A 43,707-nucleotide genomic window follows, 5' to 3' on the forward strand; every position below is an offset into this window, starting at 1 on the left:
AAGGAGCGGTTGCTATAAAATGAATTACTCCTGATTTAACCTTACAGATTTGAAGATTCATTCATGTATTAGCGTAAGATAACGGATCTTGCACTTTATCCAGTGCCTTTCTTTTGGATTGCCGCCACAGTTTAACAAAGGGCCCCTGGCAATGGTGGGCTTGCTCCGGCTTTCTGTAACCGCAGCTCGTATGTGGGCGGACGTGATTGTAATACGCAATAGCTTCCTTGACAAGTTGCCGAGCATGGGCAGCTAATAAGAAAGTTCGGTCAAGGGCAAACTCTTCTTTTAGGGTTCGATTCATCCACTCGGCCAAGGCGTTTTCATAGGGGTCGGCTTGCTCAGTCATACTGATACGGATCTTATTCGTTTTCAGAAGCTTGGTGTATTCTTGGGAACAGTATTGAATACCCCGGTCGGACGGGGCCGCCCGGGCGGTACAATCGTCGACGGAAGCATTCGGTATTGAATTACCGCACGCCCAGTCAACAGGAATCTTATTTTTACACTTCCTCAATGGCCGCTTAAAAAATCTCCACTATACTATTGCAAGTCCATATCGACAAACGGTATGGCAGGATTTGTCTTAATCCTGTCCAGGTTTGTCCTAACCGATTGAGTTCCGATAAGCCCAACTTTGCATTGTCAATAAACCCACAGACAATGCACATTTTCTTACTAGGGGCGACGGGACAGACGGGCCATCTGGTGTTGGCCAACCTGCTCAAAACAGGCCATCAGGTAACCGCTCTGGCTCGTAACCCGACCAAAATACAGGTACTGGACTCCCCGCTGTTGCATCGATTAGCCGGTGACGTTATGCAGCCCGCTTCTTATCAACAAGCCCTCAACGGCACGGACGCCGTAATATCGGTGCTGGGTAACGGAAGTAGCAATAAACCTACTACGCTTTATTCAGCAGGCGGGCAGGCGCTGCTACAAACCATGCGACAGGCAGGCCCCAAAAAACTGATTACCATCTCATCCGGCGGGGTTCAGGAAGACGATCCGGATAACAACAACGAGGATAAGGTAAAGAAGTACGTCAAGGCGTACCAATCCGATGAGGTCGTCAAAGCCGCCGAAGAAATTTTTAAAGGAGGGGCAATAAAAGGATGGTAACGAAAAACTACCCTTATATTTACCTGGTTAGGACTTTCGCTGGTGGCCCTCCCCGTCAACGGAGAATGGCTGATAAAAATAAAGAAAGCTGGCAAACCGGCTAAACATTCAAAATGATACTTTGCCTTAGCACCTTGAGCTCCTTAAACGAATTAAAACTTCAACCACTTCCGACTCATTAAGCGGGGCGAATAGGAAACCATCAGATAGCTCCATACGGGTATTTTTCCTGAATCTTTGACCTTGTTATGTAACTCCATACGTTTGTCAGCAAAAGTGAACGAAAATCCGTAGATGATTTCCAAGGCTTTAACAGGTTTATAGTTCAAAGACAAGTCGCTTTCAAAGCCCAGGTATTTGCCTCTGATTTCCCGACCCTCACTCAGCAAGGGGTATTGCGAATAAAAAAGGTGGGCATCGCTTCTCAGAAAAAGCTTTTTACCAGCCTGGTAAATAATGAACAGATACGGGTTAACCAGCCCTTTGTCATTCACATCCGCCGGGAACCGAGTGAACAAATTCATGTTGCCCATAAACTTCCAGGCAACGCCATAGAGCAGCACGAACGAATTGGATACTTCTTTTGAAACGGGGTTTTTGTCTCCACTCAGGATTTCGGCACCTAGCCGGAACAGTGTTCTGCCGGTATTGGCACTGATTTCAGGTTGAATATAATACGCTCGAATTGCCTTCGAAGCAGCATTTTGCCCGTACTGATAATAGGCATTCACCGTGCCGTAAAGCCAGTTCCGGGTAAATTCCAGCCGTCCGCCATTGGTTATTCGCTGGTAGTATGGCCTGCTTCCGGTCGTTCTCCGGAACACGTCCAGCGCATTGAGGGTCGTCAACGTAATGAGATTACTGAGTTTGTATTTGAGATGATGGACGACAAGAAATTTGTAGGTATGGGCAGCCACTGGCGAATAGGCGGGATCAAAATGTTTGCCATAGGGTCTGGTGAAAAAAAGGGTTAGATCCGTTTCCAGTTTTTTCTTGTAGAAGAGTCGGATACCCTCGTGCGTGCGGCTTTGCTGGCCCCACGGTGCAGCCGAAAATATCCTGCCATTGTCGAGCGACAACGCTTGTCTGCCAATTCTGACAGAAAGGGAATTGCCAATGGTAGGCTCGGCATACAGTTCAAAAAAATTTACAGTACCTACGCGGGAAAATTGCCCTGGTTTCCCCCAGACGTGGATTTCCTGAGGGGATGCATGCAAGCGCAGTTTAGTGGATCGATACGTAATGCTGAAGCGGTTTCGCTGCGTGGCAAAGAGCTCAGGCATAACCGAATCTGCCTTAACCCACATAAAATTATCCCGGTATTCGGCCCGGGGTCTTACTTCAAAGTCGATGGCCAACTCCCGGCGCACGGTATCTGACGATTGCGCTAAGAGGTCACCAGTTCTAATGATCAGAACGAGAAAGACTATCCCATAAAGCATTTTGAGTTTAGGAAGGTCAGCCTAGACACGGAAAAAGTTACGTTATCAATGGTTTTACCGCGCAAACTACTGAAAACTAATTTACAATGTCTATATTTTAAATAGATTAATCTTGCGGAGTTGTTGGAGTCATATTGCGAAGGTCAACCGCACTTTTACAATTGTCCAATAATCTCGTTTCTGAAATACTTGCCCCAGTTTCGCAGTTCGTTCAACAGCTCGCGCAAGGACATGCCAAGGGGCGTCAAAGCATACTCTACGGTAACGGGCATGCTGTCATAAAGCGTGCGGGTGATCAGTTTGTTCTCCTCCAGCGCCTTCAATTCCTGTGATAACATTTTGGGCGATATGTCCGGAATGTCTCTATGGATCTCTCCAAAGCGTTTCTTTCCGTAGGTTAGTGATATCACAATGGGAACGCGCCACTTGCCCTGAATCACTTCCATTGCATCTCTGGCTGCTTTGAGCTCGTATTGGCAGGCCGGTTCTGTGCTCTTCATAAGGATCAAGTTCTATCCTGGTTACCCGTTGGTAACTACTTACCAATAGGTAACAACTATATTTTGGTAAGTGAATATCGGTAAATTTGCCTCATTATCAACATAAATTGAGTACATCATGAATAAATTCTTCCTTATTTTAACAATGTTGGTCAGTATGACCAGCGTAGGGCAAACACACAAATCCCGCACTTTCCTATTGGTACACGGAGCCTGGTCGGGCGGGTGGGACTTTGCCCAGGTAGATGCTAAGCTGCGGTCGAAAGGTGACATTGTGTATCGTCCCACACTGACCGGACTTGGAGAAAGGGTTCATTTGTCCAAGGCAAGCATAAATCTGAGCACGTTCATTACCGATATTGTAAATGTTATCAAGTATGAAAACCTGCACAATGTCATTTTGGTGGGTCATAGTTTCGGCGGAATGGTGATTTCGGGGGTGGCCGAACAAGTGCCTGAAAGAATTAGTCAACTTATTTACCTGGATGCGATGGTGCCAAACGACGGTGAAAGTGCGCGTGACGTGTGCGGTGAACTGTGGAATGGAATGATAGCACCTTATGTAAAGGATAGCCTGGTTCTTTACCCATTTGGCCCCACTACGGCAACACCGCCCGGTGACGTTCCCCAGTCGCTAAAAACGTACACTGAGCCGCTGAAAATTAGTAATCCCCTGGTCAAAAAAATCCCAACCGCGTTTATCGTGATGACAAAGAACGGAAAAAGCAACAGCCTGAACGACCAAATGGGCTTAAACAAAGCACGGGAGAGACGCTGGAAGATTTATCAATTTGAAGGCGGGCATTACTCCATGCGCGAACAGCCCGAAAAGCTTGCCCTGAAATTACAAGAAGTGCTGCCAAAGGGGCGGTAGTGTGGTAGAATACTATTGCAAGTTCAAGAAAAACTTGACTCAGCTCTTTAAGGCTATTTTAAGGAAATACACAAGCGACAGTCTATACGAATCTACCGAGTGCCATAAGGAGCCATAGCCCTTATGGCACTCGACAACCGGAAAAATCACCAGCGGTAGAAACGACAAATGAACTCTTGTTTTGCCAAATCTGGAGAGCAGTTTTAACTTACCAAGGTGGTGGTTCAAGCGGAATACTTAGAGAGATTCAGAAATACTGGCTTGAATTTCACCTTTCGGCGTCACCCCGGCCTTTTTCCAGACGGCCTGATTGCCTTTGTAAAGCACCAGCGTGGGGAGCGACGTAATGCCCAGTTCTTTCACCAGTGCCTTGTTTTCGTAGGCTTCGATCCGGATCACTTTCACATTAGCCGCCTGTTCTTTTTCAATTTCATCGACTATCGGCGCCAGTTTTTTGCAGGAACCGCAATACCGCGAACCAAAATCGACCAGCACCAGTTTCTCGGATTTGAGTTGCGTCTGATATGCCGCCAGTGTCAGCCCCGCCCCGACCGTGGATTCCACTGACCGACCCGAGCCAATCCATTTGCTCAGGCCGCCGGGCAGTTCGGTCACGTCTTTAAAACCGGCTTCGCGCAACCGTCTGGCGAGCTGCCCGCTGCGCCCGTTGGCAATCGAGTAGATAAAAACCGGGTTCTCCCGGTTCAGATTTTTGATCTTCTTCTGAAAATCGGCTTCGTCGGCTACGTTAAAGCTGGAGGCCCCTTTCAGGTGGTTTTGCTGGAATTCTTCTTCCGAACGGGCATCCAGAATCTGGGCGCGTTGACCGGCCTGCGCCAGTTTGGCTTCGAATGCTTCAAAAGATACTAAAGAATTCGATCCGGCATTTTGAGCGTGCAAGGAGTTGTTTACCAGCAGAAACAAGCCGAAGATGAATACAAAGCGGAAGGTTTTCATAGTTGTTTAAAGTTAATGTTGACCGTACTTATTGAATTGATTCTATGGAAAGGTAGAGCACTGAAGACGATTGAATACGTATTGAAAGGAGCCAGAAAGGTTAAAAATTTCGGCTACCTTGCGACGGTTTTCTGGGTGCGGGCAGGAGCGGTTGCTGCGGCTTTATTTTGTCGTAATCCACTACGCCGGTGCGCTTGGCCCAACCGAAATAGAGATCCGAAAGCGCATCGACTACGTTGGGATTTCGGCCCGCGACATTCTGGGTTTCGCCCCGGTCGGCTTCGAGGTCGTAGAGTTCCCACTGGTAGCTCGGATAGATGGAAACCAGTTTCCACTTCCCTTGCCGAACCGCCCGGTTGCCGGCCCATTCCCAGAAAATCGGGCGCTGCGGGTCAAGCGGTTTTTCATTGAATAGCAGATTCGCCAGACTCACCCCGGGCAGCGGGTTGGTCGCGGTTCCGTTGTAAGAAGTTGGGTAATTCGCCTGGGCCACGTCGTACAGCGTGGGCGCAATGTCGATCAGGTGGCCCGTTCCTTTTTCGAGCCGACCGGGTTTGATTTTTCCCGGAAACCAGGCGATGAAGGGCGAACTGATCCCGCCCTCGTAGGAGAATGCCTTGAACGACCGGAACGGCGTGTTGGACACGTACGACCAGTTTTTGCCCTGCGACTCGAACGAGCCCGCCGTGCCGACCGGTCCGCTGTTCCGCCCGGCTTTCGGGCCCCAGTGGGCCACGTCTTCAGCCGGAGCGCCATTGTCGGAGATGAACAGAACCAGCGTATTGTCGTCTTTTTTGAGGTCTTTCAGTTTCGCCAACACTTTTCCGATACCCTGATCGGCTCGGTCCAGCATGGCAGCGTAGACTTCCATTTTGGCCTTCCAGAGTTGTTTTTCGTCGTACGTCAGGGCGTCCCAATCTGGGATTTCGGCATCGCGGGCGGCTGCGGCATCGGCCTGTTTCTGACTGATAATACCAAGCTTCACCTGCCGGGCCAGCCGTTCTTTTCGGGTTTCATCCCAACCCGCGTCGTATTTTCCCCGGTATTTGGCAATGTCCTCCGGCAGGGCTTGCAACGGCCAGTGCGGAGCCGTGTAAGCCAGGTATAAAAAAAAGGGTTTGCTTTCCCGGCTCTGTTCATCCAGAAATTTCACCGCATGGTTCGTGATTTCATCGGTGAAATAAAACGAGTTGGCTTTGGGATGTTGCCGCTGATTATCTTCCAGAATCACCACCGGCGAGTTACGGCCCGTCGGCAGCGGCCCCGCGTCGAAGTAATTGGAACCCCCGCCCAGAATCCCGTAAAACCGGTCAAAACCGCGTTGTCTGGGCCAGGCAAGGCTGTCGTTGCCAACGTGCCATTTGCCCGACAGTAAGGTGCTGTAACCGGCCTGTTTCAACACTTCACCAAATGTCAGCGATTGTTTGTTCAGAAAGCCCTGATACGCCGGTGTTCCCAGGTTGACGTTAAAATAACCAATCCCGGCTTTGTGCGGGTATTGCCCGGTAATGAGCGACGCGCGGGTCGGGGCGCAGATGGCGTTGTTGTAAAACTCTCGTAGCCGCAAGCCTTCGGTGGCCAGCCGGTCGAGGTTGGGCGTCTGGATTTCTGAACCGTAAGAACCCAGATCCGAATAGCCCATGTCATCGACCATGATCAGGATGATGTTGGGGGGGCGTTGGGCAGCAGACCTGGGGGTTTGGGCCCATCCGGAATGCGCAATCGTGCAAGCGGTAAGCGCCAGTACCATTAGTGATTGTAACAGATTCGTTTTCATGGTGTTTCGGTGGTTACTCAACTCGGGAAGCCGGGCGGTTTTGCAACGGAGCATTCGGATTGTTGATAGGATTGCCACCCTGAACGGCCGGGCGCAGTTTTTCGTACGGTTCGACGTCTGTGCGTTTGGCCCAAGCTTCGTAGTCAGCGTTCAGCGATTTTACAATATCAGGGTGCTGCGTCGCCAGATCGGTCGTTTCGCCCCGATCAGTTTCGAGGTTGTAGAGTTGCCAACGATTCTGCGGGAAAATCGACACCAGTTTCCAATGGCCTTTCCGCACCGCCCGGTTGCCCGCCCGCTCCCAGAAAAGAGCCCGGTCGGCTGGTAATTCGGTTCCCTGAAAGAGCAGTTTGACCAGACTAAGGCCGGGCAGCAGATTGGTTTTCAGGCCGTTGAAGGTGGACGGATACGCAGCACCCGCCAGCTCATAAAAAGTCGGAGCCAGATCGATGAGGTGACCGGTTCCTTTGGCTAGGGTTCCGGCCTTGATTTTCTTCGGAAACCAGGCAACAAACGGCGAACTGATGCCGCCTTCGTAGGGCGTGGCTTTGTAGTTGCGGAACGGTGTGTTGGAAACATAGGCCCAGTTCTGTTCCTGGTAGTCGTATGAGCCCGCCGAGCCGATGGGCCCCGAACTGCGGGGGCGTTTCCGACCGGTTGGGATCAAACCGCCCTGTGCGCCGTTGTCCGAAATCAGCACGATGAACGTGTTATCGTCTTTTTTGAGCCGTTTCAACTCGGCCAGCAACCTCGCCAGATTCTGATCAACGCGGTCGACCATCGCGGCATAGACTTCCATTTTGCGCTGCCAGAGTTGCTGTTCGTCGTAGGTTAAACTCTGCCACTCAACCACTTCGGGGTCATGGGCAGCCACGGTCTGTTTCGGATTGGCAATGCCGAATTTAACTTGCTTCGCCAGCCGTTCTTTCCGCAGCGAATCCCAGCCGATGGCGTACTGGTTTTTGTATTTGGCAATGTCTTCAGCGGGGGCCTGCAACGGCCAGTGGGGAGCGTTGTAGGCCAGATACAGAAAAAACGGTTTGTTTTTCGACTCGTTGATGTATGAAATGGCGTGGCTGGTGATCTCGTCGGTCAGGTATTTGCCGGGTTCCAGGTTGATGCGCCGGTTGTTTTCGACCAGTTCGACGGGCGGCACCTTGTCTTTGTACGGGCTGATGTCGTAGAAGTTGCTGGCTCCGCCGATGAACCCGTAAAACCGGTCGAAACCGCGTTGGTTCGGCCAGTACAGGCTATCGTTACCGACATGCCATTTACCGGACAGATACGTGTTGTAACCCGCCTGTTTCAGTACCTCCCCAAACGTGAGCGACTCCTTGTTGAGCCAACCCTGGTAAGCCGGCAAACCCAGGTTGACGTTGAAATAGCCGACCCCGGCCTTGTGGTGGTATTGGCCGGTGATGAGCGACGCCCGCGTGGGCGCACAGATGGAATTGTTGTAAAATTCCCGCAACCGCAGGCCCTCGGCGGCCAGTTTGTCGATGGTCGGCGTTTGGATTTCCGACCCGTACGCTCCGAAATCAGAGTACCCCAGATCATCGACCATCACCAGAATAATGTTTGGTTTACCGGCTGGCTGACGGTTTTTGGACTGGCCCAGCGATAGGCCGAGGCTCAGCGTTATGAAGGTGAAACTCAGCAGAATTTGTTTCATGGAAGTTGGTTATAAACGCGGTTGTCGCTGGTCGAGCCAGTGAATAAGATTGAGCAGAAAAGCCTGATTCTGACCGGCATCCGGCGATTTCAGGCCAAACGGCATTTTGTCCCTGCCTTTGAGCTGGGAGGAAAACATGGCCGCTTCGCCGAAGATCGCCAGTCGCCCCTTGCCGTACCCGGATACGGCTCCCTGCGAAAATCCTTTGATCGGGATTCGTGGCGTTGTCTGGTGGAACTTCCAGGCCGTATCGGGTAATAACACCTGGTATTTTTCGTCGAACGTCAGCAAAGAAACGGCTTTGGGTGGCATCGTAAAGGCTTGCCCGGTGAAGGTGGCAATGGAGGTGATGCCTTTCGTGATCGGATGCTCAGCCAGGGTTCCGGCGGTTTTCCGGAAAAGATCCAGTTCTTTTTTTGCCCCCGGAAAAAGACCGGCCGTCGTGTCGGTAGCAAAGCCGTTGTAAAACGTAAACCCGAAGGATTTGGCGAGGTCTTCGTTGGCCCCGGCAATGGGCATGTGGTCGGCGATCAGAAACAATGAACCGCCGTTTTTAACCCATTCGTTCAGCACCTGGATTTCGTCCGGCGCGAAGGCCGACGGATTGGGTTTGGCCCAGTCGGTGACATTGCGTTCGTTCAACGCGTTGGCAATCACCAGAATGGCCACATGCTGTAAACCGGTTTTCGTGAACGGCTGCGTATTGGGCTTGACCACATAACCGTCGCGTTGGAGCACCTTGGTAAAGGCGTTGTAACGGCCCGCGATGGTATGAAAGTTGTGGTGAGCTTCGTCAATGAAAACCAGCGGTCCCTTGCCAGCCGCATAGACCGGATGATCGATTTTGGGGTCGTAATCGAAATCCGGAACCTGCTGGGCCCGTAGAACAATTGGAATTACTAAAAATACCAAAAATGCGATTGCTTTCATACCAGTTTATGATTTCCTGAAATCCGGGTTAAGTAAATCCATACACCTTTGTTATCGGTTTAAGGGTTCTTTCGCCCGGATTTCAGAGGGCTTCTGACCGGGTTTTCATACCATACAATGCCCAGGCCCGGCTTTCCGCCCTGCGAATTATTGTTTTCTTCGGTGGAAATGACATCCAGATCACCGTCGCCGTCCAGGTCGATTGCCGGAATGAGGTCGTATTTCCGGCCCACGGTTCCACTGATTTCGTTGCGCTGCCAATCCGGGTCGAACACGGAATTCCGGTAGCGTAGATACACCACGCCAGACCGGGTTTCGCCCGCGCCCTCGCACGAAATCACGAGATCTTTCCGGTTGTCGCCGTCTACGTCGGCAACAGTTACGGCTTTGCCGCGACCAATGTCTTTGGGATAGTTGATTTTATGGGTTTTCCACTGCAACCCATCCGCCGACAGTTTTTGGATAAAATGGATCTGGTCTTCTTTCGTGGCCACCATCACATCCTGCCGGCCGTCGCCGTCCAGATCCGCGATGTCCATGAAAACCACCTCCTGCGTCGTGTCGCCAATGCTATGATTCGTCCAGGAACCCGTCGTTTTATCCCGTCCCGGATTTTCGAGCCAGCGGCACCCCCGCGGAATTACCTTGCGATCGGAATAGACGATGTCCGGCAGCTGGTCGCCGTTCACATCCGACATCAGGATGGACATCACCCAGCTTACTTTGGCCAGCGGAATCCATTCCCAGGCCGCCAGATTCCGCGGATTGGCGGGTGCTTTGAGCCAGCCGATATACGGTTGGGGGTACGTGTCGTTGTCTTTTTTGCCCCCCAGCACCAGATCGACGCCATGGCGACCATCGACCTGAAACGGTTCGGCAAACATCCACTGAAAAAGGCCTTTCGTAGCCGGAAAAACCTCGGTTTTCCACAAGGTCGAGTCGGCATAGTCTTTCCCGGGACCGGGTGCCCAGTGGACCTGCACGCGCATGGTTTTTCCCTCCGAACTGCTGATGACGTCTTTGGCCCCATCGCCGTCTAGATCGACCAGAACGGCATCTTCGACATTGGGTGCCGAACCCACCGTTACGTATTTCCACTTTTCCCGCACGTGTTCGTTCCCCGGATTAAAATAAATCCGAACCAGCCCGCTCTGTTCCCAGCCGGTGGCAATGTCGGGCCGGTTATCGCCGTTGGCATCCGCAAACCGCACCCCGTCGGCGCCCAGCAGCGAGTTGTCAACGGCGTGTGCGGGCCAGACCGTCGTGCTCTGGGCCAGGACGACGGCGGTTTTCAGACACACGAACCCTATTGCGATCCAGGCCCACAAAACCCGTTTCCGAATCATGGTTTGGGTTCGGCAGGCAAACCGGCGGTTGTCAGGTCCACGAATCCACCGATGTTGAACGGCGACTTAAAACCTAAGGTCTGCAAGGTATCGGCGGCTCTTCCGCTGCGGTTGCCCGACCGGCAATAGAGGTAAACCGGTTTGTTTTTATCCAGTTTACTGATTTGGTCCTTGAAATTGGCCGCCCGGAAATCAATGTTTTTCGAATGAGCTAAATGGCCTTCCCCGTATTCTTCGGGGGTGCGGACATCCACCAGATAAGCTTTCCCGGTTTTGATTTCGGCCAGAATGGTTTCCGGTGATTTGTGGGTGTCGCTCAGTTTGCCTTGTGATTCCTGGGCAAAAGCGGAAAGGTTTAAAAAAAACGTGAACAGAAACAGCAGCGATTTTTTCATGATTTATTGAGTTTTACTTTTTTAAAGATTCCAGAAGATTTTGGGCCGCCCGAACGTCATAGGCCTCATTGACGGCATTGGGTGACGGATTAGTGGGAATTAAGGCCAGGGCCGCTTCCTGCGCTGGGGCCGCAGCCGGCCCCAACGTTAGCAACGCATTCAGTGCCTGAAGCCGCACCGGACGGCTGGGACTGGCCAAGGATTTTTTAAGAGCCGTAACGGCTTCGTTCGTTTCACCGAGTTGGTACAAGGCTTCCGCAGCCGCTACCTGCACGGTTTCTTCCGAATCCTGAAGGAGCTTCTGTAGGGCCGGTTTCGCCGACGCCAGTTTCAACACTGTGCCGCCAGTAGCCGCCCAATACCGGACAGTGGGATCGGGATCGGTCAGGCGTTGGATCAGTTCCTGGCCGTCGGCCGGGTTGCGTGATGAGGCCAGCGTGGCGGTTTCGATCACCCGGTTCAGGGGGTAGTTGCTTTTTCGGGCGTAGTCGTACAACGGTGTTTTTTCGGCGATCCGGGCCAGCAGTGCTTCGGGAATGAAACCCACATCCCGGCTCTGCTGGAGCCACTGCTCATTGGCTTTTCGCAGCCGGATCAGTTCTTTTGCGTAGCGCGGATCGGTGGCCAGGTTGTGAACATTGTTGGGGTCAGCGTCCACGTCGTACAACTCTTCGGCGGGTTTGGGTTGCCAGAACCGGGCCTGTGTCTCGTTCAGTCGTCCGGCTTTGAACTCGGCTTCCCAGGCCGGAATCGACGGTGTTCTCCACAAATAATCGAGGTGCTGACCGTAAATCCGGTGCGGCAGGTAATTCCGGATGTAGCGGTATTTTTTGTCCCGCACCGACCGCGACAGGTCGATGGCTTCGTCCATCCGCCCCCGAAAATTGTAGGCGTACTGGCGTTCTGGTTTTTGTTGCGTTCCCAGAAACGCCTGACCCTGCATGTAATCCGGGACTTTAATGCCAACCAGACTCAAAACTGTGGGCGCAAAATCCAGAAACGTGACCAACTGGTCAGTTTTCGCACCGGCTTTGGCCGTGGCCAGATGCGCGTATTTCTTCGGCAAATGTACGATCAGCGGCACGTGCAGCCCGGATTCGTACATAAACCGCTTGCTGCGTCCCAAAACGCCCCCGTTGTCGGCGTAATAAAAAACGATGGTGTTTTCGGCCAGACCGGCGGCTTTCAAGTCGTTGAGGAGCTTGCCAAACTGCTGGTCCATCGTTTCCACTTTGTCGTAGTACTGCGCCCAGTCGTGTTTAAACTCGGCGGTTTTCGGGTGATACGGCGGAATCGGTGCTTTTTCCGGATCGTGGTGCAGGGCCGGAAGCGGCTGATGCAGGGAGCTTTCGTGCGACACAAACAGGTTGAAGACCGCAAAGAACGGCTGGCCTGGTTTGCGTTTTTTATACGTCGCCGAATCGCTCGACTCGTCCCAGGCATCTGGCTGATCGACGGTATTGTAATCTTTTTTGGCATTATTCGTTGTGTAATAGCCCGCTTCCCGCAAATACTTCGGGAAGAATTTGACGAACGAGGGCACCGGATTCGAGCTCCGCATGTGCTCGGTACCCAGCGAAGGCGGATACATTCCCGTAATCAGCGTGTTGCGCGAAGGCGCACAAACCGGCGCGGTCGAAAACGCATTTTTGTACAGAATGCTTGCGGTCGCAAACCGGTCGATGTTCGGCGTGGTGGCATACGAATTGCCGTAACAGCCGATCAGCGACGTGTTGTTGTCCTCGCTGACGATCCAGAGAATATTGGGTCGGTCGGCGGGGGTTTGTGCCTTTCCCTGAAAAAAGCCCAGCAGCAGCAGGCTAAGAAGATGGTTTTTAAGTCGAATCATAGGCATTTCTTACGTTCAATACCGGTTGGCGGGCGGAATGGGTAACGGCAGATAATCCCGGTTCAGAATCATCCATTCCTGCAAGCGGGCCTTGAGCTTGTGTTCAATGTCTTTGTACTGCTCGTCACCGATCAGGTTGTTGAATTCATTCGGATCTTTTTCCAGGTCGAACAGTTCGAATAGCTCCCGGCGGGCCGCAAAAAACCGCTGGTCGATCTTTTTGTCCAGTTTTCCTTCGGCATGCAACTGCGTCAGGTCAAGCCAGAACGGTTGGGCCGCAAAATCGACGGGCGTGTACGGCAATTGCCACAAGGCGTTGTAAATCAGCTTGTACTTGTTGCTGATCACCGTTCGGCCCAGATCGAAATGCATGGTGCTGGTGGGCAAGCCGTGGCCGTGGGCACCCCGCACCGAAAAGACGTAATCGTGGGGTTCGTAGGCCGCCTGCTGAAAAGACGGCACCAGGCTTTTGCCGGTTAGGATTGGGGGAATGGCCACGCCCGCAACCTGCAAAAACGTCGGTGCCAGGTCTTCGCCCGAAATGATCGCGTTGCTGACCTGACCGGCTTTGATCAAACCGGGATGCCGGGCAATGAGCGGGACGTTAATGCCGAGGTTGTAGAGCGTTCCTTTGCCCCGCAGTAAAGCGCCCCCGTTGTCGCCCATGAACACCACGAGCGTGTTTTGTTCCAATCCGCGTTTTTTGATCTCGTCCAGCAAGCGGCCCACGTCGCCGTCGAGCCGTTGAATTTCGCCCAGGTAAGCCACAAAATCTTCGCGCACCAGCCTGGTGTCCGGCCAGCCTTCCGGGAGTTTCAACGTAGCCGGGTCGGGTTCGGACGTTTTGGCCGTAAAAACCCGGTGCGGGTCGCTGTAGCCCACTTGCAGGAAGAACGGTTTGCCTTTGGGCGTCTTGTCCAGAAACTCCGCGTACTGCCGGAAAATGGTGTCGCTGTTGGCCGACACTTTCAGGTAATCCACCCGGTTTTTGAAGGTTTCCAGGCTGTATTTGTCATACACCTCCGCCGATTCCGGGATGGCGCGATTGCCGTTGAGGTGAAAATTTCGGCCGCAAATCCCGGTATAGTACCCCGCCTTGCGAAGCAGTTCGGGATACGTCACAATATCAGCGGGCAAGGGCGCCGAAAACCGGGTCATCCCGATGTCGAGGGTAGACCGGCCGGTCATCAGGGCCGCGCGGGAAAGCACGCACTGCGGAGCGGTCGTGTACGCCCGCGTATAGCGAATGCCTTCCTGCGCCAGCCGGTCAATGTTCGGCGTTTTGATGCTCGGATACCCGTAACTGCTCAGGAACGGCGCGCTGTGGTCATCGGACAAAATGAAGATAATGTTGGTGGGCTGCCTGCTTTTCGATTGCGCAAAAAGCCGGGTTGGAAAACTCCACGCTATCAGCCACAGGATCACAACAAATACTCTGATTCTCATCGGGTTGTGGATTATACTAGTTTAACAATTTCCTCATCCGCTATTTTTCGCCTTTGCTTTCGGCCTTCGCGGGGTCCTGTTTAATCAGGGGCAGAACCCGTCGTTTCAGCACATCGTCCCAGGTGATATAGGGGTAGAGGTTGTATTTTTGGGCCTGCTCTTCGAACAACGCTTTGAGTTCATCCAGTTTTTGCGGATGCTTCTTCGCCAGGTCGATGCGTTCGTTGAAATCGTCGTTCAGGTTGTACAACTGCCAGTCATTTTGCTCCGGGTTGGCCACGCTGATCGTACTGGCAAAACTGCTCGTCGGGGCCGCCGACGGTTTAAAGGCAAAAGCCGCTTTCCAGCCATCCTTGTAAATCGAGCGGGAGCCAAAAATGTAGTAGTGCTGCACAGTATGCCGGGAAGGAGCCTTGGCGTTATCAAACGAATACGCCAGCGACGTGCCCTGAATGGCGTCCTGTTTGATGCCCCGAATCTGCTCCGGTGCCGGAATACCCAAAAACTCCAGCGTGGTGGGCAACAGATCGATCACGTGCCCGTACTGGTGGCGAATACCCCCTTTCTCTTTGATCCCTTTCGGATAAAAAACGATCAACGGATTGCGCGTGCCGCCTTCCGAATGGGCATCCTGTTTCCAGTATTTAAACGGCGTGTTGGCCGCCTGCGCCCAGCCCAGCGGGTAGTTGGCGTTGGTGCCCTCCGGCTCGCCGATCTTGTCGATCTCGACCAGGTTGTTCCTGAGTTTTTCGGCCTCCGAAAGCGGCTGAATAAGGGCTGCGGCCGACGAGCGGGCAATGACGCCACTGAGGTCGCCCTCTTTGCTGGCACCGTTATCCCCAATCACCACAAAAATCAGGGTGTTGTCCAACTGATCGATTTGCTTCAGGTACGTAACCAGCCGACCCACTTCGTGATCGGTATAGGTCAGGTACCCCGCGTAGACTTCCATGAAACGGGCGTAGAGCTTTTTCTCGTCCGCTGGCAGACTGTTCCAGGCTTTGATGTTCGGGTTGCGCTCGGGCAGAACGGTAGTGGCCGGAATGATCCCCTGTTTCTTCTGGTTGGCGAAAACCTGCCCCCGGAAAGCATCCCAGCCCTCATCGAATTTGCCTTTGTACCCATCGCTCCATTTTTTGGCCACCTGATGGGGCGCGTGGGTAGCACCCGGCGAATAATACAGGAAGAACGGTTTGTCGGGCGCGGCTTTTTTCTGACGCCCAATGAAGCTAATGGCTTTGTCCGTAATCTGGTCGTTCAGGTGCCGGCCGTCGGGCTCTACGTGGGCGTTATCTTCTACCAGATCCGGTTTATACTGGTCGGTTTGTGATCCCAGAAAGCCAAAGAAATGATCGAATCCCTTGCCGGAAGGCCAGCGGTCGAACGGCCCGGCATCGGTCGCATCCTGATCCGGCGTCAGGCCGTATTTCCCCACGGCAAAGGTGTTGTAGCCCGTTTCCCGCAGAATCTCGGCAATGGTTCCTTTGTCCGACGGAATCCGCCCATCCCAGCCCGGAAATCCGAACGAGGACCATACATGCGAAAAACCGCCTTCATGGACCGAGTGGGAATTACGCCCTGTGAGGAGCGCTGCCCGGGTTGGGGCGCAAATGGCCGCCGTGTGGAAGTTGGTATAGCGCAGTCCGTTGTTGGCCAGGCTATCGAACGTCGGCGTACGAATTACCCCACCGAAGGTGCTGGTAGCACCGAAGCCGACGTCGTCCAGCAAGATCCAGACAACGTTGGGGGCACCGGCCGGGGCTTTGATCGGGTTCGTCCAGGCTTCCTTCGATTCGGCCAGGGTTTTGCCAACAACGCCTTTAAAGGGTTGCTGTTGCTGGGTAATGTTCTGGGCGTCAGCCTGGGCGTAGAGAAGGATCCCGCCGAGCAGCGCAACGACGGTTTTTCTAAACGGATTCATCATTTTATGTACGTTTCGTTGCTAATCGGTTTTTTACTCGGCAAAGCTGGACCGCAGTTTGACGCCCCATTTACCGTTTTCTTTGGTCAGCACGTACAGCGATTCGTACGAGGCCACCTTGCGGCCATCTTTTCGGTAGCGCGTAAACCGGGTGTCGATGTGGACTTTTTCGGGAGAGGCCTGAACGATGTTCCGGCGGTCCCACTTGCTGTAATCCCAGCCTGCTTTTTGCTGGGGGCCAAACACACTGGCGGAATCCCGCAGCCCGGCCCGTTCCAGCACCGACATTTTGCCGCTGGCGAGCCGGTAATGCGGAAAGTGGTACGTGTTTTCCCAGCCTTTCAGGTCTTTGGCGTTGAACGTTCCCAGGTAGTCATCGAGCACCTGGTTGATGGTGGCCTTTTCGCCCGCACTCAGTTTGTACGAACCGTAGGCCTGGGCCCTGGCGAGTTGCCCAAGGCCCAGCAGCAGGAATAGCAATCCGTTTTTTTTCATTTTAGTATCATGTACCCATGGGCTAAAGCCCGTGGGAAGGCACGTTATTTGTCGGTTTGCAGGTATGATTGCTGGCGCGATTCAAAATCAATGGTAACCTTGTGGATCGTGCCGGTAAACGCAAAGGGAACTTTGTACTCGGCACTCACCGGCGTCAGGTCATCGAAGCCCACGTTGACGCCTTCGTGCGAATACAGATTGCCCAGCGTCCGCCCGATCATTCGATCGCCGATTTTGGCGTTATTGGCGTATAAGGTCAACTGGCCCGTGCCGTTTTCCCGGTACGTCACATCGGCCCGGAGCTGCACGGTACCCGTCGGCAGGGCGGTGTTATCCGAACTGACCGTGTACGTCGTGCCGTCGTTCACCGTATAGGCCAGGTGCAGTTTCTTGTTTTTCAGGAAAAAGCTGAGCCCGCCCGCGCGGCCACCCCGCGAGAGCAAAACGCCTTCGGCTCCCTCGGCCTGAATCACCACGTCTGCCGTCAGACCGAATGATTTTTTAATCGCAAACGGACTGGCAATATCCGGAATCGTCGACTGGCCGGGGTACAGCACCACCTTGCTCTGTCCTTTGTAAGCGTTGGGCAACTCAAACGGCGTCGTTTCGTCTTTGAGCGGATAGATGTTGTATTTAGCCGCTTCGCTATCGAACAGGGCTTGCAGTTCTTTCAGTTTGGCCGGATGCTGGGCGGCCAGGTTGGTCCGTTCGTTGAAATCCTCATTGAGGTTGTACAACTCCCAGACGTCCTGCTCAAACGGCTGACCTTTAACGTGGAGCGTGCCGGCTTTCCAGCCATCCTTGTAAATGGACCGGCTTCCTTTGATCTCGTAGTACTGAACCGTATGGCGGCTTTTGGCCGAGGCATCGTTGAGACTGTACGCCAGGCTGGAGCCTTCCACGGCGGCCTGTTTATACCCGTTGATGCTTTCCGGAATCCGGGCTTTGACCAGCTCCAGCGTGGTCGGCAGGATGTCGATGACGTGGCCGTACTGGGTCCGGATGCCGCCTTTTTCCTGGATGCCTTTCGGGTAGTGAACAATCAGCGGATTGCGTGTGCCGCCCTCTGCATTTGCATCCTGTTTCCACTGCCGGAAGGGCGTGTTGGTGGCGGCAGCCCAGCCTAGCGGATAATTGGCTTTCGCAAATTCCGTCCCGATCAGGTCGATGTTTTCCAGATTTTTCTTCAGTCGCAGCTCGTCCGGAAATTCCGTGCCGTTGTTGTGAATCGTCCCCACGAAAGAGCCTTCCTTGCTGGCGCCGTTGTCGCCCACCGACACGAAAATCAGGGTGTTATCCAGTTGATTGATCTCCTTCAGGTACTTGATCACCCGGCCGATTTCGTAGTCGGTGTAAGAGATAAAACCGGCATACACCTCCATGAAGCGGGTAAACAGTTTCTTTTCATCCGCCGACAAACTCTCCCACGCCTTGATTCCGGGGTTGCGTGGGGGCAGGACGGTATTTTTCGGCACCACGCCCAGCTTGATCTGGTTCGCCAGCACCTGTTCGCGGTACTGATCCCAGCCACCGTCAAATTTCCCCTTGTACTGATCCGACCATTCTTTAGCGACCTGATGCGGAGCGTGACCGGCCCCGGTGGCGAGGTAGAGGAAAAACGGTTTGTCGGGGGCCGATGATTTCTGCCCGGCGATGTACTGGATGGCGCGGTTCGCCAGCAGTTCGTTCAGGTGTTTGCCGTCCTGCTGGTCCTTGACCCGGTAAATGCCTTCCCACAGTTCGGGGTGCCACTGGTCGGTGCTGCCCCGCGACGGAAAACCGTAGAACTGCTCGAAACCCCGGCCCGTCGGCCAGCGGTTGAACGGTCCGGCGGGGGTCAGGTCGGTCAGCGGGGTGATGTGCCATTTGCCCAGCGCAAACGTGTTGTAGCCGTTTTCCTTCAGGATTTCGGCAATGGTGCCTTTTTCAAACGGAATCTGGGCGTCGTAGCCCGGTGTACCGATGGCGGTTTCGGGGAAAAGACCCATGTGCGCCGAATGCTGGTTGCGGCCCGTCAGCAGAGCCGCCCGCGTCGGGGCGCAGATGGCCGTGGTATGAAAGTTGGTGTATCGCAACCCGTTGAAGGCCAGCGCGTCCAGATTGGGCGTTTGCACCAAGCCGCCGAAGGAACTGATGGTGCCAAAACCGATATCATCCAGCAGAATCCAGACAATGTTCGGCGCACCCGGAGCGGCTTTTTTGGGTTCGGGCCACCATTGTTTGGTCTGCTCGACGGTTTTGCCGAGCGTGCCTTTATACGGTTGGGCGGGCGTATGCTGCGCCTGGGTCGACCGCGTCAGGCCGAGCAGCGCAAGCGTAACCGTAAGGACTGTTTTTTTCATGATCGTTCCGTCAGGGCTGCTTGCCCCAGTTGGGTTTGCCAAAATCCAGAAAATCGTGGTACGTTTTCATCTCGCTGACCAGCCGGGTTTCCAACTGCTGCTTTTTCAGGCGAAAAGCCGGGTTGTCGGCCAGGTTAGTCGTTTCGTAGGGGTCTTTGTTCAAATCGAACAACTGCGTGGTTTCCTGTTGCTTCACGTTGTATTTGATCAGCTTCCAGTTGTCGGCGGTCCGGACGGCGCGCTGCAAATCGCGGTAGGCGTAATACACCGCATCCCGCCCGGGCTTCTTCGTTCCTTTGAGGTAGGGATACAAACTCTGGCTTTCCACCGTCGGTGGCACCGGTAACCCCAGAAAATCCGTCACCGTCGGAAACAGATCGGCGAGGTAGGCCAGCGCGTCGACGCGCTGGTTTTGCGGCAGCGACGGATGGCTGATCACCAGCGGCACCCGCATGCTGTGCTCGTACAGATTCTGTTTTCCCAGCAAGCCGTGACTGCCAACGGCCAAACCGTTGTCGCCCGCGAAAATCACGAGCGTCTGTTGCGTTAACCCGCTCTTGTCCAGCGCATCCAGAATTCGCCCAATCTGCGCATCCAGTTCCGAAATCATGCCGTAGTAGAGCGCCAGTTCCTCTTTGGCCTCGTCTTCCGTCAGCGGCCGGGGCAGGAGTTTTTCGTCCCGGACCTCCAGCTCCCCATTGTCGAATGGGTGTTTCGGCAGGAAATTGGGCGGCAACTTGATGTGCTCTTTCGGATACAGTTTCCGGTATTTTTCCGGCGGGGTACGCGGGTCGTGGGGCGAGGTGAAGGCGACGTGGCAATAAAACGGCTTGGCGTCCGGCGTCTGGCCGTTCAGAAACCGGATCGCTTTGTTGGCATAGAGTTCCGACGAATACGTCTCGGCGTTTTGGTTGGGCTCCTTGTACTGCCCGGACGGATCAAAACTGACAAACTGCGGGTGTTCCTGCCCACCTTTTTCCGGGAAATGCATCCCACCGAAAAACAAGGCCGCCCCGCCTTCGTAACTCCGGGCGAACGACGCCTTGTCGTTGTGCCATTTGCCGATGGCGTAGGTCTGGTAGCCTTTCGTTCGCAGGTACTCGGGCAGCGTAGTGTGTTCCGCCGGAATCATATCCCCGGTTTTGTGCAGACTGTGCAGGTACCGGCCCGTGTGCAGCATGGCCCGGCTAGGTACACACAAGGCGCCGTGCAGCCCACCCATCGTTTGGGCGCGGGTAAACGCCACGCCTTTTCGCACCAGACGATCCAGGTTGGGCGTCTGAATGACATCGTTGCCCAGCGCGTGGACGGTATTGTACCGTTGGTCGTCGGAGTAGAGCACCAGCACGTTATACGGTTTTTTCTGCGCAAAAAGCGGGTGAATAACCCCACTGAGGGTTACGAGTAAAATGCAGAGAACCCGTTTGAAACTGAATTGCATGGAAAATAGCAGGTTATAAAAAGGCCGAAATGAATTCGGTGCCATTCGGCTTTTTACATCACTTTCAATTCCGGCTCACCATAGAGCGGACCCGAAGTAATCACCGGTTCGGAAACCGGTAGCGATGCTTTCTCGTCTTCTTTCACCATCGGGCCGCCCCGGGCCAGTTCGCTGCCTTCTTTTTTCGATTTCAGAATTGGCCACATAAACTGGGCGTACCATTCTTCCTGCTGATAATGCGCAATTCCGTACGATTTCGGGTACTGCCTGGTAATCAAACCGGTACCGAAAATGACGTCCCACAGGAAAAACATATTACCGAAATTGCCTTTGTAGTGCCCGACGCCGTCATCGGTCGAATCGGCGTGGTGGGCGTGGTGCGTCGCCGGGGTGGAGATGAACCGCTCCAAAACCCAGGCCACCGGATGCAGCCATTTGTTGTCATAGAACGGTTTGTCCCAGGGAATGCTCGAATGCGCCAGCGTGGTAATCAGCGACTTAATACCGCGTACGAACAAAGCTGGGTAGCCCAGACCCAGATACACTAAAACCGCCGTCAGGTAGGTCTGCGAGAAGAACATGGTGTAAATCACATTTTGGCGGCTGGCCATGGCCATGCCCATGTACGGGGCCGAGTGGTGCGTCCGGTGAAACCGCCACAAAAACGGCACTTCGTGGTGCAGCCGGTGGTACCAGTACTGCGTCAGGTCGTCGGCCACGGCGATGATGGCAAATCCCCACCAGAACGGCACCCAGTCGAAGGCGTTTTTATACTCTCCCAATACGTACGGCAGAAATTGCAGGGTGTAATAGGTCGTCAGGGGCCGGATGACCAGCTTGGGGAGCGTGAAGCAGGCAATGTCCAGCAGCTTTTCGTTTGAATTCCAGTGGTGCTTATACAGACCGAGCGAAAATTCGACAACGCCGAGCAGCAGGACCAGGGTGGGCAACCCCCAGGAACTGAGATTGCGAAATACTTCTTCAAAAAACGTAATCATAGCTTTCGATTTTTAAGGGTAGTACTTATTTCTTGTTCACAACCGGCGTTTTCTTTGGCGCTTTCTTTTCCCAGGGCCGTTGCCCGGTAAAGTAAAAGGTGACAAACATCAGCAGCACCGGCAGGGCGTACAGAAAGACGCTCAATAGGGCGTTCCGGACGATACGTCGCGCAATGCGGGGTTCCATTTTCATGCGGTTCGTGTGTTTTAAGAGTTAGTGTATTCGGTTTTCAGCAGCCAGCAACCGTTCACCGTTCACGGGTGACTGGCATGCGTGGACTGGGGAGTGCGGTTTAGCAGGTGCTGCGTCAGGCGCAGGCCCCAGAACAGAATCAGAAACGGGATCAGGGTGACGAGAATGCCGACAGCAATCTTTTTTGCCAGTAGAATCAAGTCGGATCGGTTCAGAAATTCCATATGTTTAAGCGTTAAAGGAATGATTACCAGCCCGGATTTTGGGTCAGCAGCGCGTTGTTGTCGAGTTCGGATTGCGGGATGGGATACAGCCGGTTTTTCTCGGTGGCGTTGGTTTTGCCCACTTTGTGCAGGTTCCGGACGAAGATGCTGTTGCCGCTGGCGTCCTTCTGCCGGATCAGGTCGAACCAACGCTGGTATTCGAACACCAGTTCCAGCCGCCGGTCGAGGTAAACGGCTTCCCGGAACTGGTCTTTGGTTAGGCCCGGCGCCAGATCCGGTAAACCGGCCCGGTTCCGAACGCGGTTCAGCGACTTGTAGGCCTTGGCCGTGGGGCCGTTGGCTTCGTTTTCGGCTTCGGCGTGAATCAGCAGCAACTCGGCATACCGCAGAATCGGCACGTTGGCGGCCGATTCGCTGGTAACGGCGGTCGAGTTGGGGTCCCACCATTTGTTGAAGAACGGCGTTGAATCGTTCGGAACCGCCGTATTGGCAAAAGGCAGTGCGTATTTCCGTCCGTTGGTCGGGCTCGTAAAACTGGTCACAAACGTCACCCGCTTGCGCTTGTCGCCGGGTTGATAGAGCTTGTAGATACTAAAAAACTTATCATTTCCTTCCGTATAAAACCGCACCATGTGGGCGTAGTTGCCGCTCAGACCGGGAATGGCCGAAAGAATGGAACGCGGGTTTTCGTTGTTACCCTGGTTTAACGAGTTCGACTTGAACTGGGCTGAGAAAATGTGCTCGGCGCCGTTTTTGGTGGCAGGCAGGAACACATCGGCGTAGTTGGTAAGCAGGTTATAGCCATACGTTCCGGTTCCACCGTCGGCCGATGCCAGCACTTCTTCGGCTTTTTTGACGGCATCCTGGTAATGCGACGCGATGTTGAGCGGCAGCGACGCTTTCGTCAGGTAAACTTTCGCCAGCAGGGCTTTGGCGGCTCCCTGCGTGGCCCGGCCTACATCCGGGGCGCTATACGTAGCGGGCAGGCCGGTAGCCGCTTCGGTCAGGTCCTTTTCGATCTGCTCGTAGATCTTGGCCGAGGGCGACTTGGCGATGGCGTAATCCGAAGCTGAGATAAACTTCTGGTATTCGGTAATCAGCGGAACGTCACCGTATAAACGCACCAGGTTGAAGTAATAAAGTGCCCGTAAAAACTTGGTTTCGCCGAGCAAGCGGTTTTTCAGCGTGGCGTCAAATTCAATAGCCGGTATTTTTTCGAGCGCAACATTTGCCTTTTTAATGGCGGCATAGTGTTGCTGCCAGATTTCGTAGACGCGCAGGTTCGTAGACGAGTGGGCCAGCACCGCCAGAGAGCGCACATCGGGGTTGGTGGCACCCGGTCCGGGATCTTCGTCATCCCCGGCCATATTCATGCCAGTATTGAACAAGGTGTTGTAGGGCGTCTGCACGGAGCCTCCGCCCGAATTCAGAAAGAAATAGACCGCATTGACGGCATTGATGGCGTCGGACTGCGTCTTGTAATATTGCTCTTCAGATAGGAAAGCTTCGGGACTTTCTTGCAGAAACTCAGAGCAGGAAGTGGTGGCCAGTGCGAGGAGTGCTACGGCGGTATAACGAATAAATTTCATGGTGATTCGACTTTATGTTTCTGTCCCCATTCCCTGAAGGGCGCTTTCAACGATGCGTTAGAGCCTCCTTTTGGGGTGGGAGTATTTTTAAAATGACAAGGAAATACCGGCCTGATAGGATTTATTGTTCGGATACACCCCCGAATCCACGCCCCTGTTGATCAGCGACTGGCCGTTCAGGCTGACTTCCGGATCGTACCCGGTATAGTTCGTCCAGGTGGCGGCATTCTGGGCCGACACGTAGATCCGCAAGTTGGTAATCCGCGCTTTGGTGAGCAGGCTTTTCGGAATCGAATACCCCAGCGAGATGTTTTTCAGCCGGACGTAGGTACCGTCTTCAATGAACCGGTCGGAGATTGTGATGGCCGGGTCCTGGTAGGCGGCTTTCACATCCGTGTTCGTGTTGGTCGGCGTCCAGCGGTTGAGCAGATCACGTGACGCATTCGTGTATCCCGTTCCCAGCTCCAGATTGGCGCGGTTCGTATTGTAAATTTTTCCGCCGATGGTACCCTGGAAGAAGATCGTCAGGTCGAAGCCCTTGTAATTGAACGTATTGGTCAGGCCCGCCGTAAAACCGGGCTGGTTGGCAATAACGATCCGGTCGCCGGCCTGCGTAATGACACCATCCCCGTTGATGTCCTTGTACTTCTGTCCGCCCGGGCTTTTGTTGGCTTGGGGAGTCAGCGCAGCATCGCCATTTTGGATGATGCCGTCGGTCTGGTATACGATAAAGGAACCGACCGGGTAACCGACTTTGGCAATGGAAGGGGCTGAAATGGAGGGAATGTACTGATCGACACCATCACCCAGACTCAGGATTTTGTTGGAATTACGCGAGTAAACCAGGATGGTGTTCCATTTCAGATTACCGGTCAGGTTGCGGGAGTTGACGTATAGTTCGATGCCCTGGTTCGATACGGCACCGATATTCTGGTAGATGGTCGAACCCTGGCCGTTGTAGAAGTCCGACAGACCGGACGTACCCGGAACGGTACGCGACAGCAGCAGGTCGGTCGTTTTTTTATAATAATAGTCTGCAACAACCTGGATACGGTTGTTCAGCAATCCTACATCAATGCCGGCATCGACCTGAAAGGTTTTTTCCCAGCTCAGATCAGGATTCGGAACGGTGGTTGGCGCAAAGCCGGAAACGGTCGTATTGGAGAAGTTATACCGGAAGTAGCTTAATTGCGACAAAGACTGGTAGGGGGGAATGCTCTGGTTGCCGGTCAGCCCCGCGCTAAGCCGGAACTTGAGCAGGCTTATTTTCTGCACATCCTTGAAAAAGGATTCATTGTTGACGTTCCAGCCGAAAGCCGCCGACGGGAAATACCCCCATTTGTTACCGGCTCCGAACCGCGAGGAACCGTCGGCCCGCAGCGTCAGTGTCAGCAAATAACGGTCGTCATACACGTAATTGACCCGGCCTAGGTACGAAGCCAGTGACCATTTGGTGGCAAACGAACTGGGCGTCCGGTTGGTAATGCCGGTACCCAGGTTGTTGTACGAAAACGCATCGGTAGCAAACCCGGCCGCTTCGGCAACGGCCCCTTTGGCGTCGGATTGTTGAGCCGTAAACCCGATTACCGCGTCGATTTTGTTCTTCGCGTCGATCTCCCGGACATAGCTCAGCGTATTCTCATTCAGCCAGTTGGTCGTAAAAGCGGACCCCACGATGGCATTGCCCTGCAAGTTTTGCCCTTCTGCGGTTGAAATAGGCAGATAACGGTTTTGCTTGTTATCGACGATATCCGCACCGAACAGTACTTTGGCCGTTAAGCCGTCGATTATCGTGTAATCGGCCGAAATATTTCCCAGAAAACGGTTTGTTCTCGTTTCGTTCAACTGGTTATAGAGCGAGTTGATCGGGTTTTGCAGGCTGGACTCAAACGGGCTGTTGACCACAAACGTACCATCCTGCCGGTAAATTGGAAGGGACGGAGGGGTTAACAAGAGATTACCAACGATGGCCGCCGGGGCTACATCGGCTTTGCTCGTGCTGCCCGTGACATTGGCACTGAGCCGAAGTTTCTGGCTGTAATCGTGAATGATATTGACACGGGCCGAAAACCGGTTGAAACCCGTGTTGTGCAGAATTCCTTCCTGATTGAAGTAATTGCCGGAAATGGCCAATTTGGTTTTGTCCGAACCCGACAGAATTGAAAGGCTGTGGCTCTGGATGGGTGCCTGGCGAAAAGCCGCAGCCTGCCAGTCGGTGCCGACGCCGGTGGTATCGAGCGAATAGCCGATCGTGGACGGGATCGTCACGCTTTTACCCGAATTACGGGCGGCATCCTTCCGGAGTTGCCACCATTCGCCGGCGTTCAGTAAGGGGACGGTGCGGATCACTTCCTGCACCCCGTAATAGCCGTCGTAGGTGATGGACGATTTGCTTTTCGACGCGTTTTTGGTCGTAATGATGACCACACCGTTGGCACCCCGCGAGCCGTAAATGGCCGTCGCTGACGCGTCTTTCAGGACGTCGATGGACTCAATATCAGCCGTATTGAGGGTCGATAACGGGTTAATTTTCGAACCGTTCGTCACACCCGCGTCGTTCAGCGAGTAATCGTTGTTGATCGGAAAACCGTCGATGACGTACAGCGGATCGCTGCCCGCCGTAATCGAGTTATTGCCCCGAATCTGGACGCTGACGCCCCCCCCCGGCTGACCCGAGGTCTGCGTGACGACAGCACCGGCGACGGCTCCCTGCAACAGCCGCTCCGCCGATGCAACGGGCTGGGCCTTGACCTCTGCCGGAATGGAGGCAATGGAACCGGTAATGTCGCTCCGTTTCTGGGTGCCATACCCAACGACGACCAGTTCGCTGAGTTGGTTGACGTTTTCGCGAAGCAGAATTTCAACGGTGCTGGAAACGGCGGCTACCTCGCGGGAAGTGTATCCAATAGAATTGACAATGAGCGTGAACGGTAGGGTTTGACCGGTTTTGAGGGCGAATTTCCCCTCTGCATCCGTAATGGCCCCGTTGGTTGTTCCCTTGATTTGAACCGAAGCACCGATCAGCGGTTCTCTTGTTTTTTCGTCGATAACCCTTCCGGATAGTGTTGCATTGATGACCGGGCCATTATTCTGGGCGAAAAGAATCGCCGGTTGAAGTAAGATGATCAGCCACAGAAGAAAAAATAAATTTTTTTTCATTGTTTTGTACTGGTTAAATAAAAAATGAGGTAGCAAGTCAGCCGTTTGCGCGGCTGACTGAATCATTTGCCAAAGTGAGCCTTGTTTTTAGCCAGCCAACCCTGTTGCCGCAGGGTTGGCTTTTTTGTGTTGTCTGGGTGGTCTTTGTGGGGTTTTAGTGAATTAAATCGATTTTATGAGCGAAGACTGGGCGGATTTTGAACCCCGAAACTGGTTGGAATCGGCTTTCACTTTGGATGTGATCGCGGACGTTCGTGATCGTAGCGCGGCTGCGCGGGAAGGAACCTTGCAGGCAGGGCCTTTGCAAAGTGTCACCATCTGGTTGGAATTCGCTCCTGGTTCTTTTCCGGAACCCGCTACCAGAAGCAGGGTTTTTAGAAAAATACCGAATGAAAAAAAAGGATCGGTACGATTTTTATAAAATTCATGTTCTATTGTATAGGTATAGTAAAATGACGTTCTTCTGGTCCAGTAAGTTTCGTGAAACGGTTCGCAGAAAGTATGAGACAGTGAATCCCGAAGGACTACGGAAACTTCTTGCGATAAGATAAAAAGGTAGTTGAAAAGAGAGTACTAAAAAGCCAGTTGCTATAGCGTGACTAGCAACAACAGCCGGAAGTGAGAGCCAGCGCGGTATTGAAATGAGTTCCAGTTACCAGATCAAAGGGTTGATCTGATAAGCGAAGAAATGTAAACCAGGTTTTCATTTTTTGAATGAAAAGTTAGTAAGCCAAGCCGGGTGATTAAGGTGTAAGGCAATGGGCGATACAGACTATAATCTACCAAGTCAAGAGACAAAGTAAAGTAAAGCGAAATTGAAATCCAAGTAGTTAGCGAGGGTATTAATTGCTAAAATTGAATTAACACCCAATATTATTGCCAAAAATCAACTCATTCCCAGCATGTTTATATAAAATTCATGAAAATCCGGTAATTGTGATTTGTAAAGAAGAGTTTTAGCTCTCCAGAAAACCCATCAAATCCAGTCTGATCCAATAGAGTGGTTAGATTCGTCTGGACCAAAAGTCGCAAATCACCCCGAATAGTGTTGCGAGCGATTGCCAGCGATCGGGCAATTTCGCGAATGGATTTAGCTTGATGCTTCAGCAGCAGTAATTGACGCAGTGAGTGCATAAGAACTCAGTGATTATCCATAGTCGGAGGAGGGTCAGTTACCTCCGAAAACTACAACAGTGCCACGATTCCTACTCAAAAAAGGGGTGGGTCAGTTTGGCCTGAAATGCTTGGCATGGCATGCTCCGTGCTATGTGGGGCAGTTTACACAATGAAGCTTTCACTCGATCTTGTCCTGATCAAACCCTATAGCTTTACAACCCTATCAGTACACAACAAAACAAGAGGCTCATATTGGGTCAGGATATTGGTTCAGAAAATGAGTACCAATAATCACTTCTGATCCCCTTTTTGTGCTATCCGTTATTGAATGCGAAGGACAGCCATTGCAGCCATTCAAGGCCCCGGTGTGAAAGAACAAGAACTAAAACAGTCACATGAGGAGGCCAAGCGTCTTTCCAAATAATAAAAATTGAGCCTATCTTCGTAACGGATTTGCCGCACCGGCAGTCCGGTCTACCTGTGATAATGTCCAGTCCACGTTGCCGAAGATTCGCTGCACCCAACTCTATCAAACCGGCTGCACCATTCCGTAGACACTCCGTAGACACATACTATTTTTTTGCCGAATGACTAGTAAATAACATGGACATCGTCGTAAAGGTGCTCATTGTGGAGGACGAAATGATTATTGCTGCCGATATCGCCCTGCAACTCGGCAAACTCGGCTATGAAGTAAGCGGGATCATTCCTCGGGGCGAAGAAGCTATTCGAAATGTCGAAACGAACCGACCTGACCTGATTCTACTGGATATCAGTCTCAAAGGATCACTCGACGGTATCGACACGGCCCATGCTATCCGCCAGCAATGGAACATCCCGATTATTTACGTCACGGCTAATACCGATGAAGCCACCTTTGCCCGCGCCAAAAAAACCCGTCCCTACGCTTACATTTCCAAGCCAATTCGGGCCATTGAGCTACAACGGGCTATCGAACTGGCCATCAGCCGCCTGGCCGACGAGCCTCCCACCTCTACCAGCCCTGCCCCCGACGCGCCCTTTGTGCTCAGTGACCGGATTTTTGTGCGGCACCGCGAAAAGATCGTTAAGATTTTCATCGCCGATATTCTCTACGTGGAAGCCGACCGCAACTATTGCCACCTCTACACGGCCGACAAAGAATACCTGCTGACAACGACCCTGAAGGTAATGGAAGACAAACTCCCGGCCAACTTTTTTGTGCGGGTGCACCGGTCTTATCTGGTGAACCTGACGCAGGTCGATGAGGTAGGCGACAACCATATCGGGATCAAGGGGAAAACGATTCCGCTCAGCCACCTCTTGCGTGAGGCATTGCTGAAACGAATTCAAACCATTTGAGACTCAATATCAGCCACTTGGTCAGTCAGAGATCTGACCGTTCACACATCCGGTAAGAAAATACCCTCCTTCGGACAGTAAAAGGATGCATTCGTCCAGGCGAACTTGGCTGGGAAGTACGCTGGCGATAGTTTAGATCCGTTGTCGGCCAAATCTAACCACTTCGCGTCCATTTCCACCGGCCTATAGATTGGCTTAATCGCAGAACCGTATGCAAACAGTTGGCATCCTTGGCGGAGCAGGCTTCATTGGCAGCTACGTCACCCAAAAATTTCTGTCTGAAGGATATGCCGTAAAAGTATCGGCTTCTGACCCAGCCAACGCCGAAAAGTACGCTCACCTGAGCACCCTCAACAGGGCCGAAAACCTGATGCTGGTGCCCTGCAATGTGCGCGATGTAGCTGCACTTGAGTCCTTTATGCAGGGCTGCGCGATTGTGGTACACGGCGGCACACCTTTTCAGCTGGCAGTAGAATACCCGCAGCGCGACCTGCTAGACCCCACCATCCGGGGTACAGAAAATTTTCTGGCCATTGCCAATCGAACCGAGGGACTCAAAAGTGTGGTGTTCATCGCTTCGGTGGCGTCCTATACTACTTCGTTTCCAATGCCTCACCCTAACCACCCCGCCGGTCAGGTATTTTCCGAAGCTGATACGCCCTGGTTCAGTGCGGAAGACCATCCCTACGGACAAGCCAAGTTTCTGGCCAACCAGGTCGTACGGAAATTCATCGAGGCAAACCCGGATTTACCCTTCGAGATCACTACCGTTTCGCCCGTTTTTGTCATTGGCACCAGCTTGTCGCCCCGCGCCGATTCAACGTCGATGGGTATGCTCTACCTGTTTAAAAACAAGATCGTCCCCAACCCATTCGTCGAGATGCTGTTTGCCAACGATTTAGCCTTTTCGGTGGTGGATGTGCGGGATGTGGCCGAGGCCGTTTTTCAGGCAGCTACCCGGTCGGGCTTGCACGGCCAAAACTACCTTCTTTCGAGCGAAAGTTACCGCATCTCCGATCTGTCGCTCATGCTGAACCAGCAACCGCCCGCAGGCGAAGCCGCACGTGTATACAGCAACACCCTGGCGATTAATGACCTCGGCGTAGCGTTCAGGTCGGCACAGGAAACATTACGGCAGGCCGTGTAGAAGGCTGGCTTAGAAATTCACCCGATCAACTCACATAACCATACTCACCCATGAAAACCAGTAACCTATTTTTCGTCATAGCCCGGCTGTTGACGCTGCTGCTCCTCCCGGCCTTCGCAGCCACCACCCTCGCTCAGAGCCTCAACCCCGAAGCGGTTGCCTTTACCAAAACCTACCAGACCGCCTACAATAAAGGCGACCGGCCCACGCTGATGACCCTTTTTGCCGACAATGTGGGCTGGGTAAACCCCGATGGCAGTGTAACACCCGGTTCTAAAGCCGATGTTGAAGCCGACTATGTACGCGATTTCGGCGAAACGGCCGGGTCGTATATGGACTTCACAGTGGTCAGTACCGAGGCTCAACCCGATGGCAAGGTGAAAATCGGCACGACCGTCAGCGGCTACGATTTTGTGCGGAAAACCGGCGCGAAGCTCAACCCCACGGCGGGAACCTACGAAATGCTGATCGGCAAGGTCGGCGGACAGTGGAAAATCAGTCAGGTCAAGTGGAAAATGAACACGGTGGGGCTTGAGATTCGCGACCTGGTGAAGCGGTTTCAGGATGCCTACAACCGCGAGGAAGCAGCGACCCTGAAAACGATGTTCACCGCCGATGCCGTGCGGACGGCTACGGACAGCACCACCACAAAAGGGGCTGCGATAATTGACTTTTACACCCAGGGGTTTGTCGATGCAGACGTGACCAACGTCGTTTCGCTGGCCAATGTTAGCCCGCAATTCGATGGCAGCGTGATTTTCACGGGAACCTATCACCTAACGGGGCGGTCGGCCAAAGGAGAGCGGATCGTGAGGGAGGGGGCTTACAGCAACACGGCGGTCAAAGAGAACGGGCAGTGGAAGATCAGCCGCAACACACAATCCAAACTCGTCAAAGCGATGGTCTATCACAAAGTGGCCGACTATGCCGCCTGGAAAAAAGGCTTCGATCTGTTTTATAACGAACGAATGCTGGCGGGCGAACTAAGTGCCGAAGTCAGTATGCTGGCCGACGACCCCAACACGGTCTGTATCATCAGCGAGTGGGCGTCGCCCGACGCACCGAAGGCTTTTTTTGCCCGCCCGGATTTGGCGGAAACGATGCGGAAAGACGGTGTCATTGGCAAGCCTACCATACTGATTATGAGTAAGAAATAACCGATTCTATCCCCACCCTAGTAGCCCGGTTTGTATTGTCGCAGACCGGGCGAAACAACCCAACCAAGTCAATGAAAACCAAGCCATTCGCCCCCGTACTGACCCTTTTTGCTTCCTTGCTTCTATTTGCCGCCGGTTGTAGTTCACCCGCCAAAGAAACACCTTCCCAGACGACCGACGTGTCGACAATGACAACCGAACACAAGCAAGCGATTGAAAAGGAAATTTCTGGCCTTATCAAAGACTTCTTCCAGCAGGTCGAAAAACTGGACATTGAAAAGTGCATGACCTACTTTGAAAATACGCCTGATTTTCAGGCCGTCAATCCCGATGGCACCCTGGGCGACTACGACGCGCTCAAAAAACTGAACGCAGAGGGGTTTAGCCAGATGAAGACGTTGAGTGTCGAGCCAACGAAGGAAGCGATTCGGGTTTTGACGGACTCGCTGGTACTTTATACGTTCTCGATGGAACAGAATGCAACGCTCAAAACCGGCCAGAAAATAAAGTTTGAGCACGTAGCAGGAACAATGCTCTTCACCAAAATCAACGGCGCGTGGAAAGCAACGTTTTACCACGAGTCGGCATCGGCACCGGTAGCCGTCAAGTAGCAAAGACTGAGCGCATATATAACCTATATCCTCGAAGCCATTTTTCTAGTAGATAGGCCCATGAAAATTAACCAATTTATTCCTGTTTTTGCCGCCCTGATCCTGTTTGCCGTTGGTTGTAATACCGCTCCACAAAAAGCAGATGAGAAACCAGCGGCTCAATCCGATGCACCGGAGTATTTTATGTTACGGCCCGAACTCGAAAAAGCGTATGGCTATTCCCATGCCGTTCGGATTGGCAATGAACTAAAAATATCGGGTGCGGTCAGTATGGACGAGAAAGGAAACCTGACGGCTAAGGGTGATCTGGGGCAACAAATGAAAAATTGCTACACCGATCTAGACAAAATTTTGAAGCACTATGGCTACACCTGGAACGACGTTGTGGTGGAGAATATTCTGACCACGAACATGCCCGAATTTGTGAACCAGTCGGCTTACCGAAATACAATCTACAAAAAGCAGTTTCCGACCGGGTCGTGGTTTGGCGTAAAGGAATTAGCCTTGCCCGGTCAGTTGATTGAGATTGAGTTAGAAGCCTATAAAGTGCGATGATTCAGTCAAGCAGGTTAGATGATGAGCCTCATCGGTTTTTACAGATTCCTGCCTGAAGCTATTCAAAACCCTCCAGAACACATAGACAAGTGTTAGCCGCTATATCGAAATGACCTTTCCGCTCCCTGATACATTGGCAACCACAGGCTCCCTCAATCCAGTGCCTTCATTCATCAAAAACCGCATCGAGTCCATCGACGTACTGCGGGGCCTAATTAAGATCATTATGATACCTACAAGACAACACATAAAGAGCAGTGGTGGCTGAGCTATCTGTAGAAAGTAAACAACCAAAACCCAGTCAACAGATGAACAAAAGTGAAAAAGTAAAAACAAGAACGGTTGTCATTCCTGACGACCTGGAAGCCGTTAAAAAATTATGGTTTGACTATTTAGTTTGGGGTAACGACAAAATGCAGGAACTCTACGGTGTCCATCCCCATAATCCCAAAGAAGCGGTTGAACAGGACATCCACCAGATTGACAAGTTTCAACCTCCTTACGGACAGCTAATTCTGGCCAGTTATGACGGTAAACTATGTGGACTTGGAAGCCTAAAACGTATCAACTCCGACATCGGTGAAATAAAACGAATGTTTGTTGATCCAGCCATCAGACGAATTGGGGCTGGACGAGCTATCCTTAACCGACTTTTAATTGAAGCAAAAAAAGTCGTTTATAATAAACTTCGGCTTGACAGTCCGAAGTTTATGGAAGCGGCTCACTCTTTATATAGAAGTGTTGGATTTCGTGACATTGAAGCGTATCCAGAAATGGAAATTCCCGCAGAATTTAAAGACTATTTGTTGTTTATGGAATTGGATTTAACCGACGACACTATATAAATCCGAACTGATAAGCACAGATAAGCCCAGCTTATAAGGCTGGGTATCGATTTTAAAACAGTCAAACTAATCAATCAAATTCATGAAAAAACTCCTGATTTCCCTATCTGCTCTTTGGTTGCTGGTTAACCTCGGCATGTCGGCCTCTGCACAGGCTCAGCAAACGGCAACGACTCAACTCAAAAGTATCCACCTGTTCGATATGCCGGCCGGTGTAACGGAGGCCCAGTTGTCGGCGGTGATTGGTGAGTTGAACACGGTCATTAAACGCCTGGGGTACAGTAACGCCGGATACACGCTCTACAAAGAAGCCGGAAAAGGAGCCGACAAATACCACTACTTCTTCGAGGGCAATTGGCCCAATAACGAAGCGTACCAGAAAATCCACGACGACAAATCGTTTCAGGAAGCCGATAAAAAATTGGGTATGGTGTACGAGAAAATAAAAGCCGTTGAACTCTACCGTCGCTTAGTGAGGGTACCCTAAATCGCCAAAACCAAACCAATGAAAACCAATCCATTTTCCCGAATTCTGGCCATTGTTGCCATTACATCGGTCTGTGTTACCGGTTGCAACGCCCCCGCCCAAAAACAGGAAATTGCAACCGAGCAGGTAGCGGCTAAACCCGATATGGCCGCCATCAAAACGGAGATTCAAGCCATTGAAACTGAATGGGCCAATGCCACAACAGCCAGGGACATCGACAAGGTAATGGCACTCTACGCAGACGATGCCATAGAAATGGCCGATGACGAACCCATGTGTGTGGGAAAGGCGGCAATCCGGCAGGTGTTGCTCAAAAGTATGAAAGCGCGTAAGGCCGGGACTACGGTTTCCTACGAGACGATGGACGTGTACGGCGATGGTGACCTGGTGACCGAAGTCGGAAAGACAACGGTCAAAGACGCGGCTGGCAACGTAGTGAGCACCGGCAAATACATGGGCATTTTTGAAAAACGCGACGGAAAATTCATCTGCATCCGCGATATTAACAACGAGGATCAGAAGGACAAGTGAAGTAGCTTGGGCTAAAGAACCGGTCAGCATGAATGGATACGTTGTTTTTAGGTGGCTCCTCCTGCTATTGTGCCTGTCCGCGTCCGCCGGGCAGGCACAATCCACAATGCTTTACTTCAACGAACCCCCCAAAGAAACGCTGGGCCGCAACCGAAATCAATTAAGCATTAATCGATTCTTTACCGACCGCGACGATTTTCTTTGGTTCGTCAGCGGCAGTGGACTGTGCAGGTACGATGGCCATGAGATCGTAACGGTGCGTTCCGATCCGGCGGATTTGAACTCCCTCTCCTCGGGGCGGGTGGCGGATATGATTCAGGACGAGCGAGGTACGTTCTGGATAACTACCCGCGACGGGGGCCTTAATGCCTACAATCAACAAACGGGCAAAGTGACCCATTTTCAGCACCTGCCAACCAACAACACCAGTTTATCGTCGGATAAGCTCCGGTTTCTTCAACGCGATGAATCCGGTTATCTCTGGATTGGGAGCGATTATGGTATGAATCGGTTCGACCCCCAAACGGGCCATACGGTCCGTTTTTTGCCCAAACCAGGCAAGCTAGGGCAGTTGCAGGGCAACCCGCTGTCGCCTATTCTGGTTGAATCGCTGGGCCGGGCCACGTCAGGCCGGGCCACGCAAGGCCACGCCAAACCTGGCCAATCCAGGCCGGGCTATGTTTACGTTTGCACAACGGCCGGGTTCGAGCAGTTTGACCGAACCAGTAACCGTTGGCGGTGCTTTCCGACGGTAAATAAACTAGGGGTACCCGTCATCAACGCCACTGATGAACTTAATGTGATTAACGGCCTCTGCAAAGATCGTCGGGGCAAGATCTGGATGGGAGTTCCGGACCAAACCGGGTTGCGGGTTTTTAACCCTAAAACTGGTCAAATCAATTGGTTCGATCGGCGAACGGCCGACGGCAAACCCATTCCGTTTCCAAAAGTGATTCTTGAAGATCGGGTGGGGCGGCTTTGGCTTTGCTGCGACAACGACATCTTCCGCATTTCAGCCGACCGGACCGTCGTGGAACAATGCACGCCCGTAGCCATCAGCAATGGGGAACAACTCAAGGAATTGGTAACGCTGTATGAAGATAGACAGGGGTTAATCTGGCTGGAGAGAACAAGCGACAAAAACCCACTTTTTTTCGACCCCCGACAGGAAAGTCACCCAAACATTCAACTGCCGACGTTGGACATCCCCTCCGGCACGTCTGCCGGTGCAGTACCGATCCGACCTGTGACCGAGGGTCTGATGCCCGACTCGGACGGTTTCATCTGGATCAGTACCGATCTGGGCCTGATTCGCTATAATCCGGGCCAATCCCGGCCGGGCCGGGAAGAGATGAAGATTGTACTGAAACAACCCTTTACTTATTTCACCAGCCCACTGCCAGCTGTGACCGGAACCAGCTTTGATCGCTACCTGCTTGTAGGCGCGGAGGCTGGCCTGTTCGTTTACGACAAAAAAACGGGTCGTCTCACACCCGTCCGTTTAGATAAGACTGGGCGTAATACGATCCCGAATGCCATCGCTTCGGCCCTTGATCGGGATGAGGACCTTTGGATTTCAACCTGGGGGAAAGGACTTTTCCGCATTCCAAAGGGCAGCTTATCGGTCGAGACAGGGCTGGTGAGTACCTATGAACAATGGAAAAACGACCCTACCAATGCCAACAGTCTATTATCGAACACGCTGCAAAAGATTGCGGTCGATGCCCAGAACACGGTGTGGGTGTGCGGATCTGCTCACGGCCTCAGTCGGGTAAATAAACGAACCCGGCAAGTGCAGCGGTTTGTGCTCCGCCAAGGCGACCCTTATGGACTGGCCAGCAACTACACCTTTTCGCCCCTGATTGATAAACAGGGTGATGTATGGATAACGAGTGGGTATTCCGCTCCCTTACAGAAGCTGTCGGTCAAAACCGGGCGATTCAAAAAATATGGCATCACCAACGGGTTTACGGATGATTATTTTGCCCACGCTACCCTCGACAGGACTGGCAAAATCTGGTTCAACCAACATCAGGTAGTATCCTGTATTGACCCCCTTACGGAGCGCGTAACCACGTTTCCGCAGTTCGTGGGCAACTCCGTTTACTCAACGCCCATTATATCACTGCCTAAAACCGGCGAAGTATATTACGGTTGTCAGACCTATTTACGGCGGTTTGGGCCAAACGTCACCGCCCAGATCATTACCAAAGCTTCGTCGCCCCTGAGGTTGATTGGAGTTTCCTGTTTCGACATTGACGGGACGCAATCCATGCGTCTTCTGCCCCCGGATCGCTGGCGAGCCAATAAGTTGGCATTGTCGCACCGGGAAAACACGGTAGAACTAAAATTTGCGCTGCTGGATTACCGTAATACCAGCAGTCGTGAATATTCCTATTCCCTGACCGGACCGAATGACGAGCCACAATGGGTAAGCATCGGCCTGAAAAACACCGTCAATTTTGCCCAGATGAAGCCAGGAACGTATCTGTTTCACCTGAAAGCCCGCAACAGCGACGGGGTCTGGAGTGAACTGGCAACACCCTTGCGCATCGGTATCAGCCCGGCCTGGTGGCAAAGCCCCTGGGCTTATGGGGTTTATGCACTGTTGTTCTTACTCGGTTTTTGGTACCTGATGAAGGCCCGTCTACGGGAACAAGCTCGTGAGCTGGCCTTGCAGGAAGCGGTAGTCATTAAACAGCAGCGCGACGAGATTGCTCAAAAAAACGCCCAGAACGAACTCCTGCTGAAAGAGATCCATCATCGGGTCAAGAATAACCTGGCCGTGGTGTCGGGTTTGCTGGCGTTGCAGTCGGCTAAAGTCACCGACCCGAACGTAAAAGCAGCCATGCAGACCAGTCAGAACCAGGTGCAGAGCATGGGTATCCTCCACCAGAAACTTTATCAGGGAAACCAATTAGGGACGATCGAAATGCGCGATTATTTTAAAAACCTGAGCGAAAGCATCCTCCATTCGTTCGATGCCGTCGGCCGCATTACCATCGATTGTTCGATGCCTGAACTGGTGCTGGATATTGACACCGCAATTTCCATAGGACTGCTAACGAACGAGTTACTGACTAACTCGCTTAAATATGCGTTTGTCGGCAAGGACAACGGCACTATTCGCATCAGTCTAACGCGGATGGACAACGATTCATTGCTGCTGCAAGTGGCCGACAATGGTATCGGCAAGCAGCCTGCCGAGGCCGTCAAAGAAACGGGCTTCGGGACCCAGTTGGTGGACTTGCTCACCTTCCAGCTTGATGGTATTCTGACCTACGAACACCAGGACGGGACGCTAGTCAAACTCCAATTCAAAAGATCGGCCACTGTCTGAGTCCGGCCAAATCCGGACCTTACCCTGGATCGTTTGGTCATCGGGTATACAACGGCTAGTATTCGGGCTATAGAGCCGTGCTACGTACTTTCTTATGTGTTCAGTAAGGGTGATAGCATCCACCGCCATTTTCATCCCACTCACAACCATGATTACAAGATCATTAGGCACTAAATTGCTTTTGCTATAGTTGAATTTGCTATAGTTGAATAGGTCCTAAAAATGAGATCCAAAAAGGTTGATTTGTCAGAAGGTCACATCATACTTCTGGGCGAACTGCCTATTTTATAGCAGTTACATTTTTGTTGACAGTACACAAAATCTATAGCTTTTTGAACCTGCTAATTTTGTAATTCGACTAGAGGCAACTCCAAGGTCAGAATGTTCATTCCAAAAAGCATAAAAAAATTAACTCAGTAGAAGCTATAAAATCAAAATACCTTGTCATCATTTGGGTAAGGCTATTTCAGTGTAATACAAATATCGCTTGACTTGTAACAAGGTAGTGACTTTCGTACTTTGGCAAGTAAAGTATGAAAGTCACTACCCTGCTATAATAGTTACTTAACGGCAAGTAATTCGAGTTGTTCGATCACAGGGGGCACACTTAGTAGAGTATCAGCATTCGCCATCAACGCCTTGGCAATTTCACCGCTCAGGTGGGCTTGCCGGTCGTCTTCGGTGGCAAATGTGTCGAAAATACCAAACGTATTCTCATTTATCTTGAAGGCATACCAACGGATGGTGCCCTCTTCCAGTTGAGCCAATGCCAGCGCTTCTTTCAGAAAGTTCTCGACAGTAGCTTCTTGGCCAGGTTTTGCTTGAACACGAGCAAGTAATGACAGTTTTTCCATGATATATGAGTCTAAAGGTTTGTAATACGTATGATAGTTAACAAACATATGACTTGGTCATCCATTTTGTAATTCATTTAAGACATGCGATTGTATAAATAGATTGTGTCACTTGAAACGCTGGTTTGATGCGTTAGGAAAGGAGCAAAGGATTAACAGATTGGGAAACCCATTCAAAACGCAAGCCTGTGGCTATGTTCTATTTAATTGCCCAAAAGTGAGCCAATGGCCTGAAAATGAAGCTTTTGTTTAATTTCCATTCAACAAATATACAGTTTAACCTCATAATTACCCGTTTTATAGACGATATAAGTGTCTTACAAAAGAAAAGCTTGGAAGCTGTTAAAACTAAACGCTATAGCTGGGATAAAAACTGGTTAATCTTGCTTGCCTGTACAGGGTTGATGCTGCCTATATATGAGGGTATTCTAAGATGGGTATACCACAAGCTAAAACGGATTTGGAATTAATTTAATCCGTTTCTTAAAGTTCAAAACGTAGAGGGACGCTCTTCCTGATACGACGGGCTCCTGGGCAATAGAATTGTACATAGCGTATAGCGGCCGAGTTGGCTCTCAATCTCCAGCCGTCCGCCGTGTTGCTGAATGAATTGATGCGATAAAGAAAGCCCCAAGCCAATCCCAGCGATCAAGGTCGAATTGGAGCCCCGAAAAAAACTCTTACCAATGTGTTCCAGATCTTCTGCGGGAATACCAATCCCGTAATTCTTCACCGTGATGCGGATGTCGGTCGCCAAAGTTTCTAATCCAACTTCCACCGGCTTGTTCGAATTGGACGAATACTTTAGGGCATTACTCAACAGATTTTCCAGAACCTGCTCGAGGATAATGGGTTCCACGCTGATAATGACTTCATCTGAATCAGTCTGGAAGATGACCCGCTGGTATGCCGCATCCTGCCAAAGTTGATGCATAAGAAAATGCTGAAATAAAGCTACCAAATCGACAAGTTCGGGTTTGAGTGCGCCCTGCAATAAGGGCATGACCTGTTTTAATAAAACTTTGGTCAGCAACCGATCCAAACGCTGAATTTCCTGGCGGGTCTGGTTGGAATACTGAGTCACTTTTTGAGCCAATACCGCATCGATGGAACTCCTGTACTATACGGCTCTTTTTCTGATCATGTAATGTAGCGACCGGTACGCCGGAGCGGGATCGCAGCTAATTGTAGAAACCGATTCGTATCCATTAAGAGATAGTTGAGATAAGATGTTTGGAACAGTATCCCATTGGTTACTTCAACAGTGTTAGTTACCCCATCAATGAAACGCACCTGAACAGCAGCCCACTCGCTAGCAAACCAAATCGAAAAAGCTTGTTTTTCATCTGAACCTAAAGAGCGAGAACATGAAAAAGCGGGAGCCGCCTTTGGCAAAGAGCGTCGCCGTTAGAATCAAGTTTTCAAGATTATTGAAGCGGACCAATTAACTCGATGAAAGTACCGTCGGGATCCTGCACAAAAACAAAGTGCGCTTTGGCATTCAGGGGTGTAGGGGTGCTACCCAGAAACGGCACCTTCAGTTTCATTAGCCGGTCGATGATGGGTTGCAGGGCTTTTACCTGAATGGTGATATATTGCATGCCCGTATCGTCTTGAATATGTTTGGGCTTCGGATGCGCCGGTTTACTGCCCAAACTCATCAGCTTCCAGTCGGTTGCTTCAGGGCTGTTTTCGAGCTTCAGTATGGTTACGTTCGTGGCTACACCATTGGTCAGGCCGGAACGTTTGCCGAACTCTTCATTGATGGTAAAGCTGCCGGTTTTGACCATACCGATGCCATTCACGTAAAAGTCAAGCGACCGTTCGAGATCGGCGACTACCACCCCTACGCCAATTGTTTTGCTGGCAAAATTGGATTGCCCCAGCGCACTCAGGGCACCCCCAAGTACCATTAATATTATTTTGACACATTTATAGAAAGCTACCCTAGTCTTGTTCTTCTTGAAAGGAATCATTTGTTACTTCGTTATAAGTCTGATTTAATGTAAACGAGGAGTGATCGTCCCGTTGCTAACTGTGATTTTTAGTGTAATCGCTTCATTGTCATCTGCTTTCAATCGGATCGTTTTTCCCTCGACAAAAAGAATCTTGGCTGGTTTTTCGTTGCATATCTAGCTCACGGTCTCCGGCTTTATGGGAGCTAAAGTCCGAATATCACTATTCCTACCCGACCGTTTTTTTTTGCAACTGTAGGTGATACACTAATCTCGCACTCCTCACATTGGGCGGCAATCGCGGCTTTTAACTTAGTGCTTATTTTTAGCTCTAATCGGCTCTCTTTCATGGGAGTTAAATTTGTATGGATTATTACTAAAGAGAGCGAAAAATTTCTGTATAACTTACGTATGAATCAGCATCTTAAGCGTACGTACATTTACTGTATGGCCTGATGACAACTCTTTAACATCGGATTTAGATGTACGTCGTCAAATGAAAGTGGACAAAAGGGGTGAAAATGAGAAGAGACAATTCAGTAATCGCACGGGCGACCCCGTTGTTTCACTCAAATCACCTTAGTTATGTTCAATTCAACCAAAAAGTCCTCTCCTAGCCGATCTAAAACGGCTCAACCAGTTACTTCAACCGCCGAGCGCAAACCAGCACTCTCCCTCATCAAAGTCATTCAACGGCAGACCCGACGGCAATACACCGCGGAAGAAAAGATTGGCACCGGCCACCCGGCGCATTGTTCTGGAAGGGCTGCTGGGCGAGCAGTCGGTCGCCGAGATCTGCCGCCGGGAAGGGCTCAACACCAACATCTATTACCGATGGATGGGACCGCCCATGCGGTAAAGAGTTTTTGGAAGCTGGCAAAAAGCGCTTGGCAGGCGATACCACCCGGGAAGCCACTGCCCCCGAAGTGCAGTCCATCAAGTCCGAGAATGAGGCTCTGAAACAGTTGGTAGCCGAACTGAGCTTGGAGAATCGCTTATTAAAAAAAAGCCTAAAAGCAGACGACTAATCCCTATCACCATATGACTAAGTCAGAGAAAATGCGGGGCCGCCCGTGCGGAGATCATCACCTTAGTCGAACAGTCACCGCTTAGCGTAAAAGCTACTTTGCGCGAATTGGGTATCAATCGGTCAACCTTCTACGAATGCGGGGCCGCCCGTGCGGTACGAACGCTATTCAAGCGATGGTTTTGATAGTTTGGCTGACCAGCCTTATCGACGTACCAGTACCTGGAACCAACTGCCATCCGTTGAGAAAAGCCGAATTGTTGAACTAGCCTTAGAGCGACCCGATCTTTCGTGTCGAGAATTAGCCTGTCATATCGTTGATAATGAGCATTGGTTTGTGTCAGAGTCAACCGCCGGGCGGCCCCGCGTTTACCGTATTCTAAAGAGCCGAGGGCTGGTGACTACTCCGGCTTATCGGTTGATGGAAGCAGCTGATCATTTCTACAATCCTACTACGGCTCCCAATCAACTCTGGCAGACTGACTTTACATACTTCAAGATCAAGCACTGGGGTTGGTATTATCTATCAACCGTGCTGGATGACTACTCACGCTATATACTGGCTTGGGAGTTGTGTCCGGGTATGCAAGCGGTAGATGTGGAGCGAACGGTGCAAGCCGCTTTGCGAGCCAGTAGTTTGAAGGCAGGTCAGCGGCCTCGTATTCTGTCAGACAATGACTCAGCCTATGTGTCCCGGTATCTGAAGGAGTATTTGAAAGGGGAAGGCATTGATCATGTTCGGAGCACTCCCTTTCATCCAATGACTCAAGGTAAGATTGAACGCTAACGGTCCGCCGTCGCGGCACCGATCCATGAAAAATGTCCTGTTATTGGAGCACTATTACAGTCCCGATGAACTAAGAACACGTCTGGCTGAATGGGTGGACTACTATAATCATCACCGGTACCATGAATCACTGGATAATGTACGGCCAGCGGATGCCTACTGGGGTCGCCAAGATCAGATTCTGGCAGATCGGCAAAAAACTAAGCAGCTAACCTTGTCCCAATGACGAAAAAAGCGGTCCGCCGCCGCGGCATATTTTTCAGCGAGTTCAAAGTGGCTAAAACCTTCTCTTTTCACCCGTATCGGTCCACTTTTGGTTGACGACGTACACATGTTGTTGAACAGGCAACCAATGGGAAAGTAGCCTTATATCGGCTGAAACAAATACAGCCGGATATAATTATCTGCGATGTCATGATGCCCCAGATGGATGGTTTTACGTTTTTGCATACCATCAAACAAAACCTTTCGGCACATTCCCGTGATTTTACTGACGGCTAAAGTAGCCAGAGAAGACCGGATTGTGGGTCTGAAACAGGGTGCAATCGACTATTTAACGAAGCCTTTTTTGAAAGAAGAGCTGTTGCTAAAGGTCAAAAATCATGTTCAGTTAAAAACGGATGTTACGGCCATTATTTGCCAGCAGGAAGGTGAAAAAGCTGTCCTGACTGTTCAGTTTGTTAAACGGGTAACGGAACTACTGGAAGCGCATTATTCCCAAAAAGATTACCAGCTCAGTAAATTGACCGACGGATTAGTCATGAGTCGCTCGGCAGTCCAGCGGAATCTGAAGCGTTATTTTTCCAAAAATTTTCTGGAGTTGCTCAAAGAATTCCGCCTTCGAAAGTCAACGGATTATCTCATCAACACGGATTTGTCCCTGGAACGAATCGCCGGGCAGTGCGGTTTTGGAAGCCAGTCTTATTTTTCCTCCTCGTTCAAAACGGCCTTTGCGTGCTCTCCGCTGCGTTATCGAACGGAAAAGCAATTTCTCCGGCAGATAAACGAGACGTGAGTCAAGAATTTTCGGGCACCATGAGCGGCAGGTGCAACCAAAAAAGCGAAATTAAAACTCCAATTTTCATTTTTGGCCGCGCCACGACGGTCCGCCGATGCGGTGGCCCCATTTGGTAGCGAAGACCTGCGTACCAATTCGGTTTGGTATCCTCGCTCAATAAGTGGGTGTATTTATAGAACATCCCAACTTTGTTTGCATTAACGCTGTTAACGAAAGTACGCCTACGTTGACATTTTATAGCAACCTCTCCACGTACCTTCTTTC

Annotated in this window: 37 protein-coding genes and 2 pseudogenes; 15 read left to right on the forward strand and 24 right to left on the reverse strand. The window is 51.8% G+C overall.

Features of this window, described 5'->3' with window-relative positions; genetic code table 11:
• Nucleotides 1-61: 61 nt before the first annotated feature.
• Entirely contained in the window at nt 62-517 is a 456-nt protein-coding gene (locus F0P93_RS31940) for an integrase core domain-containing protein (protein ID WP_150881621.1), read from the reverse strand.
• Nucleotides 518-663: 146 nt separating this feature from the next.
• Here F0P93_RS31940 and F0P93_RS30685 point away from each other — a divergent pair, with 146 nt between their 5' ends.
• A complete protein-coding gene (locus F0P93_RS30685; protein WP_150881622.1) occupies nt 664-1,122 on the forward strand; it encodes an NAD(P)-dependent oxidoreductase in 459 nt (152 codons plus the stop codon).
• Between the two features lie 152 nt (nt 1,123-1,274).
• Here F0P93_RS30685 and F0P93_RS30690 read toward each other — a convergent pair whose 3' ends face one another.
• A complete protein-coding gene (locus F0P93_RS30690) occupies nt 1,275-2,564 on the reverse strand; it encodes an alginate export family protein (protein WP_225309725.1) in 1,290 nt (429 codons plus the stop codon).
• A 155-nt stretch (nt 2,565-2,719) separates the two neighbouring features.
• Complete coding sequence (locus F0P93_RS30695) at nt 2,720-3,064, reverse strand: winged helix-turn-helix transcriptional regulator (protein ID WP_150881623.1); 345 nt, start codon at nt 3,062-3,064, stop codon at nt 2,720-2,722.
• 118 nt (nt 3,065-3,182) lie between these two features.
• Between F0P93_RS30695 and F0P93_RS30700 the strand changes: the two genes are divergently transcribed.
• Nucleotides 3,183-3,938, forward strand: a complete 756-nt coding sequence (locus F0P93_RS30700; protein ID WP_150881624.1) for an alpha/beta fold hydrolase — start codon at nt 3,183-3,185, stop codon at nt 3,936-3,938.
• Nucleotides 3,939-4,175: 237 nt separating this feature from the next.
• On the opposite strand, the gene F0P93_RS30705 is transcribed toward F0P93_RS30700, so the two are convergent.
• From F0P93_RS30705 to F0P93_RS30775, 17 genes are all read right to left on the reverse strand, one after another.
• Nucleotides 4,176-4,895, reverse strand: a complete 720-nt coding sequence (locus F0P93_RS30705; protein ID WP_150881625.1) for a thioredoxin domain-containing protein — start codon at nt 4,893-4,895, stop codon at nt 4,176-4,178.
• Nucleotides 4,896-4,995: 100 nt separating this feature from the next.
• Entirely contained in the window at nt 4,996-6,672 is a 1,677-nt protein-coding gene (locus tag F0P93_RS30710) for an arylsulfatase (protein WP_150881626.1), read from the reverse strand.
• Nucleotides 6,673-6,685: 13 nt separating this feature from the next.
• Nucleotides 6,686-8,344 carry an arylsulfatase gene (locus F0P93_RS30715; RefSeq protein WP_150881627.1) on the reverse strand — a complete coding sequence of 553 codons (1,659 nt, stop codon included), beginning with the start codon at nt 8,342-8,344 and terminating at the stop codon, nt 6,686-6,688.
• 9 nt (nt 8,345-8,353) lie between these two features.
• Entirely contained in the window at nt 8,354-9,274 is a 921-nt protein-coding gene (locus F0P93_RS30720) for a DUF4350 domain-containing protein (RefSeq protein ID WP_150881628.1), read from the reverse strand.
• A 59-nt stretch (nt 9,275-9,333) separates the two neighbouring features.
• On the reverse strand, nt 9,334-10,620 hold the full coding sequence (locus tag F0P93_RS30725; RefSeq protein WP_150881629.1) for an FG-GAP repeat domain-containing protein: 1,287 nt from the start codon (nt 10,618-10,620) through the stop codon (nt 9,334-9,336).
• Complete coding sequence (locus tag F0P93_RS30730) at nt 10,617-11,015, reverse strand: rhodanese-like domain-containing protein (protein WP_150881630.1); 399 nt, start codon at nt 11,013-11,015, stop codon at nt 10,617-10,619. Before F0P93_RS30730 ends, F0P93_RS30725 begins: the two co-directional genes overlap by 4 nt.
• Nucleotides 11,016-11,028: 13 nt before the next feature.
• Nucleotides 11,029-12,864, reverse strand: coding sequence for a sulfatase-like hydrolase/transferase (locus F0P93_RS30735; RefSeq protein ID WP_150881631.1), 1,836 nt, complete (start codon nt 12,862-12,864; stop codon nt 11,029-11,031).
• Between the two features lie 15 nt (nt 12,865-12,879).
• Nucleotides 12,880-14,310 (reverse strand): sulfatase family protein, encoded by a 1,431-nt coding sequence (locus F0P93_RS30740; protein WP_150881632.1) that lies wholly within the window; start codon nt 14,308-14,310, stop codon nt 12,880-12,882.
• Nucleotides 14,311-14,350: 40 nt separating this feature from the next.
• Nucleotides 14,351-16,231: an arylsulfatase gene (locus F0P93_RS30745; protein WP_150881633.1), complete on the reverse strand. Its 1,881-nt coding sequence runs from the start codon at nt 16,229-16,231 to the stop codon at nt 14,351-14,353.
• 33 nt (nt 16,232-16,264) lie between these two features.
• Complete coding sequence (locus F0P93_RS30750) at nt 16,265-16,726, reverse strand: DUF6841 family protein (protein WP_150881634.1); 462 nt, start codon at nt 16,724-16,726, stop codon at nt 16,265-16,267.
• 44 nt (nt 16,727-16,770) lie between these two features.
• Nucleotides 16,771-19,068: an arylsulfatase gene (locus F0P93_RS30755; RefSeq protein ID WP_150881635.1), complete on the reverse strand. Its 2,298-nt coding sequence runs from the start codon at nt 19,066-19,068 to the stop codon at nt 16,771-16,773.
• Nucleotides 19,069-19,078: 10 nt separating this feature from the next.
• Nucleotides 19,079-20,509, reverse strand: coding sequence for a sulfatase family protein (locus tag F0P93_RS30760; RefSeq protein WP_191908970.1), 1,431 nt, complete (start codon nt 20,507-20,509; stop codon nt 19,079-19,081).
• A 53-nt stretch (nt 20,510-20,562) separates the two neighbouring features.
• Complete coding sequence (locus F0P93_RS30765; RefSeq protein WP_150881637.1) at nt 20,563-21,507, reverse strand: sterol desaturase family protein; 945 nt, start codon at nt 21,505-21,507, stop codon at nt 20,563-20,565.
• Between the two features lie 25 nt (nt 21,508-21,532).
• Complete coding sequence (locus F0P93_RS31660) at nt 21,533-21,700, reverse strand: hypothetical protein (RefSeq protein ID WP_191908971.1); 168 nt, start codon at nt 21,698-21,700, stop codon at nt 21,533-21,535.
• A gap of 62 nt (nt 21,701-21,762) precedes the next feature.
• Nucleotides 21,763-21,924 carry a hypothetical protein gene (locus F0P93_RS31665; protein ID WP_191908972.1) on the reverse strand — a complete coding sequence of 54 codons (162 nt, stop codon included), beginning with the start codon at nt 21,922-21,924 and terminating at the stop codon, nt 21,763-21,765.
• Between the two features lie 23 nt (nt 21,925-21,947).
• Nucleotides 21,948-23,513, reverse strand: a complete 1,566-nt coding sequence (locus F0P93_RS30770; protein WP_150881638.1) for a RagB/SusD family nutrient uptake outer membrane protein — start codon at nt 23,511-23,513, stop codon at nt 21,948-21,950.
• A gap of 87 nt (nt 23,514-23,600) precedes the next feature.
• A complete protein-coding gene (locus F0P93_RS30775) occupies nt 23,601-26,672 on the reverse strand; it encodes a SusC/RagA family TonB-linked outer membrane protein (protein WP_150881639.1) in 3,072 nt (1,023 codons plus the stop codon).
• A gap of 175 nt (nt 26,673-26,847) precedes the next feature.
• Between F0P93_RS30775 and F0P93_RS30780 the strand changes: the two genes are divergently transcribed.
• The 10 genes from F0P93_RS30780 (at nt 26,848) to F0P93_RS30825 (ending at nt 37,802) form a co-directional block, all read left to right on the forward strand.
• Nucleotides 26,848-27,093, forward strand: coding sequence for a hypothetical protein (locus F0P93_RS30780; protein ID WP_150881640.1), 246 nt, complete (start codon nt 26,848-26,850; stop codon nt 27,091-27,093).
• 1,298 nt (nt 27,094-28,391) lie between these two features.
• Entirely contained in the window at nt 28,392-29,129 is a 738-nt protein-coding gene (locus tag F0P93_RS30785) for a LytR/AlgR family response regulator transcription factor (protein WP_150881641.1), read from the forward strand.
• Nucleotides 29,130-29,340: 211 nt separating this feature from the next.
• The gene (locus F0P93_RS30790; protein ID WP_150881642.1) at nt 29,341-30,276 is read left to right on the forward strand and encodes an NAD-dependent epimerase/dehydratase family protein; all 936 of its coding nucleotides are present in this window, start codon (nt 29,341-29,343) and stop codon (nt 30,274-30,276) included.
• 50 nt (nt 30,277-30,326) lie between these two features.
• The gene (locus tag F0P93_RS30795) at nt 30,327-31,433 is read left to right on the forward strand and encodes a nuclear transport factor 2 family protein (RefSeq protein ID WP_150881643.1); all 1,107 of its coding nucleotides are present in this window, start codon (nt 30,327-30,329) and stop codon (nt 31,431-31,433) included.
• A gap of 71 nt (nt 31,434-31,504) precedes the next feature.
• Entirely contained in the window at nt 31,505-32,044 is a 540-nt protein-coding gene (locus tag F0P93_RS30800; RefSeq protein WP_150881644.1) for a nuclear transport factor 2 family protein, read from the forward strand.
• A gap of 60 nt (nt 32,045-32,104) precedes the next feature.
• Nucleotides 32,105-32,599, forward strand: a complete 495-nt coding sequence (locus F0P93_RS30805) for a RidA family protein (protein WP_150881645.1) — start codon at nt 32,105-32,107, stop codon at nt 32,597-32,599.
• A gap of 308 nt (nt 32,600-32,907) precedes the next feature.
• Entirely contained in the window at nt 32,908-33,444 is a 537-nt protein-coding gene (locus F0P93_RS30810) for a GNAT family N-acetyltransferase (protein WP_150881646.1), read from the forward strand.
• 82 nt (nt 33,445-33,526) lie between these two features.
• Nucleotides 33,527-33,931, forward strand: a complete 405-nt coding sequence (locus tag F0P93_RS30815; RefSeq protein WP_150881647.1) for a hypothetical protein — start codon at nt 33,527-33,529, stop codon at nt 33,929-33,931.
• A gap of 18 nt (nt 33,932-33,949) precedes the next feature.
• The gene (locus F0P93_RS30820; RefSeq protein ID WP_150881648.1) at nt 33,950-34,462 is read left to right on the forward strand and encodes a YybH family protein; all 513 of its coding nucleotides are present in this window, start codon (nt 33,950-33,952) and stop codon (nt 34,460-34,462) included.
• A gap of 106 nt (nt 34,463-34,568) precedes the next feature.
• Nucleotides 34,569-37,802 carry a histidine kinase dimerization/phosphoacceptor domain -containing protein gene (locus F0P93_RS30825; RefSeq protein WP_225309726.1) on the forward strand — a complete coding sequence of 1,078 codons (3,234 nt, stop codon included), beginning with the start codon at nt 34,569-34,571 and terminating at the stop codon, nt 37,800-37,802.
• A 560-nt stretch (nt 37,803-38,362) separates the two neighbouring features.
• On the opposite strand, the gene F0P93_RS30830 is transcribed toward F0P93_RS30825, so the two are convergent.
• The 3 genes from F0P93_RS30830 to F0P93_RS30840 all read right to left on the reverse strand — a co-directional run bounded on the left by F0P93_RS30830 (nt 38,363) and on the right by F0P93_RS30840 (nt 40,569).
• On the reverse strand, nt 38,363-38,656 hold the full coding sequence (locus tag F0P93_RS30830; protein WP_150881650.1) for a putative quinol monooxygenase: 294 nt from the start codon (nt 38,654-38,656) through the stop codon (nt 38,363-38,365).
• A gap of 490 nt (nt 38,657-39,146) precedes the next feature.
• The gene (locus F0P93_RS30835; RefSeq protein WP_191908973.1) at nt 39,147-39,740 is read right to left on the reverse strand and encodes a sensor histidine kinase; all 594 of its coding nucleotides are present in this window, start codon (nt 39,738-39,740) and stop codon (nt 39,147-39,149) included.
• 343 nt (nt 39,741-40,083) lie between these two features.
• Nucleotides 40,084-40,569, reverse strand: a complete 486-nt coding sequence (locus F0P93_RS30840) for a VOC family protein (RefSeq protein ID WP_191908974.1) — start codon at nt 40,567-40,569, stop codon at nt 40,084-40,086.
• 627 nt (nt 40,570-41,196) lie between these two features.
• Here F0P93_RS30840 and F0P93_RS30845 point away from each other — a divergent pair.
• The 3 genes and pseudogenes from F0P93_RS30845 (at nt 41,197) to F0P93_RS30855 (ending at nt 43,440) form a co-directional block, all read left to right on the forward strand.
• Nucleotides 41,197-42,651 (forward strand): annotated as a pseudogene (locus tag F0P93_RS30845) (IS3 family transposase).
• Between the two features lie 116 nt (nt 42,652-42,767).
• Nucleotides 42,768-42,926, forward strand: a pseudogene (locus F0P93_RS32065) (response regulator); the annotation flags it as partial.
• A complete protein-coding gene (locus F0P93_RS30855; protein WP_191908975.1) occupies nt 42,907-43,440 on the forward strand; it encodes a response regulator transcription factor in 534 nt (177 codons plus the stop codon). The pseudogene F0P93_RS32065 and the gene F0P93_RS30855, both read left to right, overlap by 20 nt.
• A gap of 1 nt (nt 43,441) precedes the next feature.
• On the opposite strand, the gene F0P93_RS31840 is transcribed toward F0P93_RS30855, so the two are convergent.
• A partial coding sequence (locus F0P93_RS31840) for a hypothetical protein (RefSeq protein WP_225309727.1) occupies nt 43,442-43,707 on the reverse strand: 266 nt, incomplete at its 5' end.

The sequence above is a fragment of the Larkinella humicola genome, assembly GCF_008727875.1.
Lineage (GTDB): Bacteria > Bacteroidota > Bacteroidia > Cytophagales > Spirosomataceae > Larkinella > Larkinella humicola.

Bases quoted from the DNA above. Each gene is read 5' to 3' on its own strand.
- F0P93_RS31660 (WP_191908971.1), bottom strand. From the start codon at position 21,700: ATGAAAATGGAACCCCGCATTGCGCGACGTATCGTCCGGAACGCCCTA.
- F0P93_RS30755 (WP_150881635.1), bottom strand. From the start codon at position 19,068: ATGAAAAAAACAGTCCTTACGGTTACGCTTGCGCTGCTCGGCCTGACG.
- F0P93_RS30695 (WP_150881623.1), bottom strand. From the start codon at position 3,064: ATGAAGAGCACAGAACCGGCCTGCCAATACGAGCTCAAAGCAGCCAGA.
- F0P93_RS30785 (WP_150881641.1), top strand. From the start codon at position 28,392: ATGGACATCGTCGTAAAGGTGCTCATTGTGGAGGACGAAATGATTATT.
- F0P93_RS30805 (WP_150881645.1), top strand. From the start codon at position 32,105: ATGAAAATTAACCAATTTATTCCTGTTTTTGCCGCCCTGATCCTGTTT.
- F0P93_RS30740 (WP_150881632.1), bottom strand. From the start codon at position 14,310: ATGAGAATCAGAGTATTTGTTGTGATCCTGTGGCTGATAGCGTGGAGT.
- F0P93_RS30705 (WP_150881625.1), bottom strand. From the start codon at position 4,895: ATGAAAACCTTCCGCTTTGTATTCATCTTCGGCTTGTTTCTGCTGGTA.
- F0P93_RS30735 (WP_150881631.1), bottom strand. From the start codon at position 12,864: ATGATTCGACTTAAAAACCATCTTCTTAGCCTGCTGCTGCTGGGCTTT.
- F0P93_RS30730 (WP_150881630.1), bottom strand. From the start codon at position 11,015: ATGAAAAAATCGCTGCTGTTTCTGTTCACGTTTTTTTTAAACCTTTCC.
- F0P93_RS30820 (WP_150881648.1), top strand. From the start codon at position 33,950: ATGAAAACCAATCCATTTTCCCGAATTCTGGCCATTGTTGCCATTACA.
- F0P93_RS30825 (WP_225309726.1), top strand. From the start codon at position 34,569: ATGCTTTACTTCAACGAACCCCCCAAAGAAACGCTGGGCCGCAACCGA.
- F0P93_RS30750 (WP_150881634.1), bottom strand. From the start codon at position 16,726: ATGAAAAAAAACGGATTGCTATTCCTGCTGCTGGGCCTTGGGCAACTC.
- F0P93_RS30720 (WP_150881628.1), bottom strand. From the start codon at position 9,274: ATGAAAGCAATCGCATTTTTGGTATTTTTAGTAATTCCAATTGTTCTA.
- F0P93_RS30685 (WP_150881622.1), top strand. From the start codon at position 664: ATGCACATTTTCTTACTAGGGGCGACGGGACAGACGGGCCATCTGGTG.
- F0P93_RS30710 (WP_150881626.1), bottom strand. From the start codon at position 6,672: ATGAAAACGAATCTGTTACAATCACTAATGGTACTGGCGCTTACCGCT.
- F0P93_RS30800 (WP_150881644.1), top strand. From the start codon at position 31,505: ATGAAAACCAAGCCATTCGCCCCCGTACTGACCCTTTTTGCTTCCTTG.
- F0P93_RS30700 (WP_150881624.1), top strand. From the start codon at position 3,183: ATGAATAAATTCTTCCTTATTTTAACAATGTTGGTCAGTATGACCAGC.
- F0P93_RS30830 (WP_150881650.1), bottom strand. From the start codon at position 38,656: ATGGAAAAACTGTCATTACTTGCTCGTGTTCAAGCAAAACCTGGCCAA.
- F0P93_RS30760 (WP_191908970.1), bottom strand. From the start codon at position 20,509: ATGCAATTCAGTTTCAAACGGGTTCTCTGCATTTTACTCGTAACCCTC.
- F0P93_RS30690 (WP_225309725.1), bottom strand. From the start codon at position 2,564: ATGCTTTATGGGATAGTCTTTCTCGTTCTGATCATTAGAACTGGTGAC.
- F0P93_RS30765 (WP_150881637.1), bottom strand. From the start codon at position 21,507: ATGATTACGTTTTTTGAAGAAGTATTTCGCAATCTCAGTTCCTGGGGG.
- F0P93_RS30725 (WP_150881629.1), bottom strand. From the start codon at position 10,620: ATGATTCGGAAACGGGTTTTGTGGGCCTGGATCGCAATAGGGTTCGTG.
- F0P93_RS30840 (WP_191908974.1), bottom strand. From the start codon at position 40,569: ATGGTACTTGGGGGTGCCCTGAGTGCGCTGGGGCAATCCAATTTTGCC.
- F0P93_RS30775 (WP_150881639.1), bottom strand. From the start codon at position 26,672: ATGAAAAAAAATTTATTTTTTCTTCTGTGGCTGATCATCTTACTTCAA.
- F0P93_RS30795 (WP_150881643.1), top strand. From the start codon at position 30,327: ATGAAAACCAGTAACCTATTTTTCGTCATAGCCCGGCTGTTGACGCTG.
- F0P93_RS30815 (WP_150881647.1), top strand. From the start codon at position 33,527: ATGAAAAAACTCCTGATTTCCCTATCTGCTCTTTGGTTGCTGGTTAAC.
- F0P93_RS30790 (WP_150881642.1), top strand. From the start codon at position 29,341: ATGCAAACAGTTGGCATCCTTGGCGGAGCAGGCTTCATTGGCAGCTAC.
- F0P93_RS30780 (WP_150881640.1), top strand. From the start codon at position 26,848: ATGAGCGAAGACTGGGCGGATTTTGAACCCCGAAACTGGTTGGAATCG.
- F0P93_RS30810 (WP_150881646.1), top strand. From the start codon at position 32,908: ATGAACAAAAGTGAAAAAGTAAAAACAAGAACGGTTGTCATTCCTGAC.
- F0P93_RS30770 (WP_150881638.1), bottom strand. From the start codon at position 23,513: ATGAAATTTATTCGTTATACCGCCGTAGCACTCCTCGCACTGGCCACC.
- F0P93_RS31665 (WP_191908972.1), bottom strand. From the start codon at position 21,924: ATGGAATTTCTGAACCGATCCGACTTGATTCTACTGGCAAAAAAGATT.
- F0P93_RS30745 (WP_150881633.1), bottom strand. From the start codon at position 16,231: ATGAATCCGTTTAGAAAAACCGTCGTTGCGCTGCTCGGCGGGATCCTT.
- F0P93_RS30715 (WP_150881627.1), bottom strand. From the start codon at position 8,344: ATGAAACAAATTCTGCTGAGTTTCACCTTCATAACGCTGAGCCTCGGC.